The organism is Patescibacteria group bacterium (assembly GCA_041674405.1).
Taxonomy (GTDB): Bacteria; Patescibacteriota; UBA1384; order XYA2-FULL-43-10; family XYA2-FULL-43-10; genus JBAYVT01.
Map to the genome: position 1 here is coordinate 56,452 of JBAYVT010000001.1, position 55,291 is coordinate 111,742.

Annotated in this window: 62 protein-coding genes, 11 tRNA genes and 1 pseudogene (2 of these 74 running past the window's edge); 11 read left to right on the top strand and 63 right to left on the bottom strand. The window is 44.2% G+C overall.

Features of this window, described 5'->3' with window-relative positions; all coding sequences use genetic code 11:
* The 28 genes and pseudogenes from WC080_00345 to WC080_00480 form a co-directional block, all read right to left on the bottom strand.
* Nucleotides 1-1,764, bottom strand: partial view of a hypothetical protein gene (locus WC080_00345; GenBank protein MFA7243737.1) — the 5' portion only. It extends 2,541 nt beyond the left edge of the window; 1,764 of the gene's 4,305 nt are visible here — the first part of the coding sequence; it begins with the start codon at nucleotides 1,762-1,764; the stop codon falls past the left edge of the window.
* 229 nt (nucleotides 1,765-1,993) lie between these two features.
* Nucleotides 1,994-2,476, bottom strand: a complete 483-nt coding sequence (gene rplO, locus WC080_00350; protein MFA7243738.1) for a 50S ribosomal protein L15 — start codon at nucleotides 2,474-2,476, stop codon at nucleotides 1,994-1,996.
* A gap of 8 nt (nucleotides 2,477-2,484) precedes the next feature.
* The gene (gene rpsE / locus WC080_00355) at nucleotides 2,485-3,153 is read right to left on the bottom strand and encodes a 30S ribosomal protein S5 (protein ID MFA7243739.1); all 669 of its coding nucleotides are present in this window, start codon (nucleotides 3,151-3,153) and stop codon (nucleotides 2,485-2,487) included.
* An 8-nt stretch (nucleotides 3,154-3,161) separates the two neighbouring features.
* Entirely contained in the window at nucleotides 3,162-3,482 is a 321-nt protein-coding gene (gene rplR / locus WC080_00360; protein ID MFA7243740.1) for a 50S ribosomal protein L18, read from the bottom strand.
* The gene (gene rplF / locus WC080_00365) at nucleotides 3,483-4,034 is read right to left on the bottom strand and encodes a 50S ribosomal protein L6 (protein ID MFA7243741.1); all 552 of its coding nucleotides are present in this window, start codon (nucleotides 4,032-4,034) and stop codon (nucleotides 3,483-3,485) included.
* A 5-nt stretch (nucleotides 4,035-4,039) separates the two neighbouring features.
* Complete coding sequence (gene rpsH / locus WC080_00370) at nucleotides 4,040-4,417, bottom strand: 30S ribosomal protein S8 (protein MFA7243742.1); 378 nt, start codon at nucleotides 4,415-4,417, stop codon at nucleotides 4,040-4,042.
* A 54-nt stretch (nucleotides 4,418-4,471) separates the two neighbouring features.
* On the bottom strand, nucleotides 4,472-4,657 hold the full coding sequence (locus WC080_00375) for a type Z 30S ribosomal protein S14 (protein ID MFA7243743.1): 186 nt from the start codon (nucleotides 4,655-4,657) through the stop codon (nucleotides 4,472-4,474).
* Nucleotides 4,657-5,211: a 50S ribosomal protein L5 gene (rplE, locus tag WC080_00380; GenBank protein ID MFA7243744.1), complete on the bottom strand. Its 555-nt coding sequence runs from the start codon at nucleotides 5,209-5,211 to the stop codon at nucleotides 4,657-4,659. The genes WC080_00375 and rplE overlap by 1 nt, the downstream gene beginning before the upstream one ends.
* The gene (gene rplX / locus WC080_00385; GenBank protein MFA7243745.1) at nucleotides 5,211-5,531 is read right to left on the bottom strand and encodes a 50S ribosomal protein L24; all 321 of its coding nucleotides are present in this window, start codon (nucleotides 5,529-5,531) and stop codon (nucleotides 5,211-5,213) included. The genes rplE and rplX overlap by 1 nt, the downstream gene beginning before the upstream one ends.
* Nucleotides 5,532-5,575: 44 nt before the next feature.
* Nucleotides 5,576-5,941: a 50S ribosomal protein L14 gene (gene rplN / locus WC080_00390; GenBank protein ID MFA7243746.1), complete on the bottom strand. Its 366-nt coding sequence runs from the start codon at nucleotides 5,939-5,941 to the stop codon at nucleotides 5,576-5,578.
* Complete coding sequence (rpsQ, locus tag WC080_00395; GenBank protein ID MFA7243747.1) at nucleotides 5,941-6,189, bottom strand: 30S ribosomal protein S17; 249 nt, start codon at nucleotides 6,187-6,189, stop codon at nucleotides 5,941-5,943. Before rpsQ ends, rplN begins: the two co-directional genes overlap by 1 nt.
* A 2-nt stretch (nucleotides 6,190-6,191) precedes the next feature.
* Nucleotides 6,192-6,392, bottom strand: coding sequence for a 50S ribosomal protein L29 (gene rpmC, locus WC080_00400; GenBank protein ID MFA7243748.1), 201 nt, complete (start codon nucleotides 6,390-6,392; stop codon nucleotides 6,192-6,194).
* Entirely contained in the window at nucleotides 6,392-6,802 is a 411-nt protein-coding gene (rplP, locus tag WC080_00405) for a 50S ribosomal protein L16 (GenBank protein MFA7243749.1), read from the bottom strand. The genes rpmC and rplP overlap by 1 nt, the downstream gene beginning before the upstream one ends.
* Before the next feature lie 21 nt (nucleotides 6,803-6,823).
* A complete protein-coding gene (gene rpsC, locus WC080_00410) occupies nucleotides 6,824-7,471 on the bottom strand; it encodes a 30S ribosomal protein S3 (protein ID MFA7243750.1) in 648 nt (215 codons plus the stop codon).
* Nucleotides 7,472-7,473: 2 nt separating this feature from the next.
* Entirely contained in the window at nucleotides 7,474-8,034 is a 561-nt protein-coding gene (rplV, locus tag WC080_00415; GenBank protein MFA7243751.1) for a 50S ribosomal protein L22, read from the bottom strand.
* Nucleotides 8,035-8,059: 25 nt separating this feature from the next.
* A complete protein-coding gene (gene rpsS / locus WC080_00420; protein MFA7243752.1) occupies nucleotides 8,060-8,350 on the bottom strand; it encodes a 30S ribosomal protein S19 in 291 nt (96 codons plus the stop codon).
* On the bottom strand, nucleotides 8,350-9,177 hold the full coding sequence (gene rplB, locus WC080_00425; protein MFA7243753.1) for a 50S ribosomal protein L2: 828 nt from the start codon (nucleotides 9,175-9,177) through the stop codon (nucleotides 8,350-8,352). The genes rpsS and rplB overlap by 1 nt, the downstream gene beginning before the upstream one ends.
* Nucleotides 9,178-9,446: 269 nt before the next feature.
* Nucleotides 9,447-9,734, bottom strand: a pseudogene (gene rplW, locus WC080_00430) (50S ribosomal protein L23).
* Nucleotides 9,694-10,329, bottom strand: coding sequence for a 50S ribosomal protein L4 (rplD, locus tag WC080_00435; protein ID MFA7243754.1), 636 nt, complete (start codon nucleotides 10,327-10,329; stop codon nucleotides 9,694-9,696). The pseudogene rplW and the gene rplD overlap by 41 nt, the downstream one beginning before the upstream one ends.
* A gap of 32 nt (nucleotides 10,330-10,361) precedes the next feature.
* Nucleotides 10,362-10,961, bottom strand: coding sequence for a 50S ribosomal protein L3 (rplC, locus tag WC080_00440; GenBank protein ID MFA7243755.1), 600 nt, complete (start codon nucleotides 10,959-10,961; stop codon nucleotides 10,362-10,364).
* Nucleotides 10,962-11,113: 152 nt separating this feature from the next.
* Nucleotides 11,114-11,440 carry a 30S ribosomal protein S10 gene (rpsJ, locus tag WC080_00445; GenBank protein MFA7243756.1) on the bottom strand — a complete coding sequence of 109 codons (327 nt, stop codon included), beginning with the start codon at nucleotides 11,438-11,440 and terminating at the stop codon, nucleotides 11,114-11,116.
* Between the two features lie 12 nt (nucleotides 11,441-11,452).
* On the bottom strand, nucleotides 11,453-12,631 hold the full coding sequence (gene tuf / locus WC080_00450) for an elongation factor Tu (protein ID MFA7243757.1): 1,179 nt from the start codon (nucleotides 12,629-12,631) through the stop codon (nucleotides 11,453-11,455).
* A gap of 271 nt (nucleotides 12,632-12,902) precedes the next feature.
* Entirely contained in the window at nucleotides 12,903-14,975 is a 2,073-nt protein-coding gene (gene fusA, locus WC080_00455) for an elongation factor G (GenBank protein ID MFA7243758.1), read from the bottom strand.
* 194 nt (nucleotides 14,976-15,169) lie between these two features.
* Nucleotides 15,170-15,907, bottom strand: a complete 738-nt coding sequence (locus WC080_00460) for a hypothetical protein (GenBank protein ID MFA7243759.1) — start codon at nucleotides 15,905-15,907, stop codon at nucleotides 15,170-15,172.
* A gap of 78 nt (nucleotides 15,908-15,985) precedes the next feature.
* Complete coding sequence (locus WC080_00465) at nucleotides 15,986-16,324, bottom strand: inorganic diphosphatase (GenBank protein ID MFA7243760.1); 339 nt, start codon at nucleotides 16,322-16,324, stop codon at nucleotides 15,986-15,988.
* Nucleotides 16,325-16,344: 20 nt separating this feature from the next.
* On the bottom strand, nucleotides 16,345-16,854 hold the full coding sequence (gene cyaB, locus WC080_00470) for a class IV adenylate cyclase (protein ID MFA7243761.1): 510 nt from the start codon (nucleotides 16,852-16,854) through the stop codon (nucleotides 16,345-16,347).
* The gene (locus tag WC080_00475; GenBank protein MFA7243762.1) at nucleotides 16,841-17,446 is read right to left on the bottom strand and encodes an alpha/beta fold hydrolase; all 606 of its coding nucleotides are present in this window, start codon (nucleotides 17,444-17,446) and stop codon (nucleotides 16,841-16,843) included. The genes cyaB and WC080_00475 overlap by 14 nt, the downstream gene beginning before the upstream one ends.
* 71 nt (nucleotides 17,447-17,517) lie before the next feature.
* A complete protein-coding gene (locus WC080_00480; protein ID MFA7243763.1) occupies nucleotides 17,518-17,775 on the bottom strand; it encodes a hypothetical protein in 258 nt (85 codons plus the stop codon).
* 418 nt (nucleotides 17,776-18,193) lie between these two features.
* Between WC080_00480 and WC080_00485 the strand changes: the two genes are divergently transcribed.
* Nucleotides 18,194-18,412: a hypothetical protein gene (locus WC080_00485; protein MFA7243764.1), complete on the top strand. Its 219-nt coding sequence runs from the start codon at nucleotides 18,194-18,196 to the stop codon at nucleotides 18,410-18,412.
* Nucleotides 18,413-18,482: 70 nt separating this feature from the next.
* On the opposite strand, the gene WC080_00490 is transcribed toward WC080_00485, so the two are convergent.
* Both WC080_00490 and cas2 read right to left on the bottom strand, forming a co-directional pair.
* A complete protein-coding gene (locus WC080_00490; GenBank protein ID MFA7243765.1) occupies nucleotides 18,483-18,722 on the bottom strand; it encodes a hypothetical protein in 240 nt (79 codons plus the stop codon).
* Between the two features lie 14 nt (nucleotides 18,723-18,736).
* Nucleotides 18,737-19,264: a CRISPR-associated endonuclease Cas2 gene (gene cas2, locus WC080_00495; GenBank protein ID MFA7243766.1), complete on the bottom strand. Its 528-nt coding sequence runs from the start codon at nucleotides 19,262-19,264 to the stop codon at nucleotides 18,737-18,739.
* 315 nt (nucleotides 19,265-19,579) lie between these two features.
* Here cas2 and WC080_00500 point away from each other — a divergent pair, with 315 nt between their 5' ends.
* Nucleotides 19,580-20,368, top strand: a complete 789-nt coding sequence (locus WC080_00500; protein MFA7243767.1) for a class I SAM-dependent methyltransferase — start codon at nucleotides 19,580-19,582, stop codon at nucleotides 20,366-20,368.
* Nucleotides 20,369-20,566: 198 nt separating this feature from the next.
* The gene (locus WC080_00505; protein MFA7243768.1) at nucleotides 20,567-21,496 is read left to right on the top strand and encodes a M48 family metalloprotease; all 930 of its coding nucleotides are present in this window, start codon (nucleotides 20,567-20,569) and stop codon (nucleotides 21,494-21,496) included.
* Nucleotides 21,497-21,607: 111 nt separating this feature from the next.
* Here the strand turns inward: WC080_00505 and rpsG are convergent, their stop codons facing one another.
* From rpsG to WC080_00550, 9 genes are all read right to left on the bottom strand, one after another.
* A complete protein-coding gene (rpsG, locus tag WC080_00510; protein MFA7243769.1) occupies nucleotides 21,608-22,084 on the bottom strand; it encodes a 30S ribosomal protein S7 in 477 nt (158 codons plus the stop codon).
* A 63-nt stretch (nucleotides 22,085-22,147) separates the two neighbouring features.
* Nucleotides 22,148-22,570 carry a 30S ribosomal protein S12 gene (gene rpsL, locus WC080_00515; protein MFA7243770.1) on the bottom strand — a complete coding sequence of 141 codons (423 nt, stop codon included), beginning with the start codon at nucleotides 22,568-22,570 and terminating at the stop codon, nucleotides 22,148-22,150.
* Between the two features lie 129 nt (nucleotides 22,571-22,699).
* Nucleotides 22,700-26,479, bottom strand: a complete 3,780-nt coding sequence (rpoC, locus tag WC080_00520; protein ID MFA7243771.1) for a DNA-directed RNA polymerase subunit beta' — start codon at nucleotides 26,477-26,479, stop codon at nucleotides 22,700-22,702.
* Nucleotides 26,480-26,536: 57 nt separating this feature from the next.
* Nucleotides 26,537-29,920 (bottom strand): DNA-directed RNA polymerase subunit beta, encoded by a 3,384-nt coding sequence (gene rpoB / locus WC080_00525; protein MFA7243772.1) that lies wholly within the window; start codon nucleotides 29,918-29,920, stop codon nucleotides 26,537-26,539.
* Between the two features lie 354 nt (nucleotides 29,921-30,274).
* Complete coding sequence (smpB, locus tag WC080_00530) at nucleotides 30,275-30,730, bottom strand: SsrA-binding protein SmpB (GenBank protein MFA7243773.1); 456 nt, start codon at nucleotides 30,728-30,730, stop codon at nucleotides 30,275-30,277.
* The gene (locus WC080_00535; GenBank protein MFA7243774.1) at nucleotides 30,714-31,733 is read right to left on the bottom strand and encodes an AI-2E family transporter; all 1,020 of its coding nucleotides are present in this window, start codon (nucleotides 31,731-31,733) and stop codon (nucleotides 30,714-30,716) included. The genes smpB and WC080_00535 overlap by 17 nt, the downstream gene beginning before the upstream one ends.
* A 51-nt stretch (nucleotides 31,734-31,784) precedes the next feature.
* Entirely contained in the window at nucleotides 31,785-32,426 is a 642-nt protein-coding gene (locus WC080_00540) for a DUF881 domain-containing protein (protein ID MFA7243775.1), read from the bottom strand.
* Between the two features lie 7 nt (nucleotides 32,427-32,433).
* Nucleotides 32,434-33,153, bottom strand: coding sequence for a DUF881 domain-containing protein (locus tag WC080_00545; GenBank protein ID MFA7243776.1), 720 nt, complete (start codon nucleotides 33,151-33,153; stop codon nucleotides 32,434-32,436).
* An 86-nt stretch (nucleotides 33,154-33,239) separates the two neighbouring features.
* Nucleotides 33,240-33,315 (bottom strand) — tRNA-Arg (locus tag WC080_00550).
* Nucleotides 33,316-33,503: 188 nt separating this feature from the next.
* Here WC080_00550 and WC080_00555 point away from each other — a divergent pair.
* Nucleotides 33,504-33,580, top strand: a tRNA-Pro gene (locus tag WC080_00555).
* A 100-nt stretch (nucleotides 33,581-33,680) separates the two neighbouring features.
* On the opposite strand, the gene purL is transcribed toward WC080_00555, so the two are convergent.
* The 5 genes from purL to amrS all read right to left on the bottom strand — a co-directional run bounded on the left by purL (nucleotide 33,681) and on the right by amrS (nucleotide 41,520).
* Nucleotides 33,681-37,580, bottom strand: a complete 3,900-nt coding sequence (gene purL / locus WC080_00560; protein ID MFA7243777.1) for a phosphoribosylformylglycinamidine synthase — start codon at nucleotides 37,578-37,580, stop codon at nucleotides 33,681-33,683.
* Nucleotides 37,581-37,865: 285 nt separating this feature from the next.
* Nucleotides 37,866-38,138: an HU family DNA-binding protein gene (locus WC080_00565; GenBank protein MFA7243778.1), complete on the bottom strand. Its 273-nt coding sequence runs from the start codon at nucleotides 38,136-38,138 to the stop codon at nucleotides 37,866-37,868.
* 23 nt (nucleotides 38,139-38,161) lie between these two features.
* On the bottom strand, nucleotides 38,162-38,950 hold the full coding sequence (locus WC080_00570) for a TIGR00282 family metallophosphoesterase (GenBank protein MFA7243779.1): 789 nt from the start codon (nucleotides 38,948-38,950) through the stop codon (nucleotides 38,162-38,164).
* Between the two features lie 16 nt (nucleotides 38,951-38,966).
* Complete coding sequence (rny, locus tag WC080_00575; protein MFA7243780.1) at nucleotides 38,967-40,490, bottom strand: ribonuclease Y; 1,524 nt, start codon at nucleotides 40,488-40,490, stop codon at nucleotides 38,967-38,969.
* A gap of 160 nt (nucleotides 40,491-40,650) precedes the next feature.
* Entirely contained in the window at nucleotides 40,651-41,520 is an 870-nt protein-coding gene (gene amrS / locus WC080_00580; protein ID MFA7243781.1) for an AmmeMemoRadiSam system radical SAM enzyme, read from the bottom strand.
* A gap of 100 nt (nucleotides 41,521-41,620) precedes the next feature.
* On the opposite strand from amrS, the gene WC080_00585 reads away from it, so the two are divergent.
* Nucleotides 41,621-41,998, top strand: a complete 378-nt coding sequence (locus WC080_00585) for a VOC family protein (protein ID MFA7243782.1) — start codon at nucleotides 41,621-41,623, stop codon at nucleotides 41,996-41,998.
* 72 nt (nucleotides 41,999-42,070) lie between these two features.
* Here WC080_00585 and WC080_00590 read toward each other — a convergent pair.
* From WC080_00590 to WC080_00625, 8 genes are all read right to left on the bottom strand, one after another.
* Nucleotides 42,071-42,145 (bottom strand) — tRNA-Glu (locus tag WC080_00590).
* A gap of 46 nt (nucleotides 42,146-42,191) precedes the next feature.
* Nucleotides 42,192-42,266 (bottom strand) — tRNA-Lys (locus WC080_00595).
* A 1-nt stretch (nucleotide 42,267) separates the two neighbouring features.
* Nucleotides 42,268-42,344: transfer RNA gene (locus WC080_00600), tRNA-Arg, on the bottom strand.
* On the bottom strand, nucleotides 42,335-42,871 hold the full coding sequence (locus tag WC080_00605) for a hypothetical protein (protein ID MFA7243783.1): 537 nt from the start codon (nucleotides 42,869-42,871) through the stop codon (nucleotides 42,335-42,337). Before WC080_00605 ends, WC080_00600 begins: the two co-directional genes overlap by 10 nt.
* Nucleotides 42,872-42,889: 18 nt before the next feature.
* Nucleotides 42,890-42,964 (bottom strand) — tRNA-His (locus WC080_00610).
* A 111-nt stretch (nucleotides 42,965-43,075) separates the two neighbouring features.
* Nucleotides 43,076-43,151 (bottom strand) — tRNA-Arg (locus tag WC080_00615).
* Nucleotides 43,152-43,227, bottom strand: a tRNA-Gly gene (locus WC080_00620).
* A gap of 129 nt (nucleotides 43,228-43,356) precedes the next feature.
* Nucleotides 43,357-43,433: transfer RNA gene (locus tag WC080_00625), tRNA-Pro, on the bottom strand.
* A gap of 250 nt (nucleotides 43,434-43,683) precedes the next feature.
* Between WC080_00625 and WC080_00630 the strand changes: the two genes are divergently transcribed.
* The gene (locus WC080_00630; GenBank protein MFA7243784.1) at nucleotides 43,684-44,178 is read left to right on the top strand and encodes a hypothetical protein; all 495 of its coding nucleotides are present in this window, start codon (nucleotides 43,684-43,686) and stop codon (nucleotides 44,176-44,178) included.
* Between the two features lie 125 nt (nucleotides 44,179-44,303).
* On the opposite strand, the gene WC080_00635 is transcribed toward WC080_00630, so the two are convergent.
* The 7 genes from WC080_00635 to WC080_00665 all read right to left on the bottom strand — a co-directional run bounded on the left by WC080_00635 (nucleotide 44,304) and on the right by WC080_00665 (nucleotide 49,607).
* Entirely contained in the window at nucleotides 44,304-45,038 is a 735-nt protein-coding gene (locus tag WC080_00635; protein MFA7243785.1) for a dolichyl-phosphate beta-glucosyltransferase, read from the bottom strand.
* 7 nt (nucleotides 45,039-45,045) lie between these two features.
* On the bottom strand, nucleotides 45,046-46,878 hold the full coding sequence (locus tag WC080_00640) for a glycosyltransferase family 39 protein (protein ID MFA7243786.1): 1,833 nt from the start codon (nucleotides 46,876-46,878) through the stop codon (nucleotides 45,046-45,048).
* Between the two features lie 8 nt (nucleotides 46,879-46,886).
* Entirely contained in the window at nucleotides 46,887-47,324 is a 438-nt protein-coding gene (locus WC080_00645) for a GtrA family protein (protein MFA7243787.1), read from the bottom strand.
* A gap of 15 nt (nucleotides 47,325-47,339) precedes the next feature.
* Nucleotides 47,340-48,857, bottom strand: coding sequence for a glycosyltransferase family 2 protein (locus WC080_00650; protein MFA7243788.1), 1,518 nt, complete (start codon nucleotides 48,855-48,857; stop codon nucleotides 47,340-47,342).
* Nucleotides 48,857-49,180, bottom strand: a complete 324-nt coding sequence (locus tag WC080_00655) for a hypothetical protein (GenBank protein ID MFA7243789.1) — start codon at nucleotides 49,178-49,180, stop codon at nucleotides 48,857-48,859. The genes WC080_00650 and WC080_00655 overlap by 1 nt, the downstream gene beginning before the upstream one ends.
* A 6-nt stretch (nucleotides 49,181-49,186) precedes the next feature.
* Nucleotides 49,187-49,262: transfer RNA gene (locus tag WC080_00660), tRNA-Thr, on the bottom strand.
* 271 nt (nucleotides 49,263-49,533) lie between these two features.
* Nucleotides 49,534-49,607, bottom strand: a tRNA-Gly gene (locus tag WC080_00665).
* Between the two features lie 218 nt (nucleotides 49,608-49,825).
* Here WC080_00665 and WC080_00670 point away from each other — a divergent pair.
* The 5 genes from WC080_00670 (at nucleotide 49,826) to WC080_00690 (ending at nucleotide 51,679) form a co-directional block, all read left to right on the top strand.
* The gene (locus tag WC080_00670; protein MFA7243790.1) at nucleotides 49,826-49,993 is read left to right on the top strand and encodes a KGG domain-containing protein; all 168 of its coding nucleotides are present in this window, start codon (nucleotides 49,826-49,828) and stop codon (nucleotides 49,991-49,993) included.
* Between the two features lie 107 nt (nucleotides 49,994-50,100).
* Nucleotides 50,101-50,307 carry a TM2 domain-containing protein gene (locus tag WC080_00675; GenBank protein MFA7243791.1) on the top strand — a complete coding sequence of 69 codons (207 nt, stop codon included), beginning with the start codon at nucleotides 50,101-50,103 and terminating at the stop codon, nucleotides 50,305-50,307.
* 163 nt (nucleotides 50,308-50,470) lie between these two features.
* The gene (locus WC080_00680; GenBank protein ID MFA7243792.1) at nucleotides 50,471-50,686 is read left to right on the top strand and encodes a DUF2752 domain-containing protein; all 216 of its coding nucleotides are present in this window, start codon (nucleotides 50,471-50,473) and stop codon (nucleotides 50,684-50,686) included.
* 218 nt (nucleotides 50,687-50,904) lie between these two features.
* Nucleotides 50,905-51,228 carry a hypothetical protein gene (locus WC080_00685; GenBank protein ID MFA7243793.1) on the top strand — a complete coding sequence of 108 codons (324 nt, stop codon included), beginning with the start codon at nucleotides 50,905-50,907 and terminating at the stop codon, nucleotides 51,226-51,228.
* 13 nt (nucleotides 51,229-51,241) lie between these two features.
* The gene (locus WC080_00690) at nucleotides 51,242-51,679 is read left to right on the top strand and encodes an NUDIX domain-containing protein (protein ID MFA7243794.1); all 438 of its coding nucleotides are present in this window, start codon (nucleotides 51,242-51,244) and stop codon (nucleotides 51,677-51,679) included.
* Here WC080_00690 and WC080_00695 read toward each other — a convergent pair.
* The 4 genes from WC080_00695 to WC080_00710 all read right to left on the bottom strand — a co-directional run.
* The gene (locus WC080_00695; GenBank protein MFA7243795.1) at nucleotides 51,676-52,017 is read right to left on the bottom strand and encodes a DUF488 domain-containing protein; all 342 of its coding nucleotides are present in this window, start codon (nucleotides 52,015-52,017) and stop codon (nucleotides 51,676-51,678) included. The two genes, WC080_00690 and WC080_00695, sit on opposite strands and share 4 nt — an antisense overlap.
* Nucleotides 52,018-52,077: 60 nt before the next feature.
* Complete coding sequence (locus tag WC080_00700) at nucleotides 52,078-53,001, bottom strand: matrixin family metalloprotease (GenBank protein MFA7243796.1); 924 nt, start codon at nucleotides 52,999-53,001, stop codon at nucleotides 52,078-52,080.
* Between the two features lie 485 nt (nucleotides 53,002-53,486).
* Entirely contained in the window at nucleotides 53,487-54,203 is a 717-nt protein-coding gene (locus tag WC080_00705) for a ZIP family metal transporter (GenBank protein MFA7243797.1), read from the bottom strand.
* A gap of 136 nt (nucleotides 54,204-54,339) precedes the next feature.
* Nucleotides 54,340-55,291 carry the 3' portion of a DUF1254 domain-containing protein gene (locus tag WC080_00710; protein MFA7243798.1) on the bottom strand. The gene runs 500 nt beyond the window's last position, so 952 of the gene's 1,452 nt are visible here — the last part of the coding sequence; its start codon lies beyond the right edge, outside the window — the gene reads right to left on this strand; it ends in the stop codon at nucleotides 54,340-54,342.

Here is a 55,291-nt window from a genome sequence, read left to right on the forward strand (position 1 = left end):
AGCTGTCCATCCTGTGCCGTCCATTTTAGTTTTGACAATGCGGTTGTTGCTATAGTCAGCGACATAAACATAATCATTGACTTGATCATAATCAATGTAGCAAGGATTGCTGAAGTTTCCTTCACCGCTGCCATTTGTGCCGTAAGCCGTCCACCCGGTGCCATCCATCTTGGTTTTTACAATACGGTTATTGCCATAATCAACGACGTAAACGTAATCACCAACTGAATCATAAGCAATACCATATGGATGATTAAAATTGCCAATGCCACTGCCCACCGTTCCGTAAGCCGTCCACCCGGTGCCATCCATCTTGGTTTTCACGATACGGTTGTTGCTATAGTCAGCGACATAAACATAATCACTTGCCGGATCATAGGCGATACCATATGGACCATTAAAATTACCTACTCCACTTCCAGTTGTGCCATATGCAGTCCACCCCGTACCATCCATTTTGGTTTTCACAATGCGGTTGTTGCTATAGTCAGTGACATAGATGTAACCACTGGATCGGTCATGAGCAATGCCTAGTGGTTGATTAAATCCAGCCGTACCCCTGCCATTTGTACCATATGCAGTCCACCCCGTACCATCCATTTTGGTTTTCACAATATTACGATTTCCAGAATCAACCACATAAATATTACCGCTCCCGGGGTCAAAAACAATACCAGCTGGTTCGGAAAATTTCCCTACTCCACTTCCGTTCGTGCCATATGCAGTCCATTCTGTTCCATCCATCTTGGTTTTGACAATACGCTTATTGCCAGTATCAGCAACGTAGGCATAATCACCAGTGGCGTCATAAGAAATACCCGATGGGTTTGAGAAATTGCCTACTCCACTTCCAGTTGTGCCATATGCAGTCCATTCTGTTCCATCCATCTTGGTTTTGACAATACGCTTATTGCCATAATCAGCGACATAGGCGTAATCACCAACCGGATCATAGGTAATACCGTATGGGCTACTGAAATTTCCTACTCCACTTCCGTTCGTGCCATAAGTTGTCCATCCCGTACCATCCATCTTGGTTTTGACAATGCGGTGATTGCCAGTATCAGCAACATAGAGATAGCTATTTGTCGAATCATAAACAATGCTATATGAAAGTCCAAAATTTCCTACTCCACTTCCGTTCGTGCCGTAAGTTGTCCACCCGGTGCCATCCATCTTGGTTTTGACGATGCGTTTATTGCTGGTATCCATCACATATATATACCCACTAGATGAGTCGTATGCAATTCCACGTGGATTATTAAAATTTCCTATTCCACTTCCGTTCGTGCCATAAGTTGTCCATCCCGTACCATCCATCTTGGTTTTGACAATGCGGTTGTTACCATAGTCTGCAACATAGACGTAACCATTGGCAGCATCATAGGCAATATTATATGGCAAATAAAGCTGTCCACTGGTGTCAATTGAATTTTTTCCATAATCATCTTTTTGAAAGTCCAAGGAAATAGAGCCTTTGGACGCAGATAGATTATCATTGGTAGCATATTTTAGAGTCTCGGCGCCATCGTAAGTATATTTAAGAGAACTTCCCGATCCACCCTCAGCATTCGTAGTTGAGAGGGTGGGAAAGGTACTATCCGTAGAAGCAGTCCCTAACCCAACAGAGTAATCTGCATTATAGCTTCCATTATCATATGAGGTTCTGAAAGAATCTCCTGCTTTGGTTCCTTTTGTAAATATTGGGAAAATATTGTAGGCTACCAAAAATATGATCGTGAGAGAAACGACCAAAATTCCCAAAATGCTCTTTTTGTGAATAATTTTTTTTATTTATTCCCCTCACATTTTTTAGTGACAAATACATTTTAACAAAATGTGGCATATCTCATCAATATTTGAAAGGAAAATGTAACTCATTGCCGTGTACACATGTAAAAATATGCTTACAGAGCGTCTAATTCTTTATTTTTGAATTTTGTAAAACAAAAACCGGCTTTTGCCGGAATTTGTTTAGACAAATCGATTGAAATTATTTAGAGCTTTTCTTCGCAGCAGATTTTTTGTCGGATTTAGCGGCTTCCTTTTTTTCAACCTTTGTTTCAGGCTTTACAAATAAAGAGGCTATGCTTTTGGAAGCTTTGATATCTAGAAGGGAAACCTTGACTGTAAGTTTGCCGTTGTTAAGTATCTTTGCTTTGCTGCCAGTTTCAATCAGCTTTTTCTCAACAAGTGATTTTAAGCTGACAACCTCGCCATCTTTGTAATTCTTGGAAATGTCGTCGAGGGAAATAACTCTGGCTTTATCATTAACTGATTTAAAGCCTCGAAGTTTCGGCAGGCGCATTGAAAGCGGTGTTTGGCCACCTTCAAAACGTTTGGGAATATTAAAACCAGAACGTGATTTTTGGCCCTTGGTTCCGCGCCCTGCTGTTTTACCTTGTCCCGCAGAAATTCCGCGCCCAATTCGCTTAATGCTTTTTTTGCTATATGATTTTAGTGATATTTTTTCCATGAGTTTGCCTATTTTTTAGCTTTAATTTTCGCTTTCGTGTCCTTCTTTGCCGGTTTGCTATTTGGTTTTATTGGCTCTGCTTTTTTTTCTCCAGTCTTTTCTTCAGCTAATTCAACTTTTACCTCTTTAACCTCAACGCGTTCGCTCTTTTTATCAAAATCTGAGATCTTGTCAACAACACGTGCACTAAAAGATTGTAAAGCTTTTATCGTGGCAGTAACGTTATTAACTTTGTTTTGGCTCCCCATTGATTTTGCCAAGATATCTGAAATGCCGGCAAGCTCAACCACGGCACGTACCGAACCACCAGCAACGATGGAAGTACCACTAGAAGCCGGCTTTAGAAGAACGATGGCTGCACCATATTTAGATCTGACTTCATGCGGAATTGTGCCTTTTATGATAGGAACATTGACTAGGCGTTTCTTTGCTTTGGTAGAAGCCTTTCGAACAGCGTCTGCAACTTCATTTGCCTTGGCAACACCCATTCCGACGCGGCCTTTTCTGTCACCCAAAACGATCAAAGCTCTAAAACGGATTCTTCGTCCGCCTTTTACAACTCTGGAGATTCTAGAAACCTCAATCACGCGCTCCTCAAATTCCTTTTCTTCTCGAGGTTTTCTGTCCCTGTGAGCAGATCTTGGCCTCATAATATTTTTTTCAAGTTCTTTGGGCATGTTTCCTCTTAGATGTTTAAGCCTGATTTTTTTGCTGCTTCTACTAATTCTTTTACCGCACCATGATAGCGATATTCCGATCGGTCCAAAACAACACTTTTGACTTTCTTTTCTGCAGCTTTTTTGGCGATCTCTTCGCCGACTTTTCTAGCCATATCGGTAAGCTTGCCATCTCCTGCCTTAAGCGTTGATACAGCGACCAAGACATTTCCTGTTTCCGAATCGACTATTTGGGCGTACATATTCTTATTTGAGCGTACTACAATAAGCCTTGGCAAATTTTGATTGGCACTGTTAATTTTCTTGATTTTATTTCGAACGTTTGCCATTTATGCTGCCTTTCCTGCAGACTGAGCAGTTTTACCGGCTTTTCTGCGAATGACTTCTTCACTATATTTAATGCCTTTGCCCTTATACACCTCTGGTGGCCTGACTTTTCGGACTTTGGCTGCAAATTCACCAACTTTTTGCCTGTCAATTCCTTCGATAACAATGGAATTTTTAACCACATTGACCGCAATTTCCTCTGGGATGTCGAGCTTTATCTCGTGTGAATAACCCATGTTGAGAATCAATTCTGTTCCTTCAACCCGAACACGATAACCGGTACCTTTGAATTCGAGTGTCTTTTTGGCACCCTTAGACAAATCAGCAATAATTCCAGAAATAAGGCGGGTTATAAGCCCATGCTGTGATTTTTCAAATTTTGAATTTCCATTTCGGCTTGTCGTGATAATACCATTTTCTATCTTTACTTTAATTTCATCCGGCAAATCTAAAATTCTTTCACCTTTTGTTGATTTTGCAATAAACTTGTTATTTTCAACAGATATTGTGATATTGTCATCAGTTTTAATTGGTCGTTTTCCTAGTCTTGACATATTTCCTACCAAATTTCACAAATTAATTCACCACCGATATTCGTTTTCTTGGCTTCGCGTCCAGAAATCACACCGACTGGCGTTGACATTACGATGAGTCCCAGGCCACGCAAAGGTTTAGGAATATCGTTGGCTTTGACATAAATGCGCTGTCCCGGCTTACTCAATCTCTTTAAATGCATCATTTTACCAGCGCCAAACGTAACAAGAAGCATCTTTTGGTTCTTAACAATTTTTTCAGAAACCGCAGAAATAAACCCTTCCTTTAGGATCACGTCCAAAACCGCTTTCTTGTGTTTCGAGTAAGGCAAAACTGCTTCGGTTTTTCCGGCGCTTAATGCGTTTTTCAATCTGATTAATAAATCTGCAATTGGATCTGACATATTGTCTCTTAAAGTTTAATTGATATATTTTCTGTGTTTAAAATTCTGTACAATTTACCAGCTGGACTTGGTTACGCCAGGTATTTCTCCACGGCTAGCTCGCTCTCTAAAGCAGATGCGGCACATATCATACTTTCTTATGTAAGCACGCGGCCGTCCGCAAAGCTTACATCTTCGTATTTTACGTGTGGAAAATTTTGGCTTTCTATTCGCCTTTACAATCATCGATTCTTTAGCCATTATTTGCTCCCTTCTTGTTTTTCAAACGGGAATCCTAGCGCAGAAAGCAATGCCTCACATTCGGCATTATTCTTGGCAGTTGTATTAACATTTATCTGAAAACCGAAATTCTCGGTTACATTTTCAAATTTAATTTCGGGCATGATTGTATGCTCAGAAATTCCAAGCGAATAATTGCCCCTGCCATCGAATCCATTTCGGGACAATCCCTTGAAATCTCTAACGCGTGGAAGAGCGACATTGGCTAGGCGGAAAATAAAATCATACATTTTCTCGCCGCGTAGTGTTACTGTAAGGCCGACTGGCTGGCCAATTCGCAGCTTAAATGCAGAAACTGCTTTTCTGGATTTGTTGATTTTAGGTTTCTGGCCAGTAATTATTGCCAGGTCATTCTGAATTTTTTCAATTGCTTTTTCTTCTTCTTTGAATTTGCCAACACCCGAGGATACAACTACTTTTGTAACTTTCGGTGTTCTTTCGATATTGGTAAAAGAGAGAGTTTTTTTGAGCTCTGGCCTGATCGTGTCATAAAATTTTTCTTTCAAAGCGGTCATTACTTGGCTCCTCCCTCAATTGACTGATTGCATTTTTTGCAAATTCGAATTTTAGCATCATTCTTTATGCTGTATCCGACTCTTCCTGATTTGCCGCAATTCGGGCAAATGACAGCAACATTGGATGCGTCAAGCTTTTTGTTGATGTCGATTATTCCACCCTGCGGGTTCTTGCGGCTCGGCTTAACATGTTTTTTCATGATATGAACGCCTTTTACAGTAAGTTTATTTTCGGTGGCAAAAACACTATCAACTATGCCGCTTTTTCCGCGGTCTTTGCCAACTTTTACCAATACATTGTCATTTTTCTTAATTTTCATCGTATTTACTTTATGAACTTTATAAACTTTATGGACTTAATAGACTATAATACTTCGGGTGCTAACGAAATTATTTTCATGTAGCCATTTCTTATCTCGCGTGGAATAGGCCCGAAAATACGCGTACCTCGTGGATTTTTATCATTGTCGATAATTACCGCAGCGTTTTCATCAAACCGGATATATGAGCCATCTTCGCGGCCAAGTTCTTTTCTTGTCCTCACTATCACTGCTTTTACAACTTCCTTTTTCTTGACAGTTCCGCGAGGAATAGCGACTTTCACCGATGCGGTAATAACATCACCAATCTTGGCTGCATCTCTTTTTTTGTGTCCCAAAATAGTAATGCATTCGATTTCCTTTGCACCAGTATTGTCTGCAACTTTTAATCTTGTTCCGGGCTGAATCACTAGCTAACCTTTCTTACCGCTTCAAAATGCTTATTTTTTGAAAGTGGCTTTGTTTCTTTAATTTCAACAACATCACCTGTTTTATATTCGTTCTTCTCATCGTTGACCAAGTATTTCTTTGAAACCTTATACTTCTTTTTATAAAGGCGATTTGTCTTGATCCGGTCAACCGAAACGGTAATGGTTTTGTCTAAACCATCAAACACTACTTCGCCAACTAAAATTCTAGATGTTTTTTCTTCTTTCATTTTTACTCCGCACTCGCATTCTTAATGGTAAGAAGCCGAGCAAGTTTCTTTTTATTATCGGAAATCTGAGCGTGATTTGAAGATTTTCCTGCTTTAACAGAAAGGCTTTTTACGGCAATTTCTTTTCTGGCTTTTGCAATTTCTGCCAAAATCTCAGTATCTTTCATATTTTTTATTCTTTTCAATTCTTCGGTTTTTTTCATTATTCTTCCTTTGTGAGAAATTTGGTCTTGACGGAAATTTTATGCTGAGCTAGTCTCATCGCTTCTTTTGCTATGTCGTAAGGTACGCCATCCATTTCAAACAATATTCTGCCTGGGCGAATAACTGCCACGAAGTGGTCAAGTGCGCCCTTGCCCGAACCCATCGGTACTTCTGCGCTAGTTGCAGTTACAGGTTTGTTCGGAAAAACCCTAATCCAGATTTCACCACCGCGCTTGACATATCGAGTCATGGCGCGCCGTGCAGCTTCGATTTCACGTGCGGAAATCCAGCCATCCGACAAAGCCTTGATTGCATACTTACCAAAGGAAATTTCTGATCCGCGATATGCCAAACCTCGGCGCTTGCCGCGCTGTTCTTTCCTGTGTTTCATTTTCTTTGGCATTAACATGTGAATAATCCTTCGTGTATATTATTTCTCGGTTTTTGCAAATTCAATTTCTCTCTCGCCGTTATAAATCCAAACCTTGACGCCGATAATTCCGTAAGTTGTAAGGGCGGTTACATAAGAATAATCAATTCCACTCTTGAATGTTGAAAGAGGAACAGTGCCCAGGATCACCTTCTCGGTCCTAGCAATATCGGCTCCATTCAAACGCCCTGAAACTTGAACCTTAATGCCGCGAACCCCAGATTCTTTTGCCTTCTCGGCAGCTTGTTTCATAGCCCGCCTGAATGGCATTCTTTTTTCAAGTTGGAAAGCAACATTTGAAGCGACATAAGCAGCGACTGTTTCCGGTTTTTTTACCTCAACAATGTTGATTCTGGCCTTACCACCGGTTTCTTTTTCTACGAACTCTTTAATTTTTTCAGAACCGGCACCGCCGCGGCCAATTATAACACCGGGCCTTGCGGAATAAATTGAGACGGAAATCATATTCGCATCACGATCAATGATCACATCAGTGACGGCAGCGCTTTTTAAGCGGTCCTTGATCTTGTCGCGAAGTTTTATATCGGAAATAAGGTTTTTAGCGTAGTTTTTGCTCTCAAACCATGTTGATTTCCAACTTTCGTTAATCTTCAAACGTATCGATTTTGGATTTACCTTCTGTCCCATAATTATTCCTTTGCTTGCTTCGTAGAAGCCTTTTTAGCTTTAGGCTTTGCTGTATCAGCTTTCTTGTTTTTTCCGACACTTTCGGTCGGAACTCCGACATCCGCCTTCGGCGTGGTCGTCGGAGCTTTTTCAACTTTATTAACTTCTGCTTTTTCAGCTTTGTTTGCCTCTTTTTTCTCGACTTTAACTTCTTCTTTGGATGATTTCGTTTTATTATTGGCTTTTGTGGCTTCGATTTCATCAGACAAAGTAAGAGTCAAGTGGCACATTCGTTTCTTAATCGCTGTGGCACGGCCCTTTGAAACAATTCTTCGTCTTTTCAGCCGTGGGCCTTCGTCACACTTGATGTTTTTAACAAAAACGTTTTCTGTATCCAATTCCTGATCCTTGTAGGCAGCGATGCCGGATTTCAAAAGCGAATACAGGTCATTAGAAACGGCGGTTTCGGCATATTTGAGAATTGCCAATGCTTCGGAAGCATTTTTTCGCTTGATTCCGAAAAGAACCGGACGAACTTTCCTTGGTGAGACTCTCAGATACATTTTTTTAACTGTAATTTCCATATTTCTTGTTGTAAATTATTTTATATTATGCCCCAGCTTTTGCCTGTTCTTTGGCCATTTTACCACCATGCCTGACAAACTTTCTGGTAGGCGAGAATTCACCCAGCCTGTGCCCAACCATATCCTCAACTATAAATACCGGAATATGTTCTTTGCCATTGTGGACTGCGATTGTCACTCCCACCATTTCAGGCGAAATAACACAAGCTCGCGACCAGGTTTTGATCGGTTTTCTGTCTCCAGACGCCTTAGCAGCCATAACTTTGCGAAGAACGCGTTCATCTACGTATGGGCCTTTTTTGAGTGAGCGTGACATTATTTCCTCTTCTTGACGATTAATAAAGCTGACTTTTTATTTCTCTTTCGAGTCTTGTGGCCGAGCGCCGGCATACCCCAAGGCGTTTTCGGATACTTAAGACCGATTGAGGTTCCACCCTCACCACCACCATGCGGGTGATCGCAAGGATTCTTCGCTTTACCTCTAACGTGTGGTTTTCTGCCAGAAAGGCGAACTCGGCCAGCTTTACCAATGGTGATATTGCTGTGATCCGAGCAGGAAACCGCACCTATTGAAGCAAAACACTCAACACTAGTTTTTCGAATTTCACCAGAAGACATGCGGAGCTGGGCAAAATCCTTGTCAATGCCAAGAAGAATGCAGTATGCGCCGGCAGATCGAACCATCTGCCCGCCGCGTCCAGGAACCATTTCAACATTGTAAATCTGAGTTGATGCCGGGATATTTTTGATTTTCATCCTGTTTCCGGTACGAATTGCAGCTTTTTCGGAAGCAACAATGCTTGCGCCTTCCTTTAATCCCTCTGGAGCAAGGATATAAGACTTTTCGCCGTTTTCATATTCAATAAGGGCGATGTTGGCGGTTCTATTTGGATCGTATTCGATTGCAATAACTTTTGCTTTTTCATCAAGTTTTTCTGTTTGTTTGAAATCAACAAATCTAAATAGTTTTTTGAATCCGCCCCCACGGTTTCGGGCTGTCATTCTGCCAGAATTATTTCTGCCGGCAGTATTTTTCCCACCAAAAGTAAGGCTTTTTTCTGGAGCTTTTTTGGAGACGCCTGAAACCAAGACGCTCATTTGGCGCCTGGCATTGCTTGTGGATTTTATAACTTTGATTGGCATATTTATTATCTAATAACTAATAACTTAAATGTAATAACCTTATTCTTATCTAACAACCGAATGAAATATTCCTTTGGTTCTTTGTTTTTCGCTTTTAGTTATTAGTTTCAAGTTAATAACTATTTATTTGTCGTTCTGCCCCCGAGAAGACCTTTTTTCGGTTCGCGGATGGTAGTTTTGACATCTTTATTTTCAATTACTTCTTTTTTCTCGATTTTGGCAGCTTGTTTCTTTTCGGCCTTGTTGTCTTTCTTGTCACCCTCAACCTCAAAGATATCTATCGAATCTTTTTTTGCCAAAGTCACAATGGCTTTCTTGTAATCCTGCCTTTTGCCAGCGCCTTTCTTGGTCCGTTTGACTTTACCAATAATGTTCGAGGTATTTACAGACAAAACGGATACGGCATAAATCTTCTCAACGCTTCTTTTGATCTCATCCTTGGACATATCCTTTGAAACGATGAAGGTATATTTCGATTTCGAAGCTTGATAAAAGCTTTTTTCAGAAATGATGGCTTTATTTATCATTATCACTTCCTTTTTCAACAAACATTTCATCGTAAGCTTTTTTGGTCATGACGAGAAAATCAGATGAGGTAAGCGAAATCATATCTATATCGGATTTACCCATGATGGCGACATAAGGAAGGTTTCGAAATGCGCGCGCCGAGTCAGCTTCTGATCCGGCAAGAAAAAGTGAAATTTTTCCTTCAAGCCCGAGTTTGACAAGCAGTTTTTCGGCTTCCTTGGTTTTGGCATCTTTGATATCGATCGAATCGATAATAAGGAGCCTTTTGTTCTTGGCAAAGAAACCAAAAACTGAATATCTTGCTTTGGCGCGGAACTTCTTGTTAAGCCTTGTGGAAAAATTCTGGTCGCGGGATGGACCGAATGTAACTCCACCACCAACCCAGAGAGGCGATCTGTTCGATCCAGCTCTGGCATTCCCGGTGCCTTTCTGTCTCCATGGCTTCTTGCCGCCGCCGGAAACTGCACTTCTATCCTTGGCATCAGCGATTGCCGATCTTTGGCAATTACGAATGTAATTGATATATTCGGCAAGATGCTGAGCGTTTAAGCTTTCATCAAAAACCGGAGAGAGGGTAATCTCTTTTTCAGATGGGCCGGTTTTTGTGTAAAGTTTAAGTTTCATATTTTTAGTTTGTAGATAGTAGTCCGTAGTCCTTAGTTGGTAGATTCCTGTGTTTCTGCCTTTTTAATAACGCTGATTTTAATTTTTGAGCCTTTAGGTCCCGGAATTGATCCTTTGATCAAAATCTCGCCAGAATTTGTATCGATATCAAATATTTCAAGATTCTTCTGCATAACTTGCCTTGCGCCTAAGTGCCCTGGCATCTTGCGGCCAGCAACAACACGCTGTGGATATCCACCACCGATTGAGCCAGGTGCTCTGTGATGATTTGAACCATGGCCCATCGGACCGCGGGAAAATCCATGGCGCTTGATAACGCCGGCAAAACCTTTGCCTTTTCCCGTACCAACAACTTCTATAATATCACCGCTATTTAAATCAAATTTAACATTGTCGCCAGCCTTATAAGATTTGGCATCTTCAGTGGCAAATTCTGAATATTTTGCCTTGGCATTTTTCTTGTCAGGGGCAGGGACAAACTCAACCTGAACGCCATTGTAGCCATTTTTTTCTTCAGTTAAGACCTGAGAGACTTTAAGATCGAGCAAAGCAAGCTTGGTTGCAGCAAAAACTTTACCTTCGCTATCGAAGACTCGTGTCATTCCTACTTTTTTGGCAATTGCAAACGGCATAATATATTTCTACTTAACAAGGCCAACAATAATTGACCTGGAACCTCCACCCTCTGGGTGATGTTATCCATGGTCAAGTTGTATAACTTATCAAGTTGTTACCCCGAGGACTAACGCTATTCGGGGCAACTAATTTAACAAGTTAAAGATTACTACATTTTGATCTCAATGTCAACGCCAGCAGGAAGATCGAGGGACATCAAGTTGTCGATCGTCTTTCCGGATGGATTCAAGACGTCGATAAGCCTTTTGTGGACTTTCATCTCAAATTGCTCGCGGGAATCCTTGTGAACGTGCGGGGATTTGATAACGGTAACCTTGGAAACTTCGGTTGGAAGCGGTACCGGCCCACAGACGCTTGCGCCTGATCTGACAACTGTTTCGATAATCAGCCTTGCGGATTTATCGATAATCCTGTTGTCGTAAGCCTTGAGCTTAATTCTGATCTTTTGTTTTACTTCTTTTGCTTGGGTTGGCATGATCGAATTTCCTTATTTGGTAATCTTGGTAACTACACCTGCACCAACGGTCTTGCCACCTTCACGGATAGCAAACTTAAGTCCTTCTTCCATAGCGATCGGCTGGATAAGCTTGACCTGAACGTTGACAGTATCGCCTGGCATAACCATTTCTTTGTCAAAGGTGATTTCACCGGTAACATCAGTGGTTCGGATGTAGAATTGTGGTTTGTAGCCTTTGAAGAATGGGCTGTGTCGTCCACCTTCCTCTTTGGTCAATGCATAGATTTCAGCATCAAACTCGGTATGAGGAGTGATTGTGCCCGGCTTGGCAAGCACCTGGCCGCGCTCAATATCTTCACGCTCGATACCTCGAAGAAGAACACCGACATTATCACCAGCTTGGCCTTGGTCAAGCATCTTCTTGAACATTTCAACACCGGTAACAACTGTTTTGGTAGTCTTTTTGATGCCGACAATTTCGATTTCATCGTTGACCTTTACAATACCGCGGTCAATTCTACCTGTGGCAACAGTGCCTCGGCCTTTGATCGAAAATACGTCTTCAACAGGCATAAGAAATGGCTTGTCGATTTCACGTTTTGGCTCTGGAACAGCTTCATCAAGAGCATTCATAAGGTCATCAATTGATTTGACAGCATCTGCATTGCCCTCGAGTGCCTTAAGAGCGGAACCGCGGATGATTTTGGCATTGTCGCCATCATATTCGTATTTGGTCAAAAGCTCGCGGATTTCCATCTCGACAAGGTCAAGAAGCTCGGGATCGTCAACCATGTCGGTCTTGTTCATGTAAACGATGATTACAGGAACGCCAACCTGGTTGGCTAGAAGAATGTGCTCGCGAGTTTGCGGCATCGGTCCATCAGCAGCGGACACAACCAAGATCGCACCATCCATCTGTGCGGCACCGGTGATCATGTTTTTGACATAGTCAGCGTGGCCTGGGCAGTCGACGTGTGCGTAGTGGCGTTTTGCTGTTTCGTACTCAGAGTGGTGAGTAGCGATAGTAATACCTCTCTCACGCTCTTCTGGGGCATTGTCAATTTCTTCAAACTTTTCAACGCGCGCCATTCCTTTGTCGCCTTGAACCTTCAAGATTGCCGCAGTCAGGGTTGTTTTACCATGGTCGACGTGACCAATGGTACCAACATTGACGTGAGGCTTTGTTCTTTCAAACTTTTCTGCAGCCATTTTGTTGTCTCCTGATGTGGCAAGTAGCTTGCCTCATCTATTAATTAACATTTTTTGCGCTATCGCTATATTAACCTAAAAACTCATTTTACGCAAGAGGCAAGCTCTCGCTAATTTCAAATATCAAATTTCTAATTTCAAACAAAATTTTTTAATGTTCAAAATTTGATATTTTATTTGTAATTCGTCATTCGGATTTTGACATTTTGTTTGTCATTTTACATTTGTAATTTGACATTTCAATTGTCATTTGTCATTTGTAATTTGACATTTACTTGGCTTTTCCCTCAATAATCTGCTGTGCAACATGCGGCGGAACTTCGGCATATTTCTCAAATTCCATCGTGTTTGAAGCTCTACCCTGTGTCATCGAGCGAAGCGAAGTGGTATAGCCGAACATCGAGCCAAGTGGCACAAGCGCATGGACAAATTTGACGCTGCCCTTATCCCCCATCTCAAGAATCTGGCCGCGCTTCGAATTAAGGTCGCCCATAACATCGCCCATAAAATCTTCCGGGGTAAGGACTTCAACCTTCATGATAGGCTCGAGGATCACAGGATCAGCCTTCTTGAAACCATCCTGGAACGCCATCGAACCGGCAATCTTAAAGGCCATCTCAGACGAGTCAACTTCGTGGAATGAACCATCAAAAAGGTCGACTGCGACGTCAACAACCGGGTATCCGGCGATCACACCCTTACTCATTGCCTCTTCGATACCTTCATTGATCGGATTGATGAATTCACGAGGAATAGCGCCGCCAACGATGTTATTGATAAACTCATAACCTTTGCCGGCTTCCTGTGGAATAACCTTGATAACAACATGTCCGTATTGGCCGCGCCCACCGGTCTGGCGGATATATTTGCCTTCTTGGGTGACTTCTTTGCGGCAAGTTTCGCGGTAAGCAACCTGCGGCTGGCCGACGTTGGCCTCTACCTTAAATTCACGTTTCATGCGGTCAACAAGGATCTCAAGGTGAAGCTCGCCCATACCGGCGATGATAGTCTGGCCGGTTTCCTGATTGGATGAGACGCGGAAAGTCGGATCTTCTTCAGCCAAACGCGCGAGTGCGATGCCCATTTTCTCTTGGTCAGCCTTGGTTTTCGGCTCGATAGCCACTTCGATAACAGGCTCCGGGAAAGTGATCTTCTCAAGAATCACCGGCTTTTCCATATCGCAAAGAGTTTCACCAGTTGTGGTGTTTGATAAACCGACAGCGGCAGCGATTTCACCGGCATAGACCTCATCTACCTCTTCGCGGTGATTGGCATGTAAGCGGACGATTCGGCCGATGCGCTCTTTGCTACCAGTAGATGAATTTAAAATGTATGAACCCTTCTTAAGGACGCCGCGGTAAACACGGAAAAAGATCAATTTGCCAACGAACGGATCAGCAGCAACTTTAAATGCTAGTGCCGCAAATGGCTCGTTATCATCGGCTTTGATCTCGATTTCCTCACCGGATTTCGGCTCGATTGCCTTGGCTGGCGGAACATCAAGAGGGGAGGGTAGGTAATCAACGATAGCATCCAAAAGTGAGATTACGATACAACCACGGCCATCGCCACCAAGAACCGGGTAAAAAGTACCGGTCAGAGTCGCTTTGCGAATTAGATTGATAAGCTCGGACTCGGAAATTTCCTCGCCGTTCAAATATTTCTCCATCATCGCATCATCAAATTCGACAACTTTCTCGATAAGCTCTTGGCGATACTTTTCAGCCTTCTCTTTGAGATCGGCTGGAACTTCGCCGGGTGTTAGCTCTTTATCATGATATTCCTTGTATGTGTAGCCCTTCATGCGGACCAAATCGATAACGCCGTTAATAGACTGCTCAAAACCGATCGGGATCTGAATCGGGAAACAATTCGGCGAAAGACGTTCGCGCATCGAGTCAAGCGAGCGGTAGAAATCACCGCCTGTCTGATTGATCTTATTGATAAAGCACATTCGAGGAACAGTATATTTATCAGCCTGACGCCATACAGTCTCGGACTGCGGCTCGACTCCCATTTTGCCATCGAAAATTACGACTGCCCCGTCAAGAACACGCAAAGAGCGCTCTACCTCTACGGTAAAGTCCACGTGGCCCGGAGTATCGATGATATTGATTCGATTGTTCTTCCAAAAAGCGGTGGTAGCGGCGGATGTAATAGTAATGCCGCGCTCACGCTCCTGCTCCATCCAGTCCATGGTAGCTTCACCTTCGTGAACTTCGCCGATTTTGTGAGTTCGACCCGTGGTGTACAAAATACCCTCTGTAACAGTGGTTTTTCCGGCGTCGATGTGAGCAATAGTGCCAAAGTTTCTAACTTTTTCTAGTGGATAATCTCGTCCCATAATCTCTCCAAAAATGAATTTATCTGTGTCTATCTGTGAAATAGATCTGTGAATGTTTCATCATCTTAAATGCAAAATAAAAAATTCCCCTCATTGCTAGTCAATTGTAGCACTTTTATTCTATAATTGTCAAACTCTCATGGTCATAGTCGGCAATGTCTAAAATTCAAAAAAACCAGCAAATAACAAAATAATTAGACTTTGATATTGCCTTCATGGTTTAGTTCTTTTTCAAATTCGGATTTCAAAAATAGTAGTTGACTAAACGAATCCTGGTCTTCTTTCAAAAGATTTTGAATTACGTTTGTAATCGTCTGATTACCATACACCCTTGGGAAAAGAATCTTGAAGTGACTATAATATAGATTAAAATCTATTAAGTTTTCCCGAAGCTCCGCTCCGGAAATTTCAAAAAAAGACAAAACATTGTCAAGTGGCGTAAAATTTTTTTCATGTTCAAGACTTGTTCTCCCGTAAATTATAATATTTTTTAGCTCTTCACTAGAAAGATTCGCTTGTTCAATTTTTTTAGCATACTCGGGGTTCGTCGCTGTTATCAAATCAACTTTAACATTATTATTAAAGTCCTTAATCAAGACGAGAGTATTTGACAATCTACTGTTCCTTTCATCCCGGTCTAGTAGTTTTCTCTCGTGCTGTAGCTGTTTCTGCTGAATTTGTTTAAGCCAATATGTTTCTTTTGTGTACTGCAGAATAGCGATAAAAGTTAGAAACAAAATTTGGGCAGAGATATAGTCTGTCAAACTAACATTGCCCATCGCAAAACAATATATAAGTAGCCCTGACCCAATAATAAATAGTAAAAAATTCATCGAATCAAAAAAGTCTAATAAAAAATATTTCTTCCACCACTTCTTAATTTCACGAAATTTTTTGTTGATTCTGGTCAACTGCTCATTAGTGTTTTGCATAAGTACTTTGTCCCAAATATTCTATAATAAATCTTAGTAAGATAAACTTGTCCTAAGTCTGATTTTTCGACGATAGCTCTACCGGATCAGTTCGTGTTTGAAATATTTTTCTTGGAACTCTACGGCTTTTTCGATTTCTTCGTCGAAATAGTCCCCGTCGTTGGCGGCACCAACCAATTTGTCTTCATTGTCATCTGTGCGGTGGATAATAGCGATGATTTTCACCTGTACTGATTCAACCGGCTTGTCTTCACCAAGAACAAAGACATCAATATCGTCGCCGTCGCCGGCTTTTATCCCTTCGATATAGCCATAATTAATCGGGTAAATGTGGTCGGGGTATTTAGGATGAGCCGAGCCGAGCGGCCGATCTATTGTGACATTGTACTCTCTACCTAAAAATTTTTTATAATCCATTGAATCCCACCTAAATTCTGTCATTTGTTTATAAGACGTTCTCGGATCATATCGGGATAGCCGCATTTATCGAGGCGATCGGATTTTTTGAAGCCAAATAGCTTTTCAATCTTCTCAACCTCTGAAATACTTGGTGATTCAATTTCTATAAAGTTGCCGAGATCTACTACTTCGTCAATCACGATTTCCGAATCACCATAGATATAAACTCTGCGCTTTTTATCCACAACGACATCTATATCATGGCCGATTTTTTGTAATATTTCTTTTGCCATTTTGGCATCATCAATAGACATTTCCCATTCATCGGTCCGAGCATATGACGGAACGAAGTGATAAGCGAGTTCCTTTTTGTCTCCTTTTTCCCTGACTCTAAGATATTTGCGTCCCTCGGCGTTGTCCGGAACGAGAAAATACGTGTCGATGCAGCGAAACTCTTTGACATATTTTGCGTCTATTTGATCCAACTTTTTGATAACTGCATCAGGATCGTCAATTTTGTACTTTAGTTCAATTTCAACATTTGGCATGGGATTTTATATCTCCAATTAATTCTGGAAATTCATCTTGATTGAAGTGCCCGCGGTCTTCGAAGACCTGGGATTTGGCACTTGGCAGCTGCTTTTCAAATACCGCAAGCTCCGAATACGGCACTATCGGGTCGTCTTTGCTTTGATACAAGAAGATATTTTTCGCCTGTTTTTCGATATTGGAAAGCGAGTCTGGAAGCCTGAAATCTTCACAATCTGCAGTGTTATTATGCGGTGGAGCTACCAGATGAAGTGATTTGATCTTCTTCGGAAAGTCATTCTCAGCCAGGTATTTGGCGAGGAACATGCCGCCAAGAGAGTGGCCTATTAGAACCACGTCGTCGTTTAGGAACGGAAACATGCGCTCAAACCAGATTTTCCACTCCTTATATTTCGCATCATATTTGTTTGGCATTTGGGGGTTGAAAACCTCAAAATCATCGCCGAGTACGGACTGAAGTGAAATTTTCCAGTCATACCTGGTTTTAAACTTCTCTGGTCTTACTTCCCAGGTTTTTAGCGAGTTCAGATAGTCTTCGTACGTTTTGAACGAATCCCCGCCATGCATCACAACCACTTGTTTCTTTGCCATTATTGAGTCCACAATTAATTATTTCTACCTTAACACTACGCTCTGGTATGATGTTTTTCAAGCTTTGGTGATCAATATTCCAATTTATATCTCCCGTTTATCAAGAAGTAGGCTGGGAGATTGTTTTTATCTTCGGCAAGGATTCCGAGGACGTTTTTGCAGTCGCATTGCAGAAAATCGGGAGGGGGCGAACTTAGATATTTATTTGGCGCTAATATATTCGACACATGGCAAAAGTGATTTTTGCACTCCCCTACCTTACTCATCTCGAGAACAACCTTGCCGCAGTCACTGCAGACTACTTTGACTGAACCTGTCCCTCCATCCATCGCACTCCTTCCAAAAATTAGCAAAATAAAAAGGGTCTCCCGCTGGCGGCACCCTTGCGGGTGCCCTACAACCTTTCGGCCGTAGACACATCAGCATACCAGACAGAAGACCGTCTTTATTGCTGATGTGTATTTTTTGCCATGCCCTTGCGGGTTTAGGCAATTGCTGTGTTATCGACAGCATCAATATTTTACCCCAAATCAATGGAGAATTAAATAGCATTTAATACATCTATCCAACCCTGCAAACAACTCGCCCCGAAAACAATTCAACAAAACCTATCGTCGATTTATCGACGATCGTTCATATTTCGACGACCAAAGACAATACAAGGATATGCGGATTGTTGACCTAGGTGTATTTCTTAAGTTAATATTGCTGCAAGTTGCCTAAACCACTGCACTGGAGCTGAGAATCATGCCAAAACATCCTCGAGGCAAAAGAGGTGGCCGAAGCAATCCCGGAAAGGGCAGCAAGTCCTCGATGGAAAAGCGCTGTGGATTGCCGGCACATCCCCTCCCGCAAGCGATTGACCATTCGGGAACGCTCGGCCCAGACATGGGATGGCTAGACCACGAAGCACCCGGAGTAGACTTTCTGAGCCTACCTCCAACCACTCGCGACCACGGGCAATAGCCCAATCCTCGCAGAACCAAGAAAGGCGCCGGCAAAAGTCGGGGCCTTCTTGTTTTTTAATTAAAAATTCTTAGCAATGGCCTTTGTGATAGACTTTGCCTTGAATTATTTTGTTCGCTTTCCTTGTGTGATATGTTGCCTCACGAGCAAAAAGCCCGCCACATTTGGGACACTTTAAGTCACCATTCGTATAATCTTCGATAATCCGATCTTTATAACATTTTACGAGATGGCCGGGCTTATCTTTTTGATAGTAATAAAGCTCGGCATTGCAATTTGCGCAGTAGATTTTGATTTTATATATCTTCATTATTTTGAATTCCGTTATCGTCGATTTATCGACGATCGTTTATATTTCGACGATTGGATTTTATCATTAACGGATTCTCGCTCTACTGGTTTGTGACCGGGATTTTTGGATAGAATTTTTGCGATGTAATTTTCGATATTTGACGATTCAACTACAAAGTAAGCCACATATTCCTCAACTCGATATTCTTTGGACAGCATTTCCACCATATCACCGATATTCCGATCGCAGACCCAGAGACTTTTCTGAATTTGCCGAAAGCCCATTTGTTTTATCGATCTTCGAAATGCATTTCTTTGTCTTTTTTTAGTCTCTGGAATATCGAACGAAACGAGCCGGCGTTTATGGTCTTTCTGGTCCAATACTAATTTGTCGATCATTTTAATCTTTGCTTTATTAGTAAATTTCACCGAATCGCCATTATCAATCTCAACATAATTATTTCTCTTAAGGCTATAAATCACGCTCGAAATCTGCCGCCTCGAAATACCGGAAGCACCAAAGCGAACATTAAAATAATCAAGCATTTCTGTTTGTTTCATTGATCGTTGATGCTTTTTTACAAATTCAATGATCAAATTTAACGCAGTTTCAATGCATCCTTTCATTAATATCTGCGAATTTCTAGGCGTCATATACATAACTCAAGTATACTCCAAAAATCGCCAATGTATGCCGTCGAATATTGAACGATCGTTCATATTTCGACGATAACCTTAATACAATTTATCGAAGATGAACGAAATTATATAATGGATCTTTGTTGATGATTATATTTTGATCATGGACAAATTCGCGGGAATGTGCTATCGTTTATCGTTGTCTGCACACCACACACTGAAGGAGGAAGAAGACAGATGAACAAGACCGCCCAAAGACTTTCGAAGAGGTGGCCGCCCTTTCTCCACAAAGTTGTGGAGGCGCCGTATGAATCGGCGGACGTGATCTTGCGCATGCTCCGATACAATCCAGAGAAGGCGATGGCAAAGTATCCCCGGCTTCGTGAGATCAAGGACGCATCGGAGATCAGCCGGGTCTTTGCGCGCTATGGCCCCCATGGCATCTTCACGGTATCGGACAAGGAGCTGCCGAGGGTGATGGCAGCAGTCGGTGACAACTATGGGGTGCTCATGACCGTCGAGGACCACGCCTGGATCATGGACAACCTCCTGGAGCAGCTCAGGAGTCCCGCGTCGTTTCTCGATGTGGGATGCGGAGTTTGTCCCTACACCGCTTTCCTGGTCCGTGAGGGATACCTTCGCGGCCAGGTGGTGGGAGTCGACCAGATGCCCGAAATACTTGGCCGCGCAAGAGAAGTCTTCGAGCGCGCACAGGCATCTCACCCACTGGTCCTCGGGACTGCGCTCCGGCTTCCGTTTGCAGATGCGTCCTTCGAACACGTGTTCTGCAACGATGCCCTGCACTGGATCAAGGGGTGGAGACGCGCACTCAACGAGATGTGCCGCGTGCTTGCACCAGGCGGACGGCTGTTTGTCTGCTACTCGGTGAAGTTCACGCGAACGCTGATCACCGAGCGCGGCATCATCGAGGAGCTGGCCAAGCACGGGATCAAGCCCGCGTTCGTCTCGTTCGACGCCGTGGGCAGCCAGACGCCCCGGACGATTGTCACCGGGTGCAAAGAATAGGAGGTGGAAGAGCTGAAGAGCGGACCAAGTGTCCGCTTTTGGCTTTTAATCGCCAACTTGGCAATCATTTAATCCGTAAAGTTTCACATAGCCAAATTCGATGGCTAATAACCTTGACGAAGGAGGCTAATAATGTTATGTTGAACATCGACTTCGAACCACATACCTTTCACATACCTTCTAAGGGGGAATCGGATAATGCGAGGCGTTAGCCTTCTGAAGTCGTTGGTGAGTTGGGTCGGAAGCTGGATCACGTTCATCATCGCGCTTGCGGTGATGGCCGGGTTCTGGTTCGGGTGCTACATGGCGGTGAAGACTTGGGCACCAGAGTATCTGCACTACTTCGATCTGGGCCTCTGGATCGCCGGGGGTTTGGCCGGGGTGATGCTCGTCTTCAACGAGCCGATCGTCGTTCTAGCCACTGGCGCCAGCCGAGTCAAGGAGCCGCTAGCCTTGGGCTCGGAGCGCAAGCTCTGGAACGCCGTAATGGCGGTAAGCGGCAGTATGATGATCAAGCCGCGCGTCTATCTGCTTCCAGACTTAGGCATGAACGCCATCAGCTTCGGCTGGGGAATCCCGTTCATGTCGGCCGTTGGAGCAACGCAAGGCGCCGTACACAGTCTAAGCGACGAAGAGCTGCAGGCCGTGATGGCACACGAGGTCGGGCACATCCTCAACAAGGACATCCTGATTTCTACCGCGATGGCCGCATCGGTCATGGTTATGGCCTTGACCGGCTGGCTTCTTATGCGGGTCGCCCCATGGACTGGCGGTAGGCGAAGCTCCTCATCAGAAAGCTCTAGCGGAGGGATCGCGATCCTGGTCTTCCTGGTCGTGGGTGGCGTGATGTACATTTTCGGCCGCCTACTGGGTAGCGTTCTGCAGGCGTTTGTCTCGCGACAGCGAGAGTATGTTGCGGATACTACCTCGGCCCGGATCATGGGATCGGGGGAGCCTCTGATCAGCGCCTTGCGCAAAGTCACCGGTTACCCCTCGATTGGGTCTGATGTTGCGGCAGCCGCCGTAGGGTTCCTTTGCACTGCAGACCCCAATCCCGAGGACATGATGGCGACGCACCCGTCGCTGTCGGACAGGATTTACCACCTGAAAGACCTGTCTGGGGAGTAAATGAGAGTGGAGGTGGAGAGCCGAAGAGCGGACCAAGTGTCCGCTTTTGGCTTTTAAATAAAGAAAAAAGAGCCTTCAAGGTTCTTTTTTCTTTATGAGTTTCGATTTTATTTAGAATCTTGCGAAGTGGGCAAACGCCTTGTTGGCTTCCGCCATCTTATGAGTTTCTTCGCGTTTTTTCACGGCTGCGCCTTCATTCTTGCAGGCCTGAATTATTTCATCTGAAAGTTTGAGTGCAAGTTTTTGGCCCTTTTTCTTATTGGCAGCGGCTAGAATCCAGCGCATGGCAAGTGTATTTTTGCGGTCTTTGTTGACCTCGACTGGCACCTGATAGTTGGCACCGCCGATTCGCTTTCCCTTAACCTCTACAATCGGACCGACGTTTTTGATCATCAGATCGAATACTTCCATCGGCTCAGACTTAAGCTCGACAGAAGCGGTATCAAATGCTTCGTAGACGATTCGCTCAGCAACAGTTTTCTTGCCATTTAGCATGACGTAATTGATGAATTTTGACATCAAAATGCTGCCGTATTTTGCATCGGGCTGTATTGGCTGCTTCTTAGCTTTTGTATTTCCTCGTGACATATTTTTCTATCTAATAACTTAAATGTAATAACTAATAACTAACTGAATAATTTCCTTTGGTTTTTAGCTGGCTTTGACAAGCTTTACCCCGTATTTGCTTCGGGCTTGTTTGCGGTCTTTGACACCTTCAAGGTCGAGCTTTCCACGGATAATGTGATATCGCATACCAGGAAGGTCCTTCACGCGTCCGCCGCGAATCATAACCACAGAGTGTTCCTGTAGATTGTGGCCTTCGCCAGGGATATATGCGTTTACTTCCATGCCGTTTGTAAGTCTGACACGGGCAAATTTACGCAAAGCGGAGTTAGGCTTTTTCGGGGTCATGGTGCCAACCTTCACACAAACGCCGCGCTTTAGGGGGCAGCCTTTCGGCATGGCAACCGGCTTATTCTTAAGATAGTTAAAAGTGTTCTTAAGCGCAGTTGTCTTAACTTTGTTCTTGGCCCTTGTTCGGCCTTTTCTTACTAATTGGTTGATTGTTGGCATCTAAAATTCCTAAATTGAAATTATCTCACTGAATATTCACACAGATTCACACAGAAAATTTCCAGAAACTTCTGTGATCAATTTTTGTGAACGTAAATACGATATCAAAATTTCACCCGATTGTCAAAGCTATTCTGCAGCCGCCTTGGCAAGTTCACCCAGCGATTGGCCCTTCAAGCCGGTACCAGCCGGAATGAGTTTACCGATGATGACATTTTCCTTAAGGCCATTCAAATTATCGGTTTTGCCGGAAATCGCAGCGTCGATTAACACAGAAGTTGTTTCCATAAATGATGCAGCAGACAGGAAGCTCTTGGTCTTTAGGGCGACTCGGCTCATACCCATAATGATAGGCTCAAATTCGATAAGCTTGGCACCCTCTTTCTTTCTTCTTGTGTTTTCACGGCCAAGCTCTTGCGAGTCGACGACCTGACCAGGAAGGAATTCGGTCTCATTATCAGAAGAGATAATTCTCGCTTTTGAGCACATCTGGCGAACAATTACTTCCAAGTGCTTGTCATTGATGTGCTGGCCTTGCGATTCATAAATTTTCTGAACATCATCGATAATATAATTTTGGGTCTCTTCCAAACCTTTTAGCTTGAGCGATGAAGTAAGATCGAAATGGCCTTCGGTAAGGGCATCACCCTTTTTCACATCGGCGCCGTCTTTGACGCGAAGCAGTGAAATTGTTGAAGTTGGATACTCGCGCATGACCTTACCGCGCCCGGAAATAATTCCTTTATCACCTGAAATTTTGATTTCACCGGCGATATTTGCGCGAAGCGGCTTCTGATCCTGCGCCTCAGCAATAATTTCTTTGGCCTTGATCTTATCGCCATTTTTCACAATCCATTTGTACTCTGCAGGCAAAACATGAGATTCAGATTTGTCGGCAATTCCCATAACGATCAATTCAGTCTCGTTTTTGTTCTTTTCAATTGTAACCTTACCATCGATTTCAGAAATAATTGCCGGGCTCTTCGGTGATCTGGCTTCAAATAATTCTTCAACTCGAGGCAAACCGGAAGTAATGTCTTCACCAGCAGCACCACCTGTGTGGAAGGTACGCATAGTAAGCTGGGTTCCCGGCTCACCAATAGCTTGTGCGGCAACGATACCAACAGTTGCACCGGTATTTACGAGCTGACCGGTAGCAGGATCTTGCCCATAGCAGTGTTGGCACACGCCACGCTCAGTCTGGCAACCAAGAAGCGAACGAATTTTGATAGAGTCAATTCCGGCGGCTTCGATTTTCTGTATGTCATCTTCGGTAAGCATAGCACCGGCTTTGATTCCGGCTGCATCTTCTGCGAGCACTCGTCCACGGATGTAGGCATTCCAGGTGCCACCCTCAGCTTCGTAAAACGACTTATTCATCTGGCGGCTCTGATCTGTCCCGCAATCTTGCATAGTGATAACGGTATCCTGAGAAACATCAACCAGTCTTCGGGTAAGATATCCCGCTTCAGATGTTCTAAGAGCAGTGTCAGCACGACCTTTTCTGGATCCGTGGGTTGATACGAAGTATTCAAACACCGACAAGCCTTCTTTGAAGTTCGAGATGATCGGAAGCTCGATGATATTACCGGTAGGATCGGCTACGAGGCCCTTCATACCAGCAATCTGATTGAGCTGGGAAACATTACCGCGAGCCCCGGATTTCATGAATATGAAGAGGTTGTTATCTTTGTCAAACGCATCTACCATAGTCTTTTCAACCTCGCTTGATGCATCCATCCAAATCTCAACTGTCTTTGCATATCGCTCATCGTTGGTTAAAAATCCTGACATGAATTGGGTATCGATCTTGTTCAGCTTTTCTTGGGCTGCCTTTATGACATCCTTTTTCTTTTCAGAAACAACAATGTCTTCCACGGCAAATGTAATGCCGGATTGGCCAGCAAACTTGAATCCAAGAGCCTTGAAATTATCTACAAGCTTGGCTGTTTCAGCCTTTCCATATGTGTGGTAAACACTTGAGACAACAGATTTGATTTTCTTTTCATCAAAGACTGCGTTTTCAAATGGATGCCCTTCAGGCAAATTTTCATTTAGAATGATTCGCCCAGCAGTTGTTTCGAGCACTTCGCCATTTACCCTGACCTTCACGAGTTCACGAAGCCCAAGTTTTTCAGCTTCGTATGCGCTTACAGCTTCGTCTGCATTTGAATATGCCTTGGTCACGGCTTTGTCTTCAGCTTCGAGCATAGACAAATAATATAGGCCAAGGATTATATCAAGCTTCGGAGTAACGATCGGATCACCGGAAGCAGGCTTTAAAAGGTTGTGGGCTGAAAGCATGATTTCTCCGGCTTCCATTTCCGCCTGTTCTGAAAGAGGAACATGAACAGCCATCTGGTCACCATCAAAGTCTGCATTAAAGGCAGAACACACGAGCGGGTGAACCTGAATAGCTTTACCCTCGATCAAAACCGGCTGAAAAGCTTGAATACCAAGCCTGTGAAGAGTCGGTGCGCGATTGAGCATCACATGATGATCGCGGGTGATTTCTTCCAAAATATCCCAAACAAAAGATTCGCCTTGGTCTATGAGCCTGGTAGCATTTTTCACATTGTGAACATACCCGTCTTTGATAAGGCGGCCGATTACGAACGGCTTAAATAGTTCAAGAGCCATAACCTTCGGAATACCGCACTGGTTTAGCTTCAAATTCGGGCCGACAACGATAACAGACCTACCAGAATAGTCAACACGTTTACCAAGAAGGTTCTGTCTGAATCGTCCTTGTTTACCACGGATCATATCGGAAAGCGATCGAAGTTTTCTCTTGCCGCCGGCAGATGAAGCGATTTTGCCTTTTCTGGCGGAGTTGTCGATTAAGGCATCCACTGCCTCCTGAAGCATTCGTTTCTCGTTGCGGCAAATAACTTCAGGCGCACCCTGTGAAATTAATCTTTTTAAGCGATTGTTTCTGTTCAATACTCGGCGATATAGGTCGTTTAGGTCTGATGCGGCAAATCGGCCACCATCGAGCTGAACCATCGGTCGAAGATCCGGCGGAATAACAGGAATGCGAGAAAGGACAAGCCATTCTGGCCTGATATCAGCGGACTTAAGATTGTTTAAAATTCGGAGAGTTTTAAGAAGTTTTCTTCTATTTGTGCCGTTGTCTTTGGCAAGGGCTGCACGAGTGTTTTGAATCTCAGCACCGAGATCAACGCGCTTTAAAAGCTCGGAAACTGCTTCAGCACCGATATTTACAGAGACTACTTGCCCATATTTGATGGTGAGATCGTTGTATTTTTCTTCTGAGATAATAGTGCCAGCCTTGATTCCGGTCAAATCGCTTTTTGCTTGCTTGTAAGCGGCATCGATTTTTTGGCGCTCGATTTCCTTGGATGCTTCGGATTTGGTAGGATCAGACTTTTTTATCTTGTTCAAATATTCCTGATATTCCTCTTCAAGTGCGGCAAGACTCTCTTCCTGAATTTCACTATTTATATCCATCACGATAAAGGAGGCAAAATAAATCACTTTTTCAAGATCATTAACAGAGAGACCAAGGATCGAGGCGATAACAGACGAAGTTCCGCGGGAATACCAAATATGCGCTACAGGAACAGCAAGATCGATATGGCCCATTCGGATACGGCGTACAGATGAACGGGTGACTTCGACGCCGCACTTATCGCAGACTACGCCTTTGTATCGAATCTTTTTGTACTTTCCGCAGTAGCACTCCCAGTCTTTGGTCGGCCCAAAAATCCGTTCACAGAATAAGCCGTCGCGTTCTGGTTTTTGCGTGCGGTAATTGATGGTTTCCGGTTTTAGAACCTCGCCATGAGACCATGTCAAAATGTCATCCGGCGAAGCAACGGAAATCTTTACCGCTTCGAAGTCGGTAACATTCACCTGGTCTTTTATTTCAACTCTTTCTTTCGCCATATTATCCTCTGTTTTTCATTAATCAGGTCGGGCTAATTAGCCTAATTGGTTATTCAATTATCCTTCTTTAACTTCTTCTGAGACTATATCTTCATCTTCGCTGGTTTGTTCTGCGGCAATCTCCGTCAGCTTTTCATCAAGCTCTTCGCTATCACCATCTTCTCCGTCCTCAAAATCATCCGAGCTTTCTATTTCTACGTGGGAATCTTCAACATGAGGGGCTCGAATAACTTCACTCTCTTCTTCCAAAACTTCTGATTCCTCAGCGATAAGATCGACACGAAGCGCTAAGCTCTGAAGTTCTTTGACCATAACGTTGAAAGCTTCCGGTAGGGTTGGTTTCTGAATCTTTTCGCCCTTAATGATAGCTTCGTAAGCCTTGGAGCGGCCGATAACATCATCGGATTTGATTGTGAGCATTTCCTGCAAGATATGGGCAGCGCCATAAGCTTCAAGGGCCCAAACTTCCATCTCACCAAATCTCTGTCCGCCGAATTGTGCCTTACCACCGAGCGGCTGCTGGGTAATCATCGAGTAAGGACCGACAGAACGTGCGTGCATCTTGTCGTCAACAAGGTGATGGAGTTTCAAGATATACATAACTCCAACGGTAGATTCACGATCAAAAGGAAGGCCGGTTCTGCCATCGATGAGCTTAATTTTGCCGCTTTCCGGTAAATTCTGCTCTTTGAGTTTAGATCTGATTTCGTCATTTGAAATACCTTCAAAAGCAGGAGAAGCGACCTTATATCCGCCTTCCATCGCGGCCCAGCCCAAGTGGGTTTCCAAAATCTGGCCAATATTCATACGGGAAATTACACCAAGAGGGTTCAAAATTACGTCAACCGGGCGTCCATCAGGAAGATATGGCATGTCTTCTTCGGGAAGAATGGTAGAGATAACACCTTTGTTACCATGGCGTCCAGCCAGCTTGTCTCCAATCGAAATCTTGCGAAGCTGAGCCACAGAGACTTCAACCATCTGATATACGCCAGATGGAAGTTCGTCGCCGGATTCTTTCGAAAATACCTTTACGCCGACGATTTTGCCGCGCTCGCCGTGAGGCAGGCGAAGCGAAGAATCCCGGACGTCTTTGGCTTTTTCACCGAAAATGGCCCGAAGAAGCTTTTCTTCAGCCGAAAGCTCGGTTTCACCTTTTGGCGAGATTTTACCAACAAGGATATCGCCAGGGCCGACTTCTGCGCCAAGGCGAACAATTCCAAGCTCATCAAGATTTGAAAGTGCTTCTTCAGAAACATTTGGAATATCGCGGGTTAGAAGCTCAGGACCAAGTTTAGTATCGCGGACTTCGATAGAATATTTTTCAATATGAACACTTGAAAGTTCATGATCGCGAACCAATCTTTCAGAGATAATAATAGCATCTTCGTAGTTACCACCACCCCATGACATGAAAGCAACCAAAAGATTCTGCCCGAGAGCCAATTCGCCATTTTGCGTTGCTGAAGAATCAGCGATAATTTGACCCTTTTTAACCTTGTCACCGACCTTAACAATCGGTTTTTGGTTTATAGCTGTACCTTGATTTGATCTTAAAAACTTCTCAAGCTCATAATCAAGCTCTTCGCCGTCTTTATTTTTGATTCGAATCAGGTGAGAAGAAACATGCGTTGCTTCACCATCTTCCTCAGCAAGCAAAATCTGGCCGGAGTCCTTGGCAGCGGCCTCTTCCATGCCGGTACCAACGATAGGAGAATCAGGCTTGATCAGGGGAACAGCCTGGCGTTGCATGTTCGATCCCATCATGGATCTTGCTGCGTCATCATGTTCAACAAACGGAATAAGGGCCGTGGAGATAGAAACGATCTGTTTCGGCGATACGTCCATGTACTGAACCTTTTTGGCATCGGCAATTTCCGGCTCACCATTTTCACGTACAACTACGCGGTCGCCCTTAATATAGCTATTTTCATCAAGTTCGATCGAAGCCGGCGCAATCAAGTGTTTCGACTCTTCGGACGCATCAAGATATTCGATTTCGTCTGTTACTTTTACTTTTTTACCCTCGACTACTACCTTTCTGTATGGCGTTTCCAAAAATCCGTATTCATTTACCTTGGCATAGGATGCCATATAGGAGACAAGGCCAATATTCGGTCCTTCAGGAGATTCGATCGGGCAGATTCTACCATAGTGCGAAGTATGAACGTCACGAACTTCAAATCCAGCGCGTTCGCGGGAAAGTCCGCCAGGACCGGTAGCCGAAAGCGTTCGTTTATGTTCGAGCTCGGAAAGCGGATTTGTTTGATTCATAAACTGAGAAAGCTGCGAGCTGGCAAAGAATTCTTGCAGAGAAGCGGCAATTGGGCGGGCATTTACAAGCGATCCGGGAGTAATTTCTTCAGCTTCGAGAACGGACATTCTGTCTTTGATGATGCGTTCGACGCGCAAAAGCCCGACTCGAACACGGCTCTGTACTAGCTCGCCGACAGCGCGGATTCTTCTGTTTTTTAGGTTATCCGTGTCGTCTTCTTTTGCTTCCGGAGTATTGTTTAGGCGGATTATTTCTTTAATGATTTCGATCAGGTCTTCGACTCGAAATACGCGGTTTTCAGGAATGTTTTTAATATCAAGATTTAACCTACGATTCATTTTGTATCGGCCAACCCTGCCAAGATCATATCTTTTCGAATTGAAAAACATTGTTTCGATGAAAACTTTGGCCGACTCAGGAGTGGCAAGATCACCAGGGCGAATTCTTTTGTAAGTCTCAACCAGGCCTTCTTCATAATTTTTGGCCGGATCTTTAAGAAGAGTTGATTCGATATATTTATGATTTTCATCGTCATCTACATCAGCAAACAAGTCCTTGATCTGTTGGTCTGTTGTAATTCCAAGAGCTCGAAGCAGGCTTGTAATAGGAATTCTTCTTTTGCGGTCAATTTTTACGGTGATGATATCCTTCGGGCTGGTTTCAATCTCAAGCCAGGCTCCACGGGAAGGAATAACCTTTGCGCCGAACAGATTTCGTGCGCCAGAATTTTCAGAAGTAAAGAGAACACCATACGAACGGACAATTTGAGATACGACGACACGTTCGACACCATTTATGATAAAGGTGCCGCGGCGGGTCATAAGAGGAAAATCACCAAGGAAAATTTCGCCTTCTTTGATTTCTTCGGTTTTCTTGTTTAGAAGGGTTGCCTTGACACGCAGAGGTGCTTTATAGGTTAAATTTTTTTCTCGAGCAGTGCGTTCGTCTACCTTTGATTTTTCAAGATAATAATCGCCAAAGGTAAGAGAGTACATTTCTCCGGTAAAATCATCGCAGGGCGAAATTTCGTCTAGGAGTTCACGAAGCCCTTCTTTGAAAAACCAGTCATAGGATTTCGTTTGGACTTCAATAAGATTTGGAAGCTGTTCAAATGTTTGTTCTTGGCGAGGTTTGACCCTGCTTCCTACTTTGAATTTGGTTACCATAGACACTCTCCTTCAATTCGAACGATGAAAAAACACGAAAATCCTGTCCCCGGTTCAGGGGATTTGAAATGAAAAAAGATCTAAGAGACGAGATTTCGTAGCATTAAATTGCTCGATTTATTTGATTGAATGTGATTTACCAATAAAGACTAGCACAACAAGTTGCGTTTGTCAACACAAACACAAACCCTTGTTATTTTCATGTTGTATATATAATATTCCGAACGAATGGTGGGTGTCAAGTGTGGATAAAATATTCGCATGCAGACTTAATTATTACGACTTATGTATCAAGTATCATGAGGTACGAATCAAGCGATTTTATTTAGCATAATACCTAATTCTTGATACTGGCTATTTTTTGCCTTTACGCAAAAAATCTGACTCTATCTGCCTCTCCTGCTCCCGTTTTTTGATCGTTTCTCTTTTGTCGAATTTTTTCTTGCCGCGGCCTAGGCCGACTTCAAGCTTCAGTTTCCCCCTTGTAAAATACATTTTCAGAGGAACAAGCGTCAGCCCTTTTTCTTCGGTTTTTCCTGCTAAACGCTCGATTTCAGTTTTTTTCAAGAGTAATTTTCGCGATCGCGATTTATCTTCCTCGTCACCAATTATCGAATTTATCAGGTATACTTCACCATGCATTATGCGGACATGCGCACCTGAGATATTGGCACGTCCAGACCTTGCGGCCTTAATTTCGTTCCCGAAAAGAACAACCCCGGCTTCAAACGACTCATCAATTGCATAGTCGAACCGGGCTTTCTTATTATAGATCTCAATTTTTTTTGTCTTTTCAGTTTTTGCCGGCATCGGTTTCGAGAGTTTTTTTAATGGTTGGCCATTCGGCGACAATAACAGCTATCGATGCTGAAATTGGTACGGCAAGCATCGCCCCGGCTATGCCCAGAAGACGCGCGCCAATCAAAATAGCAATGATAATAATAACCGGAGACAAGCCGACAGCCTTTTTCATGATGTTCGGCACCAGAATATTGTTTTCAAGCTGCTGAACAAGAATAAACAATGCTACAACAATAAGTGCCATTATTGGAGAAACGGTGAGCGCAACAAGTGCAGCAATTATCCCGGCAATTATTGGTCCGATAAGTGGAACTATTTCTAAAACCGCTGCAATTACGGCTAGTGTTAAGGCATATGGAACACCAATTATAAGAAGCCCGATCAAATCCATAAGGCCGACAATCAAGCCAAGGAGCAACTGGCCGCGAAACCATGCGCCGACCTTGTCCGAAACTTTTCTGATAACAGCAATAATCCGATCGCGATATTCAGAAGGAATCAGATAGAGCGCTAATTTTCTTGGGGCATGAGCATCCAGAAGCAAATAGACAAAAAGCACTATTGCGGTAATAAAAGTAACAACACCGCCAAAAATGCTTGCGGTAAGCGATACAAAGCCGGAAGACAACCCGCCAACTCCCCGTGTAATTGCGTCTAGGTTGTTTTGGATAATTGGCGCGTATTGTTTAAGATACGAGTATTTGCCTAGATTCGCCGGTAGATGAAAAGCGAATTGTGAGGTTTCAGAAACAAGTGGCGGAATTATCAAATAAATAATAGCCGAAATAATTGCAACAATGATTAGAAGCATTGCGATGACTGCAGGAATCCTGCGGATTTTTTTGGCCCACCTATTTACTACCGGTGCAAAAATGGCGTAAAGAAGTAAAACAACAAAAATCAAGGCAATAATATCTTTGATTAGATACAGAAGATATATGGCCAGTATTGCCAAAGCTATTTTAACTATGGCCCAGATATCGATATCAACTTCTACTTTAGCTGGCTTCATCTACCCGCCTTTCATAATTATTTTTAGCAAAAGATGCGGACTTCCTAAAAATTAATTAATTACTTTCCCATGCTTAAATTCTATTTGCCCCCCAGCCGGAATAGTAATATTATCCTTCTTATCCACGCTTATTTTAACATTTTTTCCGGATATCTGCTCGACTATTCCCCCTTTTCTATTTAAGGCCGATTCTAAAACGCTGGAGTTTCCAAGGGCAAGTATTGTAACCGGAGAAGAATAATTGGAGGCGGAGATAAACGTATTTGTACCAATCCTGTGCCCATTTATACTGATCGCAGTTGCGCCGATGTTTTTAAGGGCATCGATAAGATCTACAAAATTTGCCGTCGTTAATTCTCCTGTAATCGCGATCATCACTCCCTGGCCGACTGATGGCGAAATGCCGACAATTTCTTCCAATAATTTAGACTCGCCCAACAATTTTTTCTTAGTTTCCGATTTATCGTCAGATGTCTTTAGATAATTATTGTAATTGTTGGTAAGTTCGTTGATTTGAGATTTCAATGACGCATTATTTTTCGCAACTTGTTCTATCTCTAACGCCATGACGGCATTTGTTTCGGGCTGTGTAAGCACATTAACTTTTTTACTGGCAAAATACTGAGTAATAATTCCAAAACCCAGAAGGAAACAAATTGCGCTAATAATGATGTAATCGGAGCGTTTGAACATTCTATCCTTACGATGCCATGCCGGGCAGCGTTCCTGAAAAAGCCGGCAGAATGATATTGGTATTTTTCTCAACGTAAAACTTCAACCCGAAATTTTTTACTCTCTTGTGCAGGTCAGCTAAAATATTCTGGTCCTGCAAGCGATCATACATTATGCCTTGGTCTCCGATGACTTCGATTTTGAATGGATTGGAAATTTTTGCATCGTTAATAAGAATGGTATTTACAATGCAATCAATTGAAGTAGAAGAAACAACTCTTTCCCCATTTACAGAAATCCCTTCTGCTGTTGATCCCCAAAGAAGATTTATAATATCGCGCAAATCGGCGGCATGCACTATTGAATCATCCGAAACTGGCCCCGTCGTAGAATCATCAAGGGTAATAATGATTCCTGGCCCATTGAGTTTGGTCAACCCCGCTTGTTCTCGTTTTTGATTTAAAACTAATGTCTCTTGTGGAGCAAGAGAGCTTTCTGCAAGATTGCTTGATAAATTGTTAACTTTGCCTTGTAGGTCGGCAACCTCATTTTTGAGATTAGCCTGTTCGGAATAAAGAAGATCTTTGGTATCTTTAAGGCTCAAATACGGCGCAACAGAATTTGTCACCCGGGTTGGCAGAACTTTGGATTGAAGAATAATCAACATCCCGATGATTATGCCGATGAGCGCATACAACGATCGGTTTATCAATGTCTTTGTCTTTTTAAAATCAATCTTTTTGGGCATGAAATTTAACTAATAACTAAAATCTAATAACAAATAACCAAAGGAATAACCCAGATATTTTTGATTTTTGAGTTTTGAATTATTAATGGTACCCCCAGTAGGATTTGCACCTACGACCTTTCCCTTAGGACGGGACTGCTCTATCTACTGAGCTATGGGGGCTTGCTACTGGCGGACAGGTATCCACTGAGACCCAACGGGTAGCCTTTGGCTCTTTGGCTTGGGTCTACGCGGACGGATGAATAATTACAGCCTGGATTTTAGCACAATTTTCAGGTATATTAAAGGCTGTCTTAATACATTTTGATTTTTGAATTTTAATTTTTGAGTCTCCGCCAGTTGGCGGATTTCGGGGTGTAGCGCAGCCTGGTAGCGCGCATCGTTCGGGACGATGAGGCCCGCGGTTCAAATCCGCGCACCCCGACCATAGTATTTAATCAACCATTTAATATATTCCTATATAAACTTCAACGCCTCCCGCATGCAACACGGGAGGCGTTTTTTGTTCTGTTTTCCCTCCTTCTGGGCTATCTCGGGTGCTCCATGCACCAGGTGTACATGTTCTGGATGGCGGTCAGCCAGGGGCTGGCCTTGAGTCGTTTCCAGCTATCGGGCATCCAGGGCAGCTGCCAGAGCTGCCAGAGCCGCTCGATGTGCGGCATGGTGATGACGTGGCGACCATCCGGCGTGCAGAGACCGGCGATGCCGTAGGGGCTTCCGTTCGGGTTGAACGGATAATCCATAGTGGCCTCGCCGTCTGGCCCGACATAGGTCATCGGGACCAGGTTGTTCGTGCGGATCCAGTCCAGCACGCTTTGGTCGTGGCAGTAGAGCCGGCCTTCGCCGTGCGCTACGATGATGCCGAGGATCGAGTTCTCCATGCCCTTGAACATAATGGCGGGAGATTGCCCAACCTTGACCGTCACGTAGCGCGACTCGAACATCCCGGACTCGTTCTTAAGGAAGCGTGGCCTACGCTCAAGAGGCAGGGACTGGTCGGGAGCGATCCCAAGCAGGGCAGCAGTCTGCGTTCCGTTGCAGGCGTGGTAGCTCAGAGTATCTTTCCGCTCGAAGAAGAATCTGCGGTACTGCTCCCACGCCAGAGGGTTCTCCTCGATTGATGCAGCCCAGCCCACTCCCGACTCCATTGGCTCGTCCTGGTAGGAAAAGCCGCCGACCTCGGCCGCGACTCGAAAGTCGTCGAGCGTTGACCGACCGTCTATGAAGTCAGTCGTCATAAGGTCGTAGGGATCGAAACCGGCCTGGTAAAACATCCCCGCCATCTCGCGATCGCCGTTGCTGCCCGGTGCGCGAATGATGGCTACCTTAGGCCGGTCATTTCTCCGCAGTATTTTGGCTGACGTCGGTCGGGGGACAAACGTCAGCATGTACGGCGGAGGCACGAGCAGAGTCGGAATGGTATTGCGCTCTTGCTCGATGCACTTGGGGTTGGTGTCAATGGCGTCGAGCTGGAACGAGGTCTCCATCCAGGCTTGGCGCAGATTGACCATCGGTGACCGGTGGACAATCTTGCCATTGTGTTTGACCTGAATTTGTGGAGATTTCGAACGCTTGACGCCGGCGATCACGTTGGCTTTCAGGCCGGAAGCTCGGTAGTGTTTGACCACTTGCCGCGCGTCCTTCGCCCTGCAGCCAATGACGACTCCCGGAACCTCCGAGAAGTAGTGCCGAAGCCAGCCGAAGCGGCCTGCACTCGCAATCTCGAGGCCGACGCCGGAGACGAAGGCCGTCTCGAGCAGGGTGGTGATCAGTCCGCCATCACTGATATCGTGCAGCATCCTGATCTCTCCAGACTCGAGTAGATTCTGAGTCGTTTCGAAGTAGCTGATCACTCGCTCGATGTTGACGTCCGCGCAATCGTCGCCCGTCTGGCCGTAAACCTGCGAAAGCGCGCTTGCGCCGAGAGGCTTGTAGTCCGGCGACAGGTCGACATGAATCAGAGTGTCAACATCGTCCTCGATCACCGGAGTGACCTTGACAGTGATGTCGGGCATCTGTGCCGCTAGAGTGACGAATATGGTTACCGGCCACTTGACCTTGGTAACCTCGCCGGCTGGGCTCTGTGCCAGGTTGTTGCCAGAGCTGGAGTCCTTGCCGCCTAGCTGGCGCATGCCGATCTGGATTTGTGCTTCAGCCAGGGCACTGGCGGTCTCTTCGATGATCACGCCCTCGCCGGGCGCTTTTGCATCGGAGAACCAGTTGATCTCGCAGTTCACGTCACCCAGGTTGGTGATCTTTGCCCCGGAGATGCTGATCAGAGCCTCGGCCAGAGTCATTCTCGCCGTTGCACCGCCGGAAATGAGGCCGAGGTGCGGGCGGACAGCCGACGCCATGACGGTGCCGACCGTGTCGAGGAAGCTGTTGGCCATGATCCAGTAGTCGGATGCCGGTAGTTGGTAGGGGCCGATGCATGACTGCTGGGCGATCCGGCCAGAGACTGATCGGTCCACCCTGTTTGTCAGCCAGCCCTTAGAGGCTACCGACGGTAGCCGCAATACCCGATCGAGCGCATCCGCCATCGTAAGCTCGTCAGGCAGGCGAAGCGAGTGTCTCGTCGGAGCGACTGATTCGATGTCGAACGTCTTCTGGGGGCGCTTGCCGAAGATCGGCGCGAGCGGCAGGTTGATCGGATTCCGGTCCCGAGTATCGGCCCAGTCATCTCGGAAGATTACTCGGCCGGTATCGGTAAAGACGCCGATCTCGTTTGATGGGCACCGCTCACGATGCGCCGCCATCGCTACGAACTCAGCAGGCGCTCCAGGACTGTAACTGTGGTACTGCTGCTCCTGTGACTCGTTGTTGACGAAGACGTCTGGAGACATGGTCAGGTCGCCGCTCGGTTCGGAACGCATATCAACTTCGACGCCGCATGACTCGGCCGTCTCGGCGATTGCTGTTCCGTCTCCGCCGGCTCCTCCGTCTTTCGCCCACTCGATCGGGTTTTCCCCACCACGTTCGATGCAGGCGCGTGTGAGCCTGACACCCCTCTGCTGCATCTCCGGGCCACCCCGCTGGACGCTGTCGAAGTCCTGACTCATTGCCAATTCGAGGTTGTCTCCGACCCCTGCTGACGTCGAGCTGCGGAATCCGCCGCCCAAGCCAACCGGAAGTCGGGGTCCCCCGTCCTTCTCCAGAATCTTGCCCGGGGTAGGCGGAATCTTGTCCACGTGCTCTTCGCGGAGCAGTGAGAGTCCGCCGGTGAAAACGATCGGCTTGAAGAAACTCCGATAACCATCACCCGGATCAACGCCGAAGGTGAAGAATCCGGCTCCGCCAGGCACTGCTTCGCCCAAGGCGTTGCCGAATCCCCAAGCTCCTAGGCGGGCTTCAGTCGCGATCTCCAAGGGCGCGACAGCGCCGATCGGAATCCAGGGGTTCTCCCACGGTTGGGTATACCCCGGAATGTTGAGGTTGCCGACGATGAGCGCAAAGTGCCCACAGCCCATTTCGGCCCCTCTGCCAACGGTGAAGTTGTCCCGGACCCTGGCGACGCCGGTGGCTGCGCCCTCCCTTGGATCTACCTTGGAGGGATGGCAGTGCGATTCGTCAGCCAAAACCGGGTGGAGATAGACGATCTGGGGAGCAAGGATCGAGGGCTTGCCGGGCTCGGAAGGCACTAGGACCTCAACCGCCCGAAAGCCTGCGAAACAAGACCCCTCGTCATGGAAGCCGATGCGGGCATTGCCAGGATTGGTTTTCCAAGGCAACTTAGCATAGTCCATGAGCGTCATCGGCGCTTCCCGGCCATCGATCCGCCGCCGTCCCTTCCAGTAGCCGTGGTAGCAGTGTTCTGACCACTGGTTGCCAAGGTACCGGAGTTCGGCGTCGGTGGCGTCGCGCTTTTCCAGATCGTGGAACATGGCGTACACGTCGTGTAAGTCCTGCTCGTCGAAGGAGATGCCTGTCCTGCCACAGAACTCCTCGAGCGCCGGCATGCCCTGTGACATGATCGGCACCCAAATGAGCGGGTCTCGTGGCCGCCCCGACTCGAGCGTTGTGAGCGGATGCTCGTAGCGCTCTTGGGTCATGCGGTCGAAGACCATCCTGTGGAATAGGGCAGAGAGGAAGGATGATATCTCCTCCTCGGATAACTGGTCGTGGAATCCCATGCGAGTCGAGCGCTCAACGCGCTCCACTCGGGGAATCGTGCAGTCATGGAAGACTGCTGTCGTGGTTGATGATGCCACCGTCATGAAGTTGAGCCTTGGCCCGACCTCGATGACAGTTGGGCAGTCGGAAAGGAAGCTGTCCTCACCGATACCCTCTGGCATGTAACTCGCGGCCAAGCGGCGCTTCAAGATTGACATCGCGCGGTTGTCCAGCGAAGTTTCCGCCTGAACGTACAGGCAGAACTCCGTCTGGATCTGGCCTCTCTCAAAGCCACCTACGCGTTCCAGTCTCTCCACTGCGCCACTCCCTAAAGCTGGGACTCTGTACAGCCTCCGAAGCGCGGACAGATCTCATCACTCTCCTTCTCTCACATCGATTTGTGGTACGCAAAAACCAACATTGCATTCGATTGGTTTCCGTGATCACAATATCAAATATACTAAATTGGAACAATGCACTGAAAATTTTAAGGATTAAGATAAAACGACATTAAAAAACACCATTCAATTGGTGATTTTTTCTGAATAAACAAAAACGCCTCGAGTACTCGCGGACGTTTTTGTTATAGAATTGTCAGATTGTTATTTGACTGCAGACCTAAGTGATCGGCTTGGTTTAAATCTTGGCATTTTCGAAGCAGGGATCTTGATCGGCGAACCAGTTCGTGGGTTCACGCCAGATCGAGCCTTGCGTTTGCCAACATCAAACGTGCCAAATCCTGTAAGAGTAACCTTTCCACCCTTAGCGATCTCTTTCGCAATAAGATCGAGCATTGTCTGCACTCCGACCTCAGCTTCTCTTCGAGATAGTCCGGTTTTTCTTGCTACCTCGTTGATGACTTCATTTTTGTTCATAACATCCTCTCTATTTACTTCGCTCAAGGCTTAATAACTTTCGATACCCTTTTTATATTTAGCGCTTTTTTGGTTTTTTTATCAATTTCAATTATCACAGCGTTCAAAATCATCTCTCCACTTGCTACTTTATGAGACTTTGGAAGCTGTGTCAAGAATTTTTCAATGATAATCTCCTTTTTCACACCCAAGACAGAATCTTGCGGTCCAGTCATGCCGACATCACTGATATATGCTGTTCCATCAGGAAGAACTCTCTCATCAGCAGTTTGAATGTGAGTATGCGTGCCGATGATGGCTGATACTTTGCCATCCAAATAAAATCCTAGAGCAACTTTTTCGCTCGTAGCTTCAGCGTGAAAATCAATGATTATAATTTTGTCGGCATATTTTTCAGCAATGTCACGGCCAATTTTGAATGGGTCGGCAAGTTCCTCGTCCATAAAGACTCGTCCCTGGAGATTGACCAGCACTAGCCCGTCTTCGATTTCACGAACGCCTGATCCAGGCATATTGTCAGGATAATTCTCCGGGCGCAGCACCCGAAGAGATGGGTCGCCAAGATGATCAACAATATCTTGGTTATTCCAGATATGATTGCCGGAAGTAAAATAGTCAATGCCGGATTCGATCATTTCCTCATATTTGCCAAAAGTCATGCCCTTACCAGAAGCGAGGTTTTCGCCGTTGGCGATGACTAAATTTACCTTCTCGCTCGCTTGAAGTAAAGGAATCATCAATTTCGCCGCGCGTCTGCCTGGTTTTCCAACAATATCACCGATAAATAATATCTTTAATGTCTTTTCTGCCATAAATTTGATTTTCGAATTATTTCGCAAACTCGACTGCTCTTACTTCTCGTATGACCTGAACCTTCACTTGACCCGGATACTGGACCTCTTCCTCAATCTTTCGTGCAATTTCTTTTGCTAGCTTGGCAGATGCGAGATCGTCAATTTCCTCCGGCTGAACCAAGACACGCACTTCACGGCCAGCCTGTATTGCAAACGACTTCTCAACGCCATCGAATGAGTTAGCGACGCGCTCAAGCTCGGTAAGGCGTTTGATGTAGGATTCAGTCGACTCGCGACGAGCGCCGGGCCTGGCAGACGAAATAGCATCGGCAATTTGAACAATAGCCGCTTCTTTGGTCTTGATCTCAACATCTTCGTGATGGGCTTCAATTGCATGAATAAGGTCGGCTGGAAGCTTATATTTTCGGGCAATATCAGCCGAAATAACTGCATGTGAACCAGGAACTTCGTGATCAACGGCTTTGCCAAGATCGTGAAGCAAACCCGCTTTCTTGGCAAGCGCCGCATCAGCACCGATTTCATCAGCAAGGAGCGCACCTATTTTTGCCACCTCAACCGCATGATGAAGCTGATTTTGTCCATAAGAAGTCCTGTACTTTAGGCGACCGAGTATTCGTGAAATCTCCGGTGGCAGGCCGGCTACGCCAACCTCAATTGCCGCCTCTTCACCGGCTTTCTTAATATCAGCAGCTACAACTTCTTTGGCCTTGGCATAAGCTTCTTCAATTCTCGCCGGATGAATTCGGCCGTCGGCGATGAGTGATTCAAGTGTAACTTTGGCTACCTGGCGGCGAATCGGATCGAACGAAGACAAGACTACTGCCTCCGGCGTATCATCGATAAGAAGATCAACACCGGTAACTTTTTCAAATGCTTGAATATTTCTACCTTCTCGGCCAATGATGCGGCCCTTCATCTCGTCTGACGGTAAGGCAACGGTCGAGACGGTATTTTCAGAGGCGGTCTCGGCAGCAATTCGTTGCATCGCTGAAAGCACTATTTCTCGAGCCTTCTCATCAGCGTTTTCCTTCACATATGTTTCAACTTCTTTGATTTTTTTAATCAAATCCTCTTTCCCCTCTTTCTCAACAACATTAAGAAGAACTTTTTTTGCCTCATCTTTGCTCATTGAGGCAATTTTTTCCAAACTTTTTTCTTGTTTTACTCGAAGCTCTCGCAGAGTGTTTTTAATCTCTTCAATTTGTTTTTCCTTGGTGCTCATCGCTTTGCCGCGTTTATCAACCTCATCAAATCGGCTATCTACGACTGATTCCTTGCGGCGCAACTCTCGCTCTAAATCTTCCAAATACTTTCCCTTTTTGTCCACTTCCTTTTTTGCTTCCTCTTTTTCTTTGATCGCTGCATCCTTGGCCTCAAGTAGAATTTCCTTTTCTTTGGTCCGTGCGTCTTCTACTAATTTTTCCGCTTTTGCTGCTGCACTCGCAATCTTGTTGCCAGACTGGACCTTCCACAATGCAAAACCAGCAATTCCACCAACAAGAAGGCCGGCGATTGCGGTCAGAATTAGATTAATCATGGTTCCCTTTCTAGAGACTGGATATACCAATATTACAATTCTAGCCCTTCATAATTTGAATGCCCGATATGGTATATCTAAAGTCAAAAGTAGTTAATAGGTATTTTAAAATCTGAATCCCCTTCGATAAAAGCATACAGAAATTTTCGATTTTCGTCAATTAGATATTTCCAATGTGAATATATTTCAACCCCACTTTGTGGCCGATTTTTCGTGCCAGTTCGAGAGTTTTTCTCGGAGTAATTTCTCCGGTCATTTTCCAAGCCGGAAAAAAGCGTGAGATGTGCCAAGGGGTTTCGGGCGATAATTTTTTGGCAATAAATTCTGCGATTTGAGTTAATTCCTTTTGCGAATCATTAAGGCCTGGGATTATCAGTGTTGTTATTTCCAAATAAACTTTGTGTTTGTAGATCATCTCAATGTTTTTCAAAATGGGTTCGAGCTTCGCGCCACAAAATTTCTGATATGTTTTGTCTTTATAAGATTTCAGATCGACATTTATCGCATCGAGATATGGAAGAATTAATTTAAGCGACTCATCCGACATGTACCCATTGGAAACCCAAATATTTTTCAATCCTTTTTTCTTAGCAAGCTTCATTGTGGAAAGCGCGTATTCAATAAACATCGTCGGCTCTGTGTAAGTGTATGAAATCGATGGACATTCATTTTTAATCGCAGAAGCGACATGTTCACCCGGCGAAATCTCCTCGCCGGGGATGTTACCAGCTGGTTTATGCCCTTGCGATATTTCCCAATTTTGGCACCAATCACAGCGAAAATTGCAGCCGACCGTGGCAAATGAATATGTGAATGTCCCAGGAAGAAAATGATAGAGCGGTTTTTTCTCAATCGGGTCGAGGGAGACGGCAATTGATTTGCCAAAATTTAAGGCAAATAATTTCCCCCCCTTATTTTCCCGTACGCCGCACACTCCCCTACTACCATCGGAAATTTTGCAAAAATGGTTGCAAACACCGCATTGCACTCTTTTGCCGGATAACTTTTTGTAGATCAAAGCTTCTTTCATAATTTGATTTTATCAAATTTTATACGGCAAAAATTGTGGCAAATCCTAAAGATTTTTTAATTAAGGTATTTTACGATTTTGTTATAACAAAGGAGACGGCATGGCTAAAATATCTTGGTTCGAAATCTTAGCCGACGATAATGCAAGGGCGAAATATTTTTACGAAAGTATTTTTGGTTGGAAGATAAATAAAACCAGCGACGATTACGAGTATTGGATGATTCAGCAGGAATCCGACGATGACATCGGTGGCGGAATAATGAACCGAAAAATGGTGGATACAAGGACCAAGATCACTGGTTTTGTTGACTCGATTCCGGTGGACTCTGTTGATAAGTACGCCGAAACTATCAAAATGCATGGCGGAATTTCCATAAAAGAAAAGCACGCCATTCCCGGCTATGGTTGGCACCAGTATTTTATGGACACCGAAGGCAACATTTTCGGAATCATGGATCAAGACTCAACCGCAAAATAGACTTTATATTACAAAAATTACGTCGTCCGATTCCACAACAAAAAACGCCCAGTCAATAGGCTGAGCATTTTTTGGTAGCGCCAAGGGGAATCGGACCCCTGTTACCACATTGAAAGCGTGGTGTCCTAACCACTAGACGATGGCGCCTCAACTGGTTTTCCGTGAGCGATCCATCACAGGAAGGTGAATCGAATGGTGGATTGCCTGGGACTCGAACCCAGAACCAATGGCTTAAGAGGCCACTGCTCTACCATTGAGCTAGCAATCCATGGTACGCCCTGAGGGATTCGAACCCCCGACTTCCACGTCCGAAGCGTGGCGCTCTAATCCGCTGAGCTAAGGGCGCATACTATTGATAAATTTCTTAACTTCGGAAAGACAGATTTCCATCCGATTTGAGAAATTGTTGTTATTAATTGTTAATGTTACATCGTTGCTATATGATTTCAGAAATTCATCATGTTCTGTATATAATTTATCGATCTGAGACATTGTGTTTGCATATTCTTTGTATTGATATAATTCTCTGACAAATTGCTTGGTCAAATCAACACTAATCACAAACCATTTATAATCAGAATCTGAAAGCAGCTGTTTTACATTTTTCCATTTTCGATCGACGCTTGCATCTAAAATGAAATCTGTTCTGTTATTAACTATCTTTTTAAGTCGATCATCCCTAGTGCGAACAAATAATTCCTGATCTAGAATTTTTGACCTTGTATCTTCGTGAATTTCGCTTCTAATTGCGTCGTTGCTGAATATGGGCAAAGCCAAATTCCAAGAAAGAAAAGTAGCAATCGGTGTTTTTGACGTGCCGACCATGCCAGCAAAAGCAATACAGATAGGTTTTTTTAGTGGATTTGGAGTCAAGTTGACCAGCTATCTTTATGGGGCGGCCAACGGGAATTGAACCCATGATTGCAGTGCCACAAACTGCCGTGATAACCACTTCACTATGGCCGCCATATGCATTAGTCAAAAGTCCATAAAGTTTGTAAAGTTCATAAAGTCTTCTGAATTTACTTTATAGACTTTCAACTTTTCACTTTCGACTCGCCCCGATTTATTGGGGCATGGTACCCGCGGAAGGAATCGAACCTTCGACCCACTGCTTAGAAGGCAGTTGCTCTATCCACTGAGCTACGCGGGCTGGAGCGGGTAAACGGAATCGAACCGTCCTCTCCACCTTGGAAGGGTGGCATAATAAACCACTATACGATACCCGCACTGCTTCTCTGGTCGGGGTGGTCGGACATCTCACGCGGCTTTGCCTTCTGGACACCCTCGGTTTCCAGATCCTTCCGACTGCGGAAAACTCCCGTTTTCCGACCCTTTCCCATTCTTGCCCGACATCCTGGTCGGGGTGGTCGGACTCGAACCGACGACCCCCGCGTCCCAAACGCGGTGCTCTAGCCAACTGAGCCACACCCCGATTAACAACAAAATTCCCTCTTGCAGTACCATAATATCATACACGAAATTGGTCATCTAGTCAATCAACCTTAACGGAAAAATTAAAGTAGAGACGATAACTAAAACGTACAAATTTTTAAAATGATAACGTGTTTTGAAACAAAGTTGACGTATTTAGTTTTTTGTGATATAAAAATTGCGACCACAGGCCCCTACACTAGAACAAGGAGATGGCGCCAGTGCCAGTAATCAAAGGTCCCATTAGTCCCATGATGCGGCAACGGCTTGTGGAAGCCTTGTGCCGTGAGCTGACTCCGGAGATGTACCAGGCAGTCGCAATCAACCGCCTCCTCGGTTGTGTCGAGTCCCCGGTGGTATCGATCGGGGCCTCATCGGCTTTCCACGCCGAACACCCCGATGTGATCAAGGCTGTGCACGAGATCGTAGCCAACACGGGAATACGCGTCTGCCATGGCGTGAACACGAGGCCAGACTTGCCGGAGATCGTCTACTACGCACCGAGAGACCTGTTCAGCCAGGCGTCCCAGGCGTTGGTGGTGGCGAACGTCGTATACAGCGCCGTCGCCATTCAGTGCGAGGTCACCAACTTGGCCGGAGAGCCGGCGTGGTACGCTGCAGCCCATAGCTGCCATGATGACCTGCTCCAGAGATTCGAGTGCACTATGCGTAACCTGCATAACCGCATCCTCGGCATGGAGTACTACTACGCATCGGGGATGAAGTTCGTCCCCAAAGCGGCCTAACCACGGCCCACAACAACGAACACTTCGGCCTCCCTTTGCGGGGAGGCCGAGTGCGTTTTAGGGCGCTAGTTCGTAGCAAGTAGTCAGTAGTCCTTAGCTTTTAGATATTAGATATAAGTTTTTAGTTATTTTTCTCTATATACTCCCGCCCGGATGTTTTTGCGTACCTGCCAAGAATCTTTCATCATGCGCAAGCCATCTTTTATTGGGTTTACTAGTGAATGCGGATCATCATACCACGTAATACCGACTTCTTTAATTTTGAATCCAAATTTTCTAGCAATGGCCAAAACTTCTATATCAAAACTCCATCGCTCAAAGGTTACCTTAGAAAACACACGTTCAGCTGCACGTTCGGAAAATAATTTAAAACCACATTGGGTATCATGTATTCCAGAGATTGCTGTAGCACGAATCACCAGATTGATCGCTCTGCCTCCCATTTTTCGTACAAATGATTGTGGAATCGCTAACTTGCCACCTTCAACATAGCGTGAACCGATTACGACATCATAATCTTTTACATATTCCAAAAGCTTTTCGACCTGTTCAACGGGCGTTGAGTTGTCCGCATCGGCAAAAAGCCTGTATTTGCCATGGGATTTAAGCATACCCTCTCGCACGGTGTATCCCTTTCCCTTATTCTCTTTTCGATCGATGATTACAAGATTTTTCAGCCGATCATCAAATTCATGAGCTTTTTCTGCTGTGTTGTCCGGTGCACCATCGACTACTACGACTGTTTCGATTTTATAATCAACTTTGTTTTCTAACTTCTCTATTGCCCCAAGAACTTTGTGAATGCGATGTGATTCTTTGTAGGCGGGAATAATGATTGATAGATAAAATTCTTCCGACATAACTACCCTAATTATTGTTAATAATAATGTTGCTGCGATCAATTGTTAGGCTTCCTGGCAGATCAGTGTGAGTGATTGGATAAGGTGATTCTGGCGGATTTTCATTCAAATCCTGTGGGGTAATATGGAAAACCAATATAGACCCGCCGATTTCAGCAGTCGGAGTGAAATTATCCAGCCAATCGTATGACCACTTGCCCTCTTGTGGCCCGTAAAGTTTCGATGACTGGTAATAAGTCGCGGAAACTGCTAGCCAGCCGGTGGCTGGCCCATATGAGCTGTGCCAATCCTCAGCCTGCGGAATATAATATTGTGGCACTGAGCCGCCAAAATAATCAACCTTGATAGCATCGATATTGTTTTCATCCACATAATCTTTCAATCTTAGCAAATCTTGGCCCCAATCAAGCGATGAGTCTGTCATGTATTCATATCGTTTATCTCGAGGTACGACGTTATTAAAATAGGCTATATATTGCGGATAGTACGAAAGAACATCAACAATAAGCCAGGCAGAAAGGCCAAAAATCACAATCGATTGAGTGGTCCAAAATGGCTTATTCAAATATCGTTGCATTTGCTTGGCGATAAATAAAACCATAAATGGAACGGTCGGCATAAGATGCCTGATGCCGATATTTAATTGACCCTTGAGCGTGAAAGCCCAGTAAACCACAATCGGAGTCAATAAAAGCCAATTTTCCCAAAGGTCTTTTTTGTTTTTTGTTCTGAACACTATTGCCGTAATAATCGACCAAAAAACTAAAATGATTATTGGGATGGGAGTTTTTATGAGCCAGGCTACAGGGAAAAACCAGCTAATGCTTTTATCTGAAAGGTTGCCGAGAATATATACCGCATTACCACCCTCAACTCTTTTCAAGACCAACATTACTCCTAAAAGATAATGGCCAAGAGCGCGAGTAAAAGGATTATTTTCAAAATGATGCAAAAAGTTTCGAAAAACAAGGGTGCTTGGATTGGATGTTAGATTGCTCTCGATAACCTGGTGTTCGATTGCCGGTGGCGTATTCCATACAAAGGGGATATAAACAATGGTTACGATGACCAGAGAGATTGCGCAAGTCCAAAAATATGATTTGAAATAGCTCCAGAATTTGGGCCAAAATCTTACCTCATCTGTACGATCCATAAATGCTCGGGCGATAACAAGAATTAAAAAGATGGCAAATAATAAAAAGGCTGAAAATTTTAGTAGTTGCGCTAAGGCAAACGCTGCAGCTGCCCACAAAAGCGAGGCAAACGTCCGCCGCTCCAGTAATTTATCAAAAGCAAATATAGCGATCAGATACCCAAATGCAGCTGCGATATCGGTGGTAACAAGTCCGCCGTGGCCCAAAATATCCGGATAAAAAGCAATCAACAAGAGAGCAAATAGCCCGGCTTTCCGCCCCCATGATTTTTTTGCCCAAGTAAAAAGTAAGACTGCAAGCCCAAGCATCAATAAAAGCATCGGAAGGCGCGACCAAAAAAGGATGGTTTTGGGATTGTTTCCTGCCTCATAAAGAAAATACCAGCCAGATTCCCACTGGTTAATTGCATCCCAGCTCCAATCGGCTTTCAGCCCATTTAATTTGAGAAATGTGAGAGGAACCCCAGCCAATGCCTTGGCGATCGGCGGATGCTCCGGATTGAGGCGGTAATCATGATATTTGTCATAAGAATATCCAGCCGGAATGTGTGCAATTTCATCAACTATTCCGGAGTTTCCCATAGCAGAGAAAAGAGCAATTATAAACATCGAAAGCAATATGACGCCAGCAAGAAGAATGGTGATGAAATTTTTATCGGATTTTGTAAGTTTGGCTAAGGTTGACATAAGTACCTCTACTTTCTATATGTCCATAATTTATTGGCAAAGAAATTCCAGAGTGTTGCAGCGCCAGATGCAAAGATCAGAGCGACAATGTCACGGCTTGAGAATTTACCAATTGTTGCACGAAATACAACATAATTAACACCCCAGCCGATCAATGAAACAATAAAAAATTTAAAAAATATTGCGCTTTTAGTCCCAATCTCGCCATTTTTACCGACTGATTTCTGGTATTCTTTTTTGAAGGTCCAAATCGTATTCCATATATATGAATTTATGACGGCGACAACAAAAGAAATCGCTTTGGCAATCGACTTTTCAAGAGTTTCTGTAAGTAGCGTATTGATAAGAATATAGTAAACAATCCAATCAACAGCAGTATTCGAGACTCCGACAACGGCAAACTTAACAAACTGAATAAGCCCTCTGCTCCCCTCACTTTTTTTCATAACGCTCCATTCCTATTATTGCGCCAGCTCAGATTCAATACTGGTGCGCTTCGTTGATTTTATTGTCACTCTAAATTCTAGATATTTTCCGAGCATAAGTCTAGTCTGTGATTCAAGAGCAGGAATGGCCGAGAAAGCAATGCTGGTAATAGGCATCACAATCGGCGTTAGGATCCAGTCCAAGAAAATCCTTCGGATTGGTTTCTTGCCTCTATATGGTGGGACCAGCAAAGTTGAGATTGTGAGAGTGACGATCATACCGATCCATGCAATATATAAAATTCTTCTATAAATAAATGGAAAATAGAAGGCCATTACCGTTTCTTTGAAAGAACCGTTCAATACAAGCGGATACCAAGACGCCGTTGCCAAAATGATTGAGGCCGTTGACCACGATACATGCGACTCCCAGAGTATTAGAGCATTTGACCAGCGATCTATCCAATGGATTTTTTTGTCCTTGATAGTGTGTTCCATCACATATGGTATATCGGAAACCCCCCAAGACCATCTTCGTTTCTGGAGATACTGCTCTTTGATCGTTGATTTCATATCTCCGGCCAAGATTGCATCCTGATAAATCGGAGTGTACAGCGGGACAACATCATGGTCGCCATTGAAACGATAATAGCTTCTCCAAAACTGATGGCCGTCCTCAACAACAGATTGCTTTGACCAGAAATCAGTCATTTCCAGCGCAGCCATACTTTGAGCTTGTGCAGAAAAATTGCGCAAGCGCGAAGGCCTGGTAGCCACGATAAGCTGCCAAAAAGATGAACCCATCGCAATCAGCCTCATCGGCATCGGCACATCCCAAATATTGTTGAAAAACATCGGTAATGGCTGAAAACTTTTATGAATCGGATCAGGATCAGTAAGATACAAATAAGTGAGGCAGGGCAAATAATTTTTGTCCATTCTGTGATCGGCATCCATATTGGTCACGATAACATTGTCCAAGGGAATATTCTTTTTCTTGAAATATTCAAGCATGATTTTGCCAGAATACGTGATATTTGGCCCTTTGCCAATAATCTCGTTTGGCATATCTTTCGGGTGCATTATAACCAAATAATCTGCAACTTTATCTTTATATTTTTCAGTAAGGATTTTTCCGTATGGCTCTGCTTGCTCTTTGGCGCGTTCCTCAATTGCCAAAACGTAAACGACTTTGTCCATTGGATAGTTTGATTGATAAACAGATTGGATGGAGTGTTCAAGTATGGCGATGTCTTCTTTGTATGTTGGCACGATCACAAGGTGCCATATATCCTTGTAACTCTTGTCTGGCGGAAGCTGCTTCAATTTGGCGAACCAATCAATCTTTGTGTCTTTTCTGTAGTTTTTATAACCCAAAATGAGCCTGTATGACATAAAGAATGTGCGCACAAGCCAGAACGTGACATAAAACAGAAGCACTATCGCCAAAAACCTTGGGGCATAATAAGCCAGAAACAATGGGGATATAATCACAACCCAGGCAATCGCGCCAGGTAAAATTTCAAAAAATCGTTTGTATTTCCAGTTTGACATTATTTATTCCCATAAATGTAGAACATTTCCAGCACGAAGATAAATATACTATAAAATGGCAATGCACCCAAAAGAAGATGAGAAATATGTTCGTCTTTTTTATACGAATATATGGATAATATAAGATGCAATATTAATATTACCAGAAGAAGTTGAATTGGATAATAGTTCAGGCGAGTATATACAAAAATACCATTATCTGTAATTCCTTTTGTCCAAATGAAATATTCGATAATCCCAGAAACTGCGGCAACAATGACAAAATATCGATTGAATAAATCGTTCCAAAGGCAATTTTTAATGTTTTCAAATAATATTTTCATATTGTTTGGAGCCGAAACCGGGAGTCGAACCCGGGACCTTCACTTTACGAAAGTGCTGCTCTACCAACTGAGCTATTTCGGCAATAGGCGACTAACAGGCGGGCGAAAGCATTGCTCTATCGACTGAGACCCGAAGGGTACCCTTTCCCGAAGGAAAGACCCAACGGGTAGCCATTGGCTCCTTTGGCTTGGGTCTACGCTGGCGAATCAAAAATCCCCTCATAATTCACTCATAAAGATAGCAAATATTAGGGGATTACACAATGCATTTGTAGCTCCTCGACAAACTCGGGGTAAACAGTTACCCCAATTTCGCGATTACGTTCCGCGGGGCAGCCAGAATTGATATTGTTTGGAGCGGGATACCGGAATCGAACCGGCGACTTATCCTTGGGAAGGACACATTTTACCACTAAACTAATCCCGCATTAACGCATTCTGCTTCAAACCGCTCGAAATAGACGAAGTGAAGCAGGTCAACTAAACTAATCTGTGCTAGCAATAAAACACTTTATCTAAATCTCAGCTATTTTTCAACTATGGTTTATATATTATTGTTAGAAGTCCTAATTATTTTATTCAAAGGTAATGGTATAGTTAACCTTAGAATAAATTCAATTATTATTTTAACGGGAGGAGATGAAAATGCCAACAAAAGCAGGAATCAAAAGACGCGGATTTGCATCTATGAGCCTAGAAAAACGGAAGAAAATTGCCAGCATGGGCGGCAAAGCCTCCCATGCCAAGGGTACAGCTCATGAATTCACACCCGAGGAAGCTAGAATCGCCGGGCGCAAAGGCGGACTGAAGTAGCTGCAATTTTGATTTTTTAAATAAAAATTAATGATCAATTTTGAAAAAGTTGATAGGGATTTTTTTGTGTTGTAAAATAATAAAAAGAATAATAAAGAAGGGAGAAGATGGAGACAAGGAAACTAAACTGGGTGCTGACACTTGTTTTGTCAATCATTGTCGGGCAGCTAGGCGTGGACAGATTTATGATGGGACAAGTGGGGCTGGGAATTTTGAAATTAATCACTGCCGGTGGCTGTGGCATATGGTGGATTATAGATATCATCCTTATTGCAACAAAGCACCCGTTCCCCGGAATTGAATGGGAAGCTTAATTTTTTGAAAAAAATAATTTCTAAATTTATTGAAATTATATCAATGGGAACGCCACAAAGCGTTCTCATTGTTTTATCGTCTATTCTGATAGTCGAGGCCGCGGTCCCGGAAAACTTTTGGTTCAATAATTCACTATGGCATTGCCCGATACAACGATTTATTATGCCTCTATTTTTCGGCAGCCATTGTCCTTCCTCAGGATTTTTTGTCGGCTGCCGCTGCCCAGGTTGTGGGATGACCCATGCGTTATCGGCCTTGATGCATGGTAATTTGCATGCTGCAATTGACTATAACATTCTTGTGGTTCCCTTGTCTTTGGTTGTGCTGTATTTGATAATTTCAAGCATAATCCACTTATATAAAATTACCCGACAATAATTTCGACTTCAATAATGATAACTTTTTTCAAATCAAAAACTTTCATTCCGACCAAACGTAACAATTCTTCCGCGGTCACGGAAGAATTGTTACGTTTTTTATTGTCATTTGTATTAAAATAGTTTTTTTGAAAAATCAGTTATAATATTTATATAGTATTTTTCATAGAATATTCAGAACAATAATTTATAAAATAATTTTAATTCACTGGAGGCACAATGAAGCGTGGAATTGAAAGAGGCGGTGTGTCCGCCGACGAGCTAAGCGAATACGAAGAAATGGGTGTTCCAGAACCAGACAATCCGGTTTCGCGACAATTAGCAAAAGGGGAACAGATAGAAGGCACACAAAACCCGGGAAGACCAATATCACACGAATTACAACAAAGAGCTGCCGAAGCTCAAGTTGAAACTGCCGAGCACACAGAAGAGATAACGAGAGAACAGGAGCGCGCTCGCGAAGAAGAACAAAGACGCATTGCGGAGGTTCGCAGCAGCATCGAGGCAACGCCCGAGAGTGACGGCCCCATAGAAGAAAATTAACTTTTTATTTAACATGTCTGAACAAAGAACAAAAGTTGGCGTCGGAGTAATGATTCTGCGTGGCGGTAAGATCCTTTTGGGTTTGCGGAATGAAGATGCAGAAAAAGCCAGTTCCGAACTTCATGGCGAGGGCACGTGGACAATGCCTGGCGGAAAGATGGATTTTCAAGAAAAACTGGTTGATCTTTGTTTTCGTGAAACAAAAGAGGAAACTGGGATCGAGATTGCCAAAGATAAACTAAAACTTATCAGCATTCAAGAAAACATCACCGCGGACAAGCATTTCATCACACTGGGATTTCTCTCGGAAAATTTTTCCGGAGAGCCGAAAGTTTGCGAGCCGGATGAGATCATCGAGTGGCGCTGGTTTCCAATCGCCGATATTCCGGAAAATATCTTTCCACCAAGCAAACAGGTGCTAGATCACTATTTGAATCATAAAATATTCTAAAATTTTTTCTCAGTATATTCTTTGATGGCAACAGCATTATTGTGCTCGGTATCTTTTGCTGCGAATAACAGGGTAATATTTTTGTGCTTTTTCAAATTTTCAAGCTCTCCCCTATTCGACTCAAGTTCTAAAAAATATTTCTGTTTGAATTCTGACCATTTGTCATCGTTGTGGCCGAACCACTTTCGAAGCTCGTTTGACGGCGCAATCTCCTTGAGCCAAAGATCAATTTTCGCTTCTTCTTTTTTTATTCCCCTTGGCCACAACCGATCAACTAGAACTCGAAAGCCGTCATTTCTACTCGCTGGTTCATAAATTCGTTTGAGAATAATATCCATAATAACAGAATAAAATAAATTCGAGTGTATTGCTAGAACAAAATTTCCAAAATCAGACCCTTATAATGTTGGAGTTGGTTGAAAACGATTTTTGAAATTATCAATCAGTTTTTGGAAAAATCCGATTGGCGATTTGCAAGTCGAATTAAACATTTGGATATCTTCACTTGATAGCATTGGGTCAGACAAATTTTGAGCTCCCAAGATTGAATACATTATTGAAGTATCAATCGCATCATGCCCAAGTGAAAGAGCGTGCCCTAGTTCGTGCATCAGAACCAAGCGTAATTCCTCACTGTTGCCAAATGTGAAAATATCAATTTTAGGATCAGCTGGATAATATAGCCCCGATGTAATAATCTTATTTTGGTCTGTACTAATTTCATTGTTCAACTGGCCCAAATTGGAATTATGGTCGTTAATTTGGATATTTAGAAGGCTGATGTAATCATTAATTTGCGAACGCCTTTTATCGAGATTGGCTTTTTCTGATTGTAATCGGGTATATACTTCCTGCGGTGCTCCGCCGTGTAAATTCCAGTATTGAACGGTTGAATTATAATCATTCAAATCAGATTCGTAACTCGTAATCATGGATTCCAATTTTGATTTTGCTGAATCAATCGCATTACCAGAAGAATCAAGATTTGCAACCTCGGAATTTAATTTATCAACATTTGCTTGGCGCTCATCATAGACCAGGTTAATTTTTAATTTAGCTGATGAATCGTATAAGAGAACCTGCTCGCCGGCTTCCGAATTCCAACGACTAGTTGCATCATCGGCAATTTTTGACAAGTCTGAATTTGAAATTTTAAAACGCGGATCAACATTGCCAATGGCATACTTTACAGGAAGTTTGCATGGATTTTTCAAAAAAACAGAATATAAATAATATCCTGCCATTAAAATCAGAATCAAAAAAATTGCTGCTGGCCAAAAACTACTGCGTTTATTCGAAGTTAGTTGGATATTTTCTTCCATACCAAAATTATATCGCCTTTGGAATTAGCATAAAAGATATTGAATAAATAATATTCGGGGAGGGGCTCGCGTGATGCTAACCCCTGGGTCTCCCTCCGGCCAACGCTACGTGGCAGATCCCCTCGGAGCAGACGGGTATCTCAACGATTGTTGGCTTCTCCGGGTCATCGGATGGATACCTTACGAGCAAGATGAGTTGGCCGTCAGTGGCGTAGCTGGTGCTGAGCACCGCTGTCACAAGACCGAATATATCTTCTCGCACGCTCGGGATCCACACTTCATCACCCGGAGAGAAATGCCTGACACCGCGTAGCCGGGATGGCACCAGATTTTTAGCCACGAGGGCATTTTTCTGCGCCACCCAGCCATTCTGGGCACCTAAAGATGCGAGCACCTGGTGCTCACCCCTTTCCGTATGTCTAGCGTTATGTTTACTCTATACGAAAATTGACTTTTGTCAACAAAATTAATAGTTCTAGAACTGTTTATATTGCAAATTTGATAGCAAGATAGATCACGGCCATACCGAGAATTGTCATGATAGTAGTCAGGAAACGTGGGTGGCGATGATGGGATTCGGGCACAAGATCAGATGCACCGATGTAAAGGAAAAAACCACCAAAAACAGCAAGAATCAAACCCAGAGTACTTTCAGATACACTAAAGAAAAATGTCGAGAGAACGCCAAAAACCGGTGCAAGAGCATCGAATAGGAGTAATGTGAATGCCGTTTTTGATTTGCCGCGGTTTTTCAGAATGAAGTTGACGGTATTTATGCCATCGGAAAAATCGTGGGCAAGTACAGCCACAGCAACGACGATGCCGACAACCGGCGAAACCTTGAATGCCAGACCGATTCCAAGGCCATCGAGAAAACTATGAATTATGAGAGTAATTGCTCCAGCTAAGCCATTATGATTTTCATCTTTATGCTCATGATCACCATGCGCATGAATGACTAAAATGCGATCAAGTATCATAAAAAGTATGAAACCAATGGCAATGAATGTGGTTGCCAGCGATGAGTCATATTTTTCTGAAACCAATTCGATTGATTCCGGCAAAAGATCGAAAAGCGCCACACCAACCACCGCACCAGCAGAGAACCCGAGAATGATATGAAGTTTGTCCTTGAAACGAAGAGCAAATAGCCCGCCAAGCAATGTGGCAAAGAATGTCGCGATCGCGAATGCAATAATCATAACTCTACATTAGGTAATTTTTATTTGAATGTAAATAGAGGTAAAAATAGCCTTGCGGCTATTTTTACCTTATTGGGGTCAATCGTGGACGATATTAGAACCATTACACGAAAATTACAGAAGAAATATCCGCAAGTTATTTTGCAGGCTGAATTGCCGGTAGTTGCCAGATTTTTCCATCGAGTATGCTATCAATTTTGTCTGATTGGGGTGCAAATAGACGCCACATCACTTCAAACCCTTGGCCACTAGCGGTCGGAAGCCAGTTGTTTTGTTTTGCCGAATCCGTAGGTTGTTCTGCCTGTAAATAGAAGTCGATTGAGCCATCGGAATTGGTTGAAAGCTCCGATGAATTGGTGAAGGCATAGCGGTTCAGCGAATTTGGAATCATCCCTCCCTTGAGATTATAAACTGTCAACGACCACCCTTCGCTTGTTGGCGGCGGCGTCTGCATATGCAGGACATAATTGGTTGAGCCGTCGAGCGCTTTTTTATTGTGATCGCTCCAACTTAGAGCATAAATTGCCTGGTCCGCAGTGAACGCACCCAGGCCAACTTGAGAAACAACCGCACGCTTTTTGTAATCGGTCCCGTATTGTCCAAAACCTCCGAGCATATAGCCATTATATTTATCAAAATCCACAACCGCTTGTTCCTCGGTGTATTTTTTAATTTGATCTGGACCGGCAGCAACAGCATCATTTAAGCCCCGCAGCACATCACTATTTAGGCGAGAATTTTCTGAAGGTTTCATGCCGGGACCAATGCCAACTTCTGCAAATTTATTTAATTCTTCTTGGTCCCTTGCTGGCGGAATAAAGAGTTGAAGTTGCTCCCCAAGCTGATCGAAAAACTTTGCGTTGGTGGGTATTGAATATTTTGTTACTGTTGTTACTGGTTTAGATGGTGCCGATGGTTGATAGCTTGTGCCAAATTTTGAAAGCGGTGTTAAAGCATAGCCATCCTGAATCTTGTTGACGGAGGCAAGATCACTCGCTCCTTTAAGTTGTGTCGAGCCGATAACCCAGATGCGTGAATAATCCGCATTAATTCGCTGTGCTCCTTCTGGAATCGCCACGTCTTTTTGA

Excerpts from the sequence above, each read along its gene's own strand:
- rplO (MFA7243738.1), bottom strand. The coding sequence starts at position 2,476 with ATGGAAAAAATATCACTAAAATCATATAGCAAAAAAAGCATTAAGCGA.
- rpsE (MFA7243739.1), bottom strand. The coding sequence starts at position 3,153 with ATGCCCAAAGAACTTGAAAAAAATATTATGAGGCCAAGATCTGCTCAC.
- rplR (MFA7243740.1), bottom strand. The coding sequence starts at position 3,482 with ATGGCAAACGTTCGAAATAAAATCAAGAAAATTAACAGTGCCAATCAA.
- rplF (MFA7243741.1), bottom strand. The coding sequence starts at position 4,034 with ATGTCAAGACTAGGAAAACGACCAATTAAAACTGATGACAATATCACA.
- rpsH (MFA7243742.1), bottom strand. The coding sequence starts at position 4,417 with ATGTCAGATCCAATTGCAGATTTATTAATCAGATTGAAAAACGCATTA.
- WC080_00375 (MFA7243743.1), bottom strand. The coding sequence starts at position 4,657 with ATGGCTAAAGAATCGATGATTGTAAAGGCGAATAGAAAGCCAAAATTT.
- rplE (MFA7243744.1), bottom strand. The coding sequence starts at position 5,211 with ATGACCGCTTTGAAAGAAAAATTTTATGACACGATCAGGCCAGAGCTC.
- rplX (MFA7243745.1), bottom strand. The coding sequence starts at position 5,531 with ATGAAAATTAAGAAAAATGACAATGTATTGGTAAAAGTTGGCAAAGAC.
- rpsQ (MFA7243747.1), bottom strand. The coding sequence starts at position 6,189 with ATGAAAGAAGAAAAAACATCTAGAATTTTAGTTGGCGAAGTAGTGTTT.
- rpmC (MFA7243748.1), bottom strand. The coding sequence starts at position 6,392 with ATGAAAAAAACCGAAGAATTGAAAAGAATAAAAAATATGAAAGATACT.
- rplP (MFA7243749.1), bottom strand. The coding sequence starts at position 6,802 with ATGTTAATGCCAAAGAAAATGAAACACAGGAAAGAACAGCGCGGCAAG.
- rpsC (MFA7243750.1), bottom strand. The coding sequence starts at position 7,471 with ATGGGACAGAAGGTAAATCCAAAATCGATACGTTTGAAGATTAACGAA.
- rplV (MFA7243751.1), bottom strand. The coding sequence starts at position 8,034 with ATGGAAATTACAGTTAAAAAAATGTATCTGAGAGTCTCACCAAGGAAA.
- rpsS (MFA7243752.1), bottom strand. The coding sequence starts at position 8,350 with ATGTCACGCTCACTCAAAAAAGGCCCATACGTAGATGAACGCGTTCTT.
- rplB (MFA7243753.1), bottom strand. The coding sequence starts at position 9,177 with ATGCCAATCAAAGTTATAAAATCCACAAGCAATGCCAGGCGCCAAATG.
- rplD (MFA7243754.1), bottom strand. The coding sequence starts at position 10,329 with ATGAAACTTAAACTTTACACAAAAACCGGCCCATCTGAAAAAGAGATT.
- rplC (MFA7243755.1), bottom strand. The coding sequence starts at position 10,961 with ATGCCGTTTGCAATTGCCAAAAAAGTAGGAATGACACGAGTCTTCGAT.
- rpsJ (MFA7243756.1), bottom strand. The coding sequence starts at position 11,440 with ATGCCAACCCAAGCAAAAGAAGTAAAACAAAAGATCAGAATTAAGCTC.
- tuf (MFA7243757.1), bottom strand. The coding sequence starts at position 12,631 with ATGGCTGCAGAAAAGTTTGAAAGAACAAAGCCTCACGTCAATGTTGGT.
- fusA (MFA7243758.1), bottom strand. The coding sequence starts at position 14,975 with ATGGGACGAGATTATCCACTAGAAAAAGTTAGAAACTTTGGCACTATT.
- WC080_00460 (MFA7243759.1), bottom strand. The coding sequence starts at position 15,907 with ATGCAAAACACTAATGAGCAGTTGACCAGAATCAACAAAAAATTTCGT.
- WC080_00465 (MFA7243760.1), bottom strand. The coding sequence starts at position 16,324 with ATGGATTATAAAAAATTTTTAGGTAGAGAGTACAATGTCACAATAGAT.
- cyaB (MFA7243761.1), bottom strand. The coding sequence starts at position 16,854 with ATGCCAAATGTTGAAATTGAACTAAAGTACAAAATTGACGATCCTGAT.
- WC080_00475 (MFA7243762.1), bottom strand. The coding sequence starts at position 17,446 with ATGGCAAAGAAACAAGTGGTTGTGATGCATGGCGGGGATTCGTTCAAA.
- WC080_00480 (MFA7243763.1), bottom strand. The coding sequence starts at position 17,775 with ATGGATGGAGGGACAGGTTCAGTCAAAGTAGTCTGCAGTGACTGCGGC.
- WC080_00485 (MFA7243764.1), top strand. The coding sequence starts at position 18,194 with ATGCCAAAACATCCTCGAGGCAAAAGAGGTGGCCGAAGCAATCCCGGA.
- WC080_00490 (MFA7243765.1), bottom strand. The coding sequence starts at position 18,722 with ATGAAGATATATAAAATCAAAATCTACTGCGCAAATTGCAATGCCGAG.
- cas2 (MFA7243766.1), bottom strand. The coding sequence starts at position 19,264 with ATGAAACAAACAGAAATGCTTGATTATTTTAATGTTCGCTTTGGTGCT.
- WC080_00500 (MFA7243767.1), top strand. The coding sequence starts at position 19,580 with ATGAACAAGACCGCCCAAAGACTTTCGAAGAGGTGGCCGCCCTTTCTC.
- WC080_00505 (MFA7243768.1), top strand. The coding sequence starts at position 20,567 with ATGCGAGGCGTTAGCCTTCTGAAGTCGTTGGTGAGTTGGGTCGGAAGC.
- rpsG (MFA7243769.1), bottom strand. The coding sequence starts at position 22,084 with ATGTCACGAGGAAATACAAAAGCTAAGAAGCAGCCAATACAGCCCGAT.
- rpsL (MFA7243770.1), bottom strand. The coding sequence starts at position 22,570 with ATGCCAACAATCAACCAATTAGTAAGAAAAGGCCGAACAAGGGCCAAG.
- rpoC (MFA7243771.1), bottom strand. The coding sequence starts at position 26,479 with ATGGCGAAAGAAAGAGTTGAAATAAAAGACCAGGTGAATGTTACCGAC.
- rpoB (MFA7243772.1), bottom strand. The coding sequence starts at position 29,920 with ATGGTAACCAAATTCAAAGTAGGAAGCAGGGTCAAACCTCGCCAAGAA.
- smpB (MFA7243773.1), bottom strand. The coding sequence starts at position 30,730 with ATGCCGGCAAAAACTGAAAAGACAAAAAAAATTGAGATCTATAATAAG.
- WC080_00535 (MFA7243774.1), bottom strand. The coding sequence starts at position 31,733 with ATGAAGCCAGCTAAAGTAGAAGTTGATATCGATATCTGGGCCATAGTT.
- WC080_00540 (MFA7243775.1), bottom strand. The coding sequence starts at position 32,426 with ATGTTCAAACGCTCCGATTACATCATTATTAGCGCAATTTGTTTCCTT.
- WC080_00545 (MFA7243776.1), bottom strand. The coding sequence starts at position 33,153 with ATGCCCAAAAAGATTGATTTTAAAAAGACAAAGACATTGATAAACCGA.
- WC080_00565 (MFA7243778.1), bottom strand. The coding sequence starts at position 38,138 with ATGAACAAAAATGAAGTCATCAACGAGGTAGCAAGAAAAACCGGACTA.
- WC080_00570 (MFA7243779.1), bottom strand. The coding sequence starts at position 38,950 with ATGGCAGAAAAGACATTAAAGATATTATTTATCGGTGATATTGTTGGA.
- rny (MFA7243780.1), bottom strand. The coding sequence starts at position 40,490 with ATGATTAATCTAATTCTGACCGCAATCGCCGGCCTTCTTGTTGGTGGA.
- amrS (MFA7243781.1), bottom strand. The coding sequence starts at position 41,520 with ATGAAAGAAGCTTTGATCTACAAAAAGTTATCCGGCAAAAGAGTGCAA.
- WC080_00585 (MFA7243782.1), top strand. The coding sequence starts at position 41,621 with ATGGCTAAAATATCTTGGTTCGAAATCTTAGCCGACGATAATGCAAGG.
- WC080_00630 (MFA7243784.1), top strand. The coding sequence starts at position 43,684 with ATGATGCGGCAACGGCTTGTGGAAGCCTTGTGCCGTGAGCTGACTCCG.
- WC080_00635 (MFA7243785.1), bottom strand. The coding sequence starts at position 45,038 with ATGTCGGAAGAATTTTATCTATCAATCATTATTCCCGCCTACAAAGAA.
- WC080_00640 (MFA7243786.1), bottom strand. The coding sequence starts at position 46,878 with ATGTCAACCTTAGCCAAACTTACAAAATCCGATAAAAATTTCATCACC.
- WC080_00645 (MFA7243787.1), bottom strand. The coding sequence starts at position 47,324 with ATGAAAAAAAGTGAGGGGAGCAGAGGGCTTATTCAGTTTGTTAAGTTT.
- WC080_00650 (MFA7243788.1), bottom strand. The coding sequence starts at position 48,857 with ATGTCAAACTGGAAATACAAACGATTTTTTGAAATTTTACCTGGCGCG.
- WC080_00655 (MFA7243789.1), bottom strand. The coding sequence starts at position 49,180 with ATGAAAATATTATTTGAAAACATTAAAAATTGCCTTTGGAACGATTTA.
- WC080_00670 (MFA7243790.1), top strand. The coding sequence starts at position 49,826 with ATGCCAACAAAAGCAGGAATCAAAAGACGCGGATTTGCATCTATGAGC.
- WC080_00675 (MFA7243791.1), top strand. The coding sequence starts at position 50,101 with ATGGAGACAAGGAAACTAAACTGGGTGCTGACACTTGTTTTGTCAATC.
- WC080_00680 (MFA7243792.1), top strand. The coding sequence starts at position 50,471 with ATGCCTCTATTTTTCGGCAGCCATTGTCCTTCCTCAGGATTTTTTGTC.
- WC080_00685 (MFA7243793.1), top strand. The coding sequence starts at position 50,905 with ATGAAGCGTGGAATTGAAAGAGGCGGTGTGTCCGCCGACGAGCTAAGC.
- WC080_00690 (MFA7243794.1), top strand. The coding sequence starts at position 51,242 with ATGTCTGAACAAAGAACAAAAGTTGGCGTCGGAGTAATGATTCTGCGT.
- WC080_00695 (MFA7243795.1), bottom strand. The coding sequence starts at position 52,017 with ATGGATATTATTCTCAAACGAATTTATGAACCAGCGAGTAGAAATGAC.
- WC080_00700 (MFA7243796.1), bottom strand. The coding sequence starts at position 53,001 with ATGGAAGAAAATATCCAACTAACTTCGAATAAACGCAGTAGTTTTTGG.
- WC080_00705 (MFA7243797.1), bottom strand. The coding sequence starts at position 54,203 with ATGATTATTGCATTCGCGATCGCGACATTCTTTGCCACATTGCTTGGC.